The sequence below is a fragment of the Marinitoga sp. 38H-ov genome, from assembly GCF_011057715.1.
In the GTDB taxonomy this organism is placed as follows: Bacteria; Thermotogota; Thermotogae; order Petrotogales; family Petrotogaceae; genus Marinitoga.
The window spans coordinates 1-57,671 of record NZ_LNGH01000015.1; the positions used below are offsets into that span (position 1 = coordinate 1).

Annotated in this window: 53 protein-coding genes and 2 riboswitches (1 of these 55 running past the window's edge); of the genes, 24 read left to right on the forward strand and 29 right to left on the reverse strand. The window is 26.4% G+C overall.

Annotated elements, in window-relative coordinates; genetic code table 11:
- The 8 genes from AS160_RS04955 to AS160_RS04990 all read left to right on the forward strand — a co-directional run.
- On the forward strand, nt 1-550 hold a 550-nt coding region (locus AS160_RS04955; protein WP_206528104.1), incomplete at its 5' end, for a PD-(D/E)XK nuclease domain-containing protein.
- 12 nt (nt 551-562) lie between these two features.
- Nucleotides 563-727: riboswitch (cobalamin riboswitch) on the forward strand.
- Between the two features lie 49 nt (nt 728-776).
- Nucleotides 777-1,328 carry a bifunctional adenosylcobinamide kinase/adenosylcobinamide-phosphate guanylyltransferase gene (cobU, locus tag AS160_RS04960; protein WP_165145786.1) on the forward strand — a complete coding sequence of 184 codons (552 nt, stop codon included), beginning with the start codon at nt 777-779 and terminating at the stop codon, nt 1,326-1,328.
- Between the two features lie 4 nt (nt 1,329-1,332).
- The gene (cobS, locus tag AS160_RS04965) at nt 1,333-2,046 is read left to right on the forward strand and encodes an adenosylcobinamide-GDP ribazoletransferase (protein WP_165145789.1); all 714 of its coding nucleotides are present in this window, start codon (nt 1,333-1,335) and stop codon (nt 2,044-2,046) included.
- On the forward strand, nt 2,043-2,555 hold the full coding sequence (locus AS160_RS04970; protein ID WP_165145792.1) for a histidine phosphatase family protein: 513 nt from the start codon (nt 2,043-2,045) through the stop codon (nt 2,553-2,555). The genes cobS and AS160_RS04970 overlap by 4 nt, the downstream gene beginning before the upstream one ends.
- Nucleotides 2,556-2,575: 20 nt before the next feature.
- A complete protein-coding gene (locus AS160_RS04975) occupies nt 2,576-3,262 on the forward strand; it encodes an AIR synthase related protein (protein ID WP_346774423.1) in 687 nt (228 codons plus the stop codon).
- A riboswitch (cobalamin riboswitch) is annotated at nt 3,261-3,425 on the forward strand. It overlaps the preceding gene by 2 nt.
- A 53-nt stretch (nt 3,426-3,478) precedes the next feature.
- A complete protein-coding gene (locus AS160_RS04980; protein ID WP_165145795.1) occupies nt 3,479-4,498 on the forward strand; it encodes an ATP-grasp domain-containing protein in 1,020 nt (339 codons plus the stop codon).
- On the forward strand, nt 4,491-5,330 hold the full coding sequence (locus AS160_RS04985; protein WP_165145798.1) for a CoA-binding protein: 840 nt from the start codon (nt 4,491-4,493) through the stop codon (nt 5,328-5,330). The genes AS160_RS04980 and AS160_RS04985 overlap by 8 nt, the downstream gene beginning before the upstream one ends.
- A 1-nt stretch (nt 5,331) precedes the next feature.
- Entirely contained in the window at nt 5,332-6,459 is a 1,128-nt protein-coding gene (locus AS160_RS04990; RefSeq protein ID WP_165145801.1) for a hypothetical protein, read from the forward strand.
- A gap of 31 nt (nt 6,460-6,490) precedes the next feature.
- Here AS160_RS04990 and AS160_RS04995 read toward each other — a convergent pair whose 3' ends face one another.
- The 4 genes from AS160_RS04995 to AS160_RS05010 all read right to left on the reverse strand — a co-directional run bounded on the left by AS160_RS04995 (nt 6,491) and on the right by AS160_RS05010 (nt 14,435).
- Complete coding sequence (locus tag AS160_RS04995) at nt 6,491-6,916, reverse strand: protease complex subunit PrcB family protein (RefSeq protein WP_165145804.1); 426 nt, start codon at nt 6,914-6,916, stop codon at nt 6,491-6,493.
- A gap of 10 nt (nt 6,917-6,926) precedes the next feature.
- Nucleotides 6,927-9,278 (reverse strand): S8 family serine peptidase, encoded by a 2,352-nt coding sequence (locus AS160_RS05000; RefSeq protein WP_165145807.1) that lies wholly within the window; start codon nt 9,276-9,278, stop codon nt 6,927-6,929.
- Nucleotides 9,279-9,290: 12 nt separating this feature from the next.
- Nucleotides 9,291-11,288: a hypothetical protein gene (locus AS160_RS05005; protein WP_165145810.1), complete on the reverse strand. Its 1,998-nt coding sequence runs from the start codon at nt 11,286-11,288 to the stop codon at nt 9,291-9,293.
- 285 nt (nt 11,289-11,573) lie between these two features.
- The gene (locus AS160_RS05010) at nt 11,574-14,435 is read right to left on the reverse strand and encodes a DEAD/DEAH box helicase (RefSeq protein WP_165145813.1); all 2,862 of its coding nucleotides are present in this window, start codon (nt 14,433-14,435) and stop codon (nt 11,574-11,576) included.
- Between the two features lie 70 nt (nt 14,436-14,505).
- Between AS160_RS05010 and AS160_RS05015 the strand changes: the two genes are divergently transcribed.
- The 4 genes from AS160_RS05015 to AS160_RS05030 all read left to right on the forward strand — a co-directional run bounded on the left by AS160_RS05015 (nt 14,506) and on the right by AS160_RS05030 (nt 19,996).
- Nucleotides 14,506-15,186 carry a cytochrome c biogenesis CcdA family protein gene (locus AS160_RS05015; protein WP_165145816.1) on the forward strand — a complete coding sequence of 227 codons (681 nt, stop codon included), beginning with the start codon at nt 14,506-14,508 and terminating at the stop codon, nt 15,184-15,186.
- 4 nt (nt 15,187-15,190) lie between these two features.
- Entirely contained in the window at nt 15,191-15,883 is a 693-nt protein-coding gene (locus tag AS160_RS05020; RefSeq protein WP_165145819.1) for a thioredoxin fold domain-containing protein, read from the forward strand.
- Nucleotides 15,884-16,029: 146 nt separating this feature from the next.
- A complete protein-coding gene (locus AS160_RS05025; RefSeq protein ID WP_165145822.1) occupies nt 16,030-17,283 on the forward strand; it encodes an adenylosuccinate synthase in 1,254 nt (417 codons plus the stop codon).
- Between the two features lie 247 nt (nt 17,284-17,530).
- Nucleotides 17,531-19,996, forward strand: coding sequence for an AAA family ATPase (locus tag AS160_RS05030; RefSeq protein ID WP_165145825.1), 2,466 nt, complete (start codon nt 17,531-17,533; stop codon nt 19,994-19,996).
- Between the two features lie 5 nt (nt 19,997-20,001).
- Here the strand turns inward: AS160_RS05030 and nagA are convergent, their stop codons facing one another.
- The 16 genes from nagA to AS160_RS05110 form a co-directional block, all read right to left on the reverse strand.
- The gene (gene nagA / locus AS160_RS05035; protein ID WP_165145827.1) at nt 20,002-21,081 is read right to left on the reverse strand and encodes an N-acetylglucosamine-6-phosphate deacetylase; all 1,080 of its coding nucleotides are present in this window, start codon (nt 21,079-21,081) and stop codon (nt 20,002-20,004) included.
- Between the two features lie 3 nt (nt 21,082-21,084).
- Nucleotides 21,085-21,999, reverse strand: coding sequence for an SIS domain-containing protein (locus AS160_RS05040; RefSeq protein WP_165145829.1), 915 nt, complete (start codon nt 21,997-21,999; stop codon nt 21,085-21,087).
- Nucleotides 21,996-23,204 (reverse strand): carbohydrate ABC transporter permease, encoded by a 1,209-nt coding sequence (locus tag AS160_RS05045; protein ID WP_165145831.1) that lies wholly within the window; start codon nt 23,202-23,204, stop codon nt 21,996-21,998. The genes AS160_RS05040 and AS160_RS05045 overlap by 4 nt, the downstream gene beginning before the upstream one ends.
- Nucleotides 23,204-24,079, reverse strand: a complete 876-nt coding sequence (locus AS160_RS05050; protein ID WP_165145833.1) for a sugar ABC transporter permease — start codon at nt 24,077-24,079, stop codon at nt 23,204-23,206. Before AS160_RS05050 ends, AS160_RS05045 begins: the two co-directional genes overlap by 1 nt.
- 49 nt (nt 24,080-24,128) lie before the next feature.
- The gene (locus AS160_RS05055) at nt 24,129-25,325 is read right to left on the reverse strand and encodes an extracellular solute-binding protein (protein ID WP_165145835.1); all 1,197 of its coding nucleotides are present in this window, start codon (nt 25,323-25,325) and stop codon (nt 24,129-24,131) included.
- Nucleotides 25,326-25,327: 2 nt separating this feature from the next.
- The gene (locus AS160_RS05060) at nt 25,328-26,707 is read right to left on the reverse strand and encodes a glycoside hydrolase family 3 protein (RefSeq protein WP_165145837.1); all 1,380 of its coding nucleotides are present in this window, start codon (nt 26,705-26,707) and stop codon (nt 25,328-25,330) included.
- Entirely contained in the window at nt 26,700-27,758 is a 1,059-nt protein-coding gene (locus AS160_RS05065) for an ROK family protein (protein ID WP_165145839.1), read from the reverse strand. Before AS160_RS05065 ends, AS160_RS05060 begins: the two co-directional genes overlap by 8 nt.
- Nucleotides 27,759-27,920: 162 nt before the next feature.
- A complete protein-coding gene (locus tag AS160_RS05070; protein ID WP_206528105.1) occupies nt 27,921-28,850 on the reverse strand; it encodes a GAF domain-containing protein in 930 nt (309 codons plus the stop codon).
- A gap of 126 nt (nt 28,851-28,976) precedes the next feature.
- Nucleotides 28,977-29,399, reverse strand: coding sequence for a Fe-S cluster assembly sulfur transfer protein SufU (gene sufU, locus AS160_RS05075; RefSeq protein ID WP_165145844.1), 423 nt, complete (start codon nt 29,397-29,399; stop codon nt 28,977-28,979).
- The gene (locus AS160_RS05080) at nt 29,396-30,607 is read right to left on the reverse strand and encodes a SufS family cysteine desulfurase (RefSeq protein WP_165145847.1); all 1,212 of its coding nucleotides are present in this window, start codon (nt 30,605-30,607) and stop codon (nt 29,396-29,398) included. The genes sufU and AS160_RS05080 overlap by 4 nt, the downstream gene beginning before the upstream one ends.
- Nucleotides 30,561-31,787: a SufD family Fe-S cluster assembly protein gene (locus tag AS160_RS05085; RefSeq protein ID WP_165145849.1), complete on the reverse strand. Its 1,227-nt coding sequence runs from the start codon at nt 31,785-31,787 to the stop codon at nt 30,561-30,563. Before AS160_RS05085 ends, AS160_RS05080 begins: the two co-directional genes overlap by 47 nt.
- An 11-nt stretch (nt 31,788-31,798) precedes the next feature.
- On the reverse strand, nt 31,799-33,214 hold the full coding sequence (sufB, locus tag AS160_RS05090; protein ID WP_165145851.1) for a Fe-S cluster assembly protein SufB: 1,416 nt from the start codon (nt 33,212-33,214) through the stop codon (nt 31,799-31,801).
- Nucleotide 33,215: 1 nt separating this feature from the next.
- On the reverse strand, nt 33,216-33,986 hold the full coding sequence (gene sufC, locus AS160_RS05095) for a Fe-S cluster assembly ATPase SufC (RefSeq protein ID WP_206528106.1): 771 nt from the start codon (nt 33,984-33,986) through the stop codon (nt 33,216-33,218).
- A 144-nt stretch (nt 33,987-34,130) separates the two neighbouring features.
- Nucleotides 34,131-34,826 carry a hypothetical protein gene (locus AS160_RS05100; RefSeq protein ID WP_165145853.1) on the reverse strand — a complete coding sequence of 232 codons (696 nt, stop codon included), beginning with the start codon at nt 34,824-34,826 and terminating at the stop codon, nt 34,131-34,133.
- Complete coding sequence (locus AS160_RS05105; RefSeq protein WP_165145855.1) at nt 34,810-35,286, reverse strand: hypothetical protein; 477 nt, start codon at nt 35,284-35,286, stop codon at nt 34,810-34,812. The genes AS160_RS05100 and AS160_RS05105 overlap by 17 nt, the downstream gene beginning before the upstream one ends.
- Nucleotides 35,287-35,442: 156 nt before the next feature.
- Nucleotides 35,443-36,843 carry an aminopeptidase gene (locus AS160_RS05110; protein WP_206528107.1) on the reverse strand — a complete coding sequence of 467 codons (1,401 nt, stop codon included), beginning with the start codon at nt 36,841-36,843 and terminating at the stop codon, nt 35,443-35,445.
- A gap of 218 nt (nt 36,844-37,061) precedes the next feature.
- On the opposite strand from AS160_RS05110, the gene glpX reads away from it, so the two are divergent.
- From glpX to AS160_RS05165, 11 genes are all read left to right on the forward strand, one after another.
- Nucleotides 37,062-38,108: a class II fructose-bisphosphatase gene (glpX, locus tag AS160_RS05115; protein ID WP_165145859.1), complete on the forward strand. Its 1,047-nt coding sequence runs from the start codon at nt 37,062-37,064 to the stop codon at nt 38,106-38,108.
- Nucleotides 38,109-38,912 carry an SAM-dependent chlorinase/fluorinase gene (locus AS160_RS05120; RefSeq protein WP_165145861.1) on the forward strand — a complete coding sequence of 268 codons (804 nt, stop codon included), beginning with the start codon at nt 38,109-38,111 and terminating at the stop codon, nt 38,910-38,912. It abuts the gene before it with no gap.
- Nucleotides 38,913-39,031: 119 nt separating this feature from the next.
- Nucleotides 39,032-40,156 carry a HAMP domain-containing sensor histidine kinase gene (locus tag AS160_RS05125; protein WP_165145863.1) on the forward strand — a complete coding sequence of 375 codons (1,125 nt, stop codon included), beginning with the start codon at nt 39,032-39,034 and terminating at the stop codon, nt 40,154-40,156.
- A 111-nt stretch (nt 40,157-40,267) separates the two neighbouring features.
- Complete coding sequence (gene rimO, locus AS160_RS05130; RefSeq protein ID WP_165145866.1) at nt 40,268-41,572, forward strand: 30S ribosomal protein S12 methylthiotransferase RimO; 1,305 nt, start codon at nt 40,268-40,270, stop codon at nt 41,570-41,572.
- A complete protein-coding gene (gene pgsA, locus AS160_RS05135; RefSeq protein WP_165145869.1) occupies nt 41,569-42,105 on the forward strand; it encodes a CDP-diacylglycerol--glycerol-3-phosphate 3-phosphatidyltransferase in 537 nt (178 codons plus the stop codon). Before rimO ends, pgsA begins: the two co-directional genes overlap by 4 nt.
- 1 nt (nt 42,106) lies before the next feature.
- Entirely contained in the window at nt 42,107-42,694 is a 588-nt protein-coding gene (thpR, locus tag AS160_RS05140) for an RNA 2',3'-cyclic phosphodiesterase (protein WP_165145872.1), read from the forward strand.
- Nucleotides 42,687-43,799 carry a recombinase RecA gene (gene recA, locus AS160_RS05145; protein ID WP_165145875.1) on the forward strand — a complete coding sequence of 371 codons (1,113 nt, stop codon included), beginning with the start codon at nt 42,687-42,689 and terminating at the stop codon, nt 43,797-43,799. Before thpR ends, recA begins: the two co-directional genes overlap by 8 nt.
- On the forward strand, nt 43,777-44,250 hold the full coding sequence (locus AS160_RS05150; protein ID WP_165145878.1) for a regulatory protein RecX: 474 nt from the start codon (nt 43,777-43,779) through the stop codon (nt 44,248-44,250). Before recA ends, AS160_RS05150 begins: the two co-directional genes overlap by 23 nt.
- Entirely contained in the window at nt 44,250-45,821 is a 1,572-nt protein-coding gene (gene rny / locus AS160_RS05155; protein WP_165145881.1) for a ribonuclease Y, read from the forward strand. Before AS160_RS05150 ends, rny begins: the two co-directional genes overlap by 1 nt.
- 44 nt (nt 45,822-45,865) lie before the next feature.
- Nucleotides 45,866-47,263 carry a clostripain-related cysteine peptidase gene (locus tag AS160_RS05160; protein ID WP_165145884.1) on the forward strand — a complete coding sequence of 466 codons (1,398 nt, stop codon included), beginning with the start codon at nt 45,866-45,868 and terminating at the stop codon, nt 47,261-47,263.
- A gap of 56 nt (nt 47,264-47,319) precedes the next feature.
- A complete protein-coding gene (locus tag AS160_RS05165) occupies nt 47,320-48,321 on the forward strand; it encodes a rod shape-determining protein (protein ID WP_165145887.1) in 1,002 nt (333 codons plus the stop codon).
- 11 nt (nt 48,322-48,332) lie between these two features.
- On the opposite strand, the gene AS160_RS05170 is transcribed toward AS160_RS05165, so the two are convergent.
- From AS160_RS05170 to AS160_RS05180, 3 genes are read right to left on the reverse strand one after another with little or no spacing between them, the layout of a single operon-like run.
- Nucleotides 48,333-49,124: a mechanosensitive ion channel family protein gene (locus AS160_RS05170; protein ID WP_165145890.1), complete on the reverse strand. Its 792-nt coding sequence runs from the start codon at nt 49,122-49,124 to the stop codon at nt 48,333-48,335.
- Between the two features lie 15 nt (nt 49,125-49,139).
- A complete protein-coding gene (gene flgG / locus AS160_RS05175; RefSeq protein ID WP_165145893.1) occupies nt 49,140-49,925 on the reverse strand; it encodes a flagellar basal-body rod protein FlgG in 786 nt (261 codons plus the stop codon).
- Nucleotides 49,926-49,948: 23 nt separating this feature from the next.
- Nucleotides 49,949-50,683 carry a flagellar hook-basal body protein gene (locus AS160_RS05180; protein ID WP_165145896.1) on the reverse strand — a complete coding sequence of 245 codons (735 nt, stop codon included), beginning with the start codon at nt 50,681-50,683 and terminating at the stop codon, nt 49,949-49,951.
- A 183-nt stretch (nt 50,684-50,866) separates the two neighbouring features.
- Here AS160_RS05180 and AS160_RS05185 point away from each other — a divergent pair, with 183 nt between their 5' ends.
- A complete protein-coding gene (locus AS160_RS05185; RefSeq protein WP_165145899.1) occupies nt 50,867-51,196 on the forward strand; it encodes an STAS domain-containing protein in 330 nt (109 codons plus the stop codon).
- Nucleotides 51,197-51,212: 16 nt separating this feature from the next.
- Here AS160_RS05185 and murC read toward each other — a convergent pair whose 3' ends face one another.
- The 6 genes in view from murC to murF are tightly spaced (at most 1 nt apart) and all read right to left on the reverse strand, a layout consistent with a single transcriptional unit that may run on beyond the window.
- A complete protein-coding gene (murC, locus tag AS160_RS05190) occupies nt 51,213-52,556 on the reverse strand; it encodes a UDP-N-acetylmuramate--L-alanine ligase (RefSeq protein WP_165145902.1) in 1,344 nt (447 codons plus the stop codon).
- A gap of 1 nt (nt 52,557) precedes the next feature.
- Nucleotides 52,558-53,592, reverse strand: coding sequence for a UDP-N-acetylglucosamine--N-acetylmuramyl-(pentapeptide) pyrophosphoryl-undecaprenol N-acetylglucosamine transferase (locus AS160_RS05195; RefSeq protein ID WP_165145905.1), 1,035 nt, complete (start codon nt 53,590-53,592; stop codon nt 52,558-52,560).
- Nucleotides 53,582-54,724: an FtsW/RodA/SpoVE family cell cycle protein gene (locus AS160_RS05200; protein WP_165145908.1), complete on the reverse strand. Its 1,143-nt coding sequence runs from the start codon at nt 54,722-54,724 to the stop codon at nt 53,582-53,584. The genes AS160_RS05195 and AS160_RS05200 overlap by 11 nt, the downstream gene beginning before the upstream one ends.
- A complete protein-coding gene (gene murD / locus AS160_RS05205) occupies nt 54,724-56,028 on the reverse strand; it encodes a UDP-N-acetylmuramoyl-L-alanine--D-glutamate ligase (protein ID WP_165145911.1) in 1,305 nt (434 codons plus the stop codon). The genes AS160_RS05200 and murD overlap by 1 nt, the downstream gene beginning before the upstream one ends.
- On the reverse strand, nt 56,025-56,972 hold the full coding sequence (gene mraY / locus AS160_RS05210) for a phospho-N-acetylmuramoyl-pentapeptide-transferase (protein ID WP_165145914.1): 948 nt from the start codon (nt 56,970-56,972) through the stop codon (nt 56,025-56,027). Before mraY ends, murD begins: the two co-directional genes overlap by 4 nt.
- Nucleotide 56,973: 1 nt before the next feature.
- A protein-coding gene (gene murF / locus AS160_RS05215; RefSeq protein ID WP_165145917.1) for a UDP-N-acetylmuramoyl-tripeptide--D-alanyl-D-alanine ligase crosses the window boundary here: on the reverse strand, nt 56,974-57,671 show its 3' portion. The gene runs 544 nt beyond the window's last position; the window shows 698 of its 1,242 coding nt (coding positions 545-1,242); its start codon lies off the right edge, out of view; its stop codon occupies nt 56,974-56,976.

Sequence of the window (57,671 nt, forward strand, 5' to 3'; positions counted from 1 at the left end):
AAAACATACAGGAGAAGAAGGAGAAACGAGATATAGTCTTAAAATAACAAACAAAGAAACATTACAATACTTCAAAAAAACAGTGGTGGATATAATAAAAGAAACGAAGATAGAACTAGAAAGTATAATACAAGATATAATAATAGGGAAATACAAAGAATTTGGAATAAAATTCAAAAAAATAGTAAAAGAAACATTGAGTTATTATGATGTAAGCGGAGAAGAACCAGAAAGATTTTATCATGGATTAATACTAGGAATGATAGTAGGACTAAGTAAAAAATACATAGTAAAAAGCAATAGAGAAACAGGATATGGAAGAGCAGATGTAATATTAATACCAAAAGAAAAAACAGAACCGGGAATAATATTTGAATTCAAAAAGTATAGTATAGACTTTGATAAAGATTTAAAAGACAGTGCAGAAAAAGGGATAAAACAAATAGAAGAAAAAGGATATGAAGAAGAAATAAAAAGTTATGGTATAGAGAAAATAATAAAAGTTGCAATTGCTTTTGATAAGAAAGATGTTGAAGTGTTAATTAAATAATAATTATAAAAGTTAATAGATAAGGGTTAAGGTGTAAGGGAAGATGGTGAAAATCCATCACGGCCCCGCCACCGTAACTGGGGACGAAACCAACAAAATGCCACTGGGAAACTGGGAAGGCGTTGGGAGTAGAGCGATCCAGAAGTCGGGAGACCTACCTTAATTCTATCTTAATCCCATTCGCGCGGGCGATATGGGATGAAAATTAATTTAAAGGAGGAGATTTATGATAGTTTTAGTCACAGGAGGAGCGAGAAGTGGGAAAAGCACATTTGCACAGGAATATATAAAAAAAATAGGAAATAAAATAGTATATATAGCAACAGCAATACCATTTGATGATGGTATGAAATATAGAATAAAAAAACATATAAATTCTAGATCAAAAGAATGGAAAACTATTGAAATGTATAAATCATTTGAGAAATTAGAATCTAATATAGATTTTTTAAACAGCGATTCAATTTTATTTGAATGTATGACACTGATGGTATCCAATCTATTATTAGAAGAAAATATAGAAAATGCAGATTATGAAACAATAGAAAATATAGAGAAAAAAATATTTTTTGAAGTAGAGAAAATTATAGCAATAATGAAAAAATACAATAAAAATTTTATTATAGTTACAAATGAAGTTGGTATGGGAATAGTACCATCATATAAACTTGGTAATATTTTTAGAGATATTGCCGGAAGAGTAAATCAATATTTAGCTAAAGAGGCTGATGAGGTGTATATAACCATATCAGGAATACCCTTAAAATTGAAGGGATGATAATATGAAAGGCATAATATTAATGTTTAATTTTTTTACCAGAATACCAATATATACTGAGTACAATGAAAAAGATTTTTCTAAAGGTATGTATTTTTTACCTTTAATTGGATTAATTATAGGTTTTTTTATGTATATATGTTCGTATATTCCTGTTAATAAACCAATATATGTATTATTAAGTTGGATATTTTATATATGGATTACAGGAGGTCTTCACTTAGATGGTGTGGCGGATACCTTTGATGGAGTATTTAGCAATAGAAATAAGGAAGAAATATTAAGAATAATGAAAGATAGTAGAATAGGAACGTTTGGAGTAATAGGTTTAATAATGCTAATATTAACAAATTTAATTTTTAGTTATTACATAAATTATATATATATTTTAATTATGCCAATTATCGGAAGAAGTTCAGCATTATTAGCAGCATCTATATCAACATATGCAAGAAATAACGGAATGGGTTATATATTTATAACACATTCAAATATAAAAAAATTTATTATTTCTTTTTTAATAGTATCACCTATATTAATGTTTTTTAATCCATATATATTATTACCAATAATATTATCATATATATTTGTTATATTCATAACTAAAAAAATAATAAAAAAAATAGATGGTATGACAGGGGATACAATAGGATTAGTAATTGAGTTATCACAAACATTTTATTTAATAAGTATATATATATTGAGAGGTATATTATGAAGTTAATATTAATAAGACATGTTGAAACAGAAGCGAATATAAGAGGAATATTTAGTGGTTGGAGTAATTATAATATTACAGAAAATGGATTAAAACAAATTAATGTATTAAAAAAAATATTTAAAAACAAATATGCTGATTATATAATTTCTAGTCCATTGTACAGAGCATATTACACAGCTTTAGAAATATCAAAGGTATTAAATAATAAAATTATTATTGATGAAAGAATGAAAGAAATAAATTTCGGTATTTTTGATGGAAAAACAATAGAAGAAATAAAAGAAAAATATTATAATGAATATATGTTATGGATGGAAGATTATAGGAAATACTGTTTTCCAAAAGGAGAATGTTATACATCATTCTTTAAAAGAATAGATGAATTTTTATCAAAGTTAGATAAAAATAAAAGATATATTATAGTTACACATGGAGGAGTAATTAATTATATTATGGAAAAATATTCATATATAAAATTTGATAGATATACGGAGGTGGAAATATAATCAAAGTAAGAGATTTAACAATAGTAGATTTAGGAAATAAAGAACTAATAATATCATGTGATTCATCTGGTGCTATTGGCAATAAAGAGATGGATGTGGTAAAAGTTTCACCAGATATTGTTGGTTATTATGGAGCACATGTAGCATTGTGTGAAAATATAGCATATGGAGCAACGCCTATAACAATTGTAAATACATTATCAGTTGAAATGAATAATACAGGGAAAGAGATTATAAAAGGAATAAGAAGAGCAATTGATTTAATAAATATAGATGTAATAATTACAGGAAGTACAGAAGAGAATTTTCCAACAATACAAACAGGAATAGGTATTACAGTTATAGGTATTAAAGAAAAAAATATTAACTTTAAAACAGAAAAAGATGACATTGCAGTATTAATAGGTTTGCCTAAATTAGGAGAAGAGGTATTAAAGAGCAAAGAAATTCTTAGATTGGATATATTAAAAACTTTAAGAAATAGTAATTATTTACATGAAATAGTGCCTGTGGGTTCAAAAGGAATTTTTCATGAGATTAATGAAATATCCAAGATATGGAATTTAGAATTTAATTTATTTAATAATAATATTGATCTATATAAAAGTGCTGGACCAGCAACATGTGCAATAATAACTTTAAAGGAAGAAAATTTAAAAAATATAAATATAGATATTCCAATAAACATTTTAGGAAAATTTAATTAAATACCTCCGGATTAAAGGTGCAAGGGAAGATGGTGAAAATCCATCACGGCCCCGCCACCGTAACTGGGGACGAAACCAACAAAATGCCACTGGGAAACTGGGAAGGCGTTGGGAGTAGAATGATCCAGAAGTCGGGAGACCTACCTTTAGTCCTAAGGTATTCCCATTCGCGAGGGCGATATGGGAGAAATTTTTATATATATTAGGAGGTGTAGTATGAAGATTCATGAATTTGTTGGCAAATCCTTTCTAAAGGACTATGGTATTAAAGTCCCTGAATCATATTTGATTAGGGAAGATTATGAAATTAAGTTTTTACCAGCTGTATTAAAATCTCAGGTATTAGTTGGTGGAAGAATGAAGGCTGGAGGAGTATTATTTGCACATGACGAAGATGATTTTAGGAAAAAGGTAAAGGAATTATTGAAAAAGGAGATTAAAGGAGAAAAGCCATATGGAGTATTAGTAGAAAAAATGATACCTATACAAAAAGAATATTATATTTCTTTAATATTAGACAGAGAAGAAAAGAATATTAGTATATTGTATTCTGAAAAAGGTGGAATTGATATAGAAGATAATAAGGATAGTATTATTAAAACAAATTTTGATGAATTTCATGACAAGATTCCACAAAAAATATCAAAAATATTACCTAATCTAAGGAAATTATTTAGGGAAAAAGATTTAACGTTATTAGAAATAAACCCTTTAGTTGAAGATGTTGATGGTAATTTATATGCACTTGATATAGTAATACATTTAGATGATAATGCTATATTTAGACAAGAATGGGCAAAAGAATTTATTGAAGATGAGTATCCATTTCACTTTGTTAAATTAGATGGAGATATCGGGATAATTGGATGTGGTGCAGGTATAGTTATGGCAACTATGGATGCTGTAAAATTATCTGGAGGGAATCCAGCAGATTTTCTTGATTTAGGTGGTGGTGCTGAAAAAGGAATAACTATACAAGCATTAGAATTATTAAAAAGTTATGGAATAAAAAAAATAATATTAAATATTTTTGGTGGAATAACAAAATGTGATGAAATTTCTTTGGCTTTAGTAGAATTTAAAACTAATAACCCAGATATAGAATTGTATATAAGATTAACAGGTACAAATGAAGATATAGCAAAAAAAATATTAAAAGAGAATAATATGAATTATTATGAAGATATGTATAGTATGATAACTGATGCAGTCAAGGTGGTGAGTTTAAATGATTAATGGAAATGAAAGAGTTTGTGTTCAAGGTATAACAGGAAAATACGGGAAATTACATACTGAAAAGATGTTAAAATATGGAACTAATATAGTATGCGGTGTTTCAAAGAATAAAAGTGTAAAGTATATAAATGGAGTTGAAGTGTTAGATAATATGTACGATGCTGTTAAAAAGCATAATGTAGATACTTCAATTGTTTTTGTTCCTGCTCCATATGCAAAAGAAGCGGTTTTTGAAGCGATAAATGCAGGAGTAAAAAAAATTATTATTATAACAGAGCATATACCTCAACAAGATATGTTAGATATATATAATATATCTAAGGATAATGATGTAATAATAATAGGGCCAAATTGTCCAGGTGTAATTTTGCCTGGTATATCAAAAATTGGTATAATGCCAGAAAGAGCATTTAAACCAGGAGATATAGCTGTTATTTCAAGAAGCGGTACATTAATGTATGAAATTTCTAATTATTTATCATTATATTCTAGTGGAATAAAAGTTGGAATTGGTTTAGGTGGAGATCCAATTATAGGTACTTCTATAGAAGATGCATTTGATTATATTATGAAAGAAAATATAAAAAAGGTTGTTGTTATTGGTGAAGTAGGAGGAAATGATGAAATAAAAGGTATTGAAAAGGCTTTAGAAAAAGGATATAATGGAGATATAAAAGTGTTTTTTGCTGGTAGAACAGCACCAAAAGGTAAAAGAATGGGACATGCTGGAGCAATTATTGAAGGATATGAAGGAAGTATAGAATATAAAGAAAAGAAATTAAAAGAAATAGGTGTAAATGTAATAAGCCAAATTCCAGAATTAGGAGGTTAATATGAATAATTCATATTTGCTATTATTTTTATCAATATTTTTTGGAATATTAATTGGAAAGATAAAAATTAAAAACTTTAAATTAGGTAGTTCTGGATCATTATTTAGTGGATTAATATTAGGCTGGTATTCTACCAGCCTATATTCAAGTAATATGGAAATAATGAATAAATTAAATAGTGATTTTAAACAATTTTTCTTGTTTTCCTTAATTTTATTTATATCCTCAGTTGGATTAATAGCATCAAAGGATTTGGATAAAATTATAAAAAAGTATGGATTAAAGTTTTTAATTATGGCATTTTTTATCACATTTGTAGGGTTTATATCTACATATATATTTTCTAAGTTTGGTAATAAATATGAATTTGTTGGATTATATTCTGGAGCATTAACAAGTTCGCCTGGTTTAGCAACGGCTTTAGAAACAGCACCTAATTTTGAAAAAGAAATAATTTCGGGTTATACATTTGGATATATTCCCGGAGTTTTAGCAGTTATACTTTCTATGTATATTTTTCCGTATATATTTAAAGTTAATATTGAAGATGAAAAAAGCAAATTAAAAGAAATTATGCAAATTGAAAAGGATAAGGAAGAAGGATTTGACTTTTTGGCCTATTCATTGATAATAATTATAGGGATATTAATAGGAAATATTAATTTTGATTTTAATTATATATCCTTTAAATTAGGAATTACTGGTGGAGTGTTATTGTCTTCGTTATTTTTAGGAAGATTAGGCAAGATTTGGATATTTGATTTTAGAATGAATAAAAAAATATTAAAAACAATTCAAGAATTAGGGTTATTAATGTTTTTATCTTCTGTAGGTTTAAAATCTGGGGATATTAATTTAAATGCACAAACTGCTAGTCTAATGTTTTACTCTTTTATTATAGCTATAATATCAATAGTATTAGGAGTAATAATAGGTAAATATATATTGAAAATCAATTGGATAATATTATCTGGTGCTATATGCGGGGGAATGACAAGTACGCCAGGTCTTGGAGCTGCAATAGATGCAAATGATTCAGAGGAAGTTGCAATAGGTTATGGAGCTACCTACCCATTCGCATTACTTGGAATGGTGATATTTAATAAGATATTGATATTAATTATATAAAAAAGACTCCCGAGAAAATCTCGGGAGTTTATTATTCAATATCTTTTGTAATAATTAAAGGTATTTTATCTTCATATATATATACTTCAACAACTTTAATATCTAATTTTGGAATACTAATGGTTAAACTTGGATAAGAAAATTCTTGGGTTACATATTTTGAATTTTGTTTTGATGAAATCTCAATAATTAACTTATCATTTTCTCTTTTTATGGAGTTAACTTTTACTTCATATCCTCCAGATTTTTTCTCTCCTAAACAAATAGATATCCAAAAATTATTCTCTTTTTCCATTATCTGTAAATTTGGTTCAAATGACTTAAAATTATATTTAACTATTTCGTATTTTACTGCTTCATATTTTATTGGTTCATTAGTATGTTCTGTGCTTATGAAAAATGAAAAAGAGGATATTATTGCTAAAAATAGAATTAATAAAATGCTTTTAAAATCCATAAATATTCACCTAGAAAACATTCCAAGGCAATTCATTTACTGGATCATCATCAACTATATTTCCATCATATAATGAATGAGAAATATTTATAGTTTCTCCATTTAAAGTTACAGTACCAGTAACGGCATAATCTAAGTAATCATCTGGTATTTTGGATATTTTAACATTATCTATCCATGCAGTATCTTGACCATCAGAAACAGCACCATCTTTTACATAAGCTATTTTAATTTCATGTGTACCTTCAGATAAACTAATTTCCTTTGTAGTCCAATCGATTTCACCAGATGCTTTAAATACAGTTTCTCCGTCAACATATACGAATAAGAAATCCCAATCTTTTTCACTAGATACCTTATAATCAAATACTAATTTATAACCATATGTTGCTGAATCAAGAGTAACAGTTGTTGAGATATAACTTTCTTGATCATCATCAATATCAGGGAATGAAATAATCTTATTTCCATTATCATCAATTATTGTAGCAGCATTTGTTCCTGTATTCCATTTTAAAATACCTGATTCGAAATTATCTTCAAATACTGGTTCTGGTAAAACAGGCATATTATCGCTTTCAACTTTAATATAGAATGTAGGAGTACCTATGTCTGATTTTGAAACAGTTGTAGCTTCATTAAATGATTTACTTAATAATTCTTCGTTTGTATCAGCATCTAAAATTTTTAATGTATAATTTCCTGTTGCTGTAGGTGGAGTTAAACTTAATTCAAATGTAGAATCAAAAGTTACAGATATTACTTGCACATCATCTAATTCTGACATATCTTTTATTTCAACGTTTTCTAAAGTTTTGGATAATTGTTCTTGAGCTCTTAAAACTATAGAATCTAATAAATCTGGACCTCCAACAATAATATCATATGTATCAGGGTCTATTTGATAGAAAGCACAATTACCATATGAATCAGTTCTTGCATAGTAATTTGGTCCTGTTTCTCTATATAATGTTACATATACACCAGCTAAAGGATTTCCGTATGAATCTTTAACAGAAACAATAGCCATAGCTCCTTTTTCTTCTGGTAATGGCAATGATAATGCTTTTTTTGGATCTATAACACCGTATCCTGAGTTAGTGTCATATCCTGGTTTATCCACATCTTTAGCAGACATTTCAATTAATTTTCTAATTTGATATGCTGTTGCATTAGGATGTTTTTCCCATAATAATGCTGCTAAAGCTGAAACATATGGTGATGCCATAGAAGTACCGTTCCAGTATGCAAATGGGCCATACAATGGAGAAACATCGCTGCTATCAACAGGTATAGTTGATAATATTTGAACACCAGGTGCTAATACAGATACGCTATCTCCTCTTGTTGAAAATTCTGCAACATTATCATTTACATCACTAGCACCTACACCTAATATACCAGGTAAAGAATTTGGACTTCCCCAACTTTCTTCTATATGAGTATTACCAGTTGAAACAACAACTAAAACATTATTAGCAAGAGCATAATCGAAACCAGCTTTTAATGTGTCTGAAAATCCAGGACCACCCCAACTGTTTTGTAATATCTTAGCTCCATTATCAACAGCCCACGCTGCATTATATGCCACATATATATCTCCAACAAAATTAGGAGCAAATACTGGAGCAACCATAATTTTTGCATTTGGTGCTAATCCAGCTATACCGTAATTATCATCTTTTTTAGCAGCAATAATACCAGAAACATGTGTTCCATGATCTCCATATGGTACAGATGTATTTGCTGGAATAAGAGTATTATTATAGAAATCAACACCAGTAACGTATTGTCCATTTAAATCTGGATGACTTGAATCTGATCCTCCATCCATAACAGCAACAACAACACCTGTACCTGTAGCGGTTTCCCAAACTTTTTTAGCATCAAATTTCTTTAAAGCCCATTGAAATTCATATAATGGATTTTTTGGATCTTCAGGAGAAGCAACAGATTTTACTAATTCTTCTTTAAAGGTTTCTTTTTTTACAGGTTCAATTAGTTTTCTTTTGTAATTAGGTTCGATGAATTTTATACCTTCAAATGATTTGTTTAAAAGTTTTCTTAGAGCTTCTTCTACTGAATAATTAAATCTTAAATTTGCAATCTTAAGTTTTTCTATATTAACAACAATATCAGCTTTTAAATAATTTGCTAATTTATTTAGTGATTCAATATCATTGTATCCAACGTTTAATTGATTTTCAAAATAATCATATTTATTTAATGTATTAAGCTTTTTTTCTATTAAATTATTTTTTTCAACTTTTATTGCATTATTTATATTATTATTAACATCAAAATTTGTACAGCTAATTAATAACAAGCTTAAAGAAAGTAGAATAAAAAGAATTTTTTTCATCATATCCCCTCCTTACTTTGTTTCGGTTGTGAAATCTGCATGTAGATCTGGTTCCATACCTGAACTTAATCTATCAATAAACCAAGCTTTATCTCTATACCTGAAATCTGCCGCAATAGATAATGCTCTACTATCATTATCTAAAGTTTCAGCATAAGCAATGTTAATACCCCAGTTATATGATTTACCTGCTTCTAATTTGTCATATGGATATAATTCTTTTGTTAATGAATAAGGATTGAATAAATACCATTTTTTACCATAATCTGGATCTGCAGTATTTCCTGTAAATTTAATAGATACGCTATTTGAATTTTCAACAGAAATTATATCTCCATAAGCGTTTGTGCTTTCAACATTTTCAACAGGAATCATTAATCCGTTGTCTGCTTGGTTCCAGTCATATACAAAAATTCCATAATTATATGTAACTGTTCCTTCGCCGCTTAAAGTTTTATCAGGTTTCCATTTAAATTCAACATTTCTTGAAACACCAGTTGAATCATCTGTAGGATTTTCTAAAATAATATTGAAAGTATCTAATGGAATAACAGAACCTAAAACTGTTTTTTCTGTTTCAACATTATCATATACTGAAGATACTGCATACCAAACTTCCTTACCTACTTCTAATTCTGCTGAATAATCGCTGAATAAAGGCTTTAAGTAGCTATTTGGGTAACCTAAAAGTTGATATAATGCACTTAAATACATTCTTTCTTTAACATAAGAACTTGTAACATAACCTATTTTTTCATAATTAATACCATCAAATGATCTATATACATTATATCCATCAGGTTTTTCAGTTTCAGTTGTATCAGGTAATTCAGGAGGAGTTACTAAAGCAGCATTTAATTTATCGATAGAATCAAAATCAATCCAGTATAAGTCGATTATTAAATTACTATCTTTAGGAGCTGCATATAAACCTCTATCGATGTTATTTTCGCTATAATATGAAACTCCTCTTCTTCTTGTAAATGAAATGATATTAGGCAATCCTAGATTTTCAACATTTGCTGGAACAACATTATATGGTGTGCTAGGTAATGTTGATAATGTTCTTTCAATATTTACATAATCTAATCTATATACTATATTTTCATTATGATCATATGCTAAAGTATGAAGTATATTTAAACCATTTTGAACACTATCAATATTAATTGTAAATATACTTTTTGTGGATTCAACAGTTAAACCTCTTTCAACTCTGTTAAAATCAAATTTTGGTGTATATGTTATATAATGATGATTATCATTTTCATTAACAATAACTTCTGCAGTGAAATCATCTGATATCTTATCATTAGATGATATTGGAGTTCCATCTAATGTATAAAAATTAACAACTAAATCATTTAATTCTTGATTTAAATCAGTATTAATAACAGCTGTTCTATTAAATGCTGTTAATGGTTTTCCGAATAACAATTCTGGTTTAACATTCTCTATTTTAGTAATAGCATTTCCTTCTTTTGTTATCTTAATATCAATAACTTCTGGCATATTAGGATAATTAAAGTCTACATATCCATTTTCATCTGACATTAATTCTCCTATTATTTCATTGTTGTTAAAGAATTCAACCTTAGCATTTTCTACAACTCCACCAGAGAAATATTGTAAAATATTTAATTCTAAACCTTTTGTCCAGAACTCAAATACATCACTTTCAATTGATTTGCTGTCATCTTTAGCAACAACTTTCCAATAATATCTTTTGTTATATTCGGTATTAACGTCATATGATGTTTTTGTTGTATCTGTTAATACCTTTTCCAATGAATCTTTGTTTTCCCCGAAATAAAGATCAAATTTTAAACCTTTATTCTCAGGATCAATAGCCTTCCATTTTAAAGTAACAGTTCCACTTAAATGCTTTTGACCATTCATTGGATAGAACTCATCTTCAACAACTGATGGCTCTTTGTTCAACATTACACAGGAATTTAGAAAAATAGCGGTTACAAATAAAATCAAAGTAAAAAATACCAGTTTCTTCATCCAACTACCCCCTTTGTAAAGATATGTAAATTTAACGTAATATTATACAACTAAAATAAATCAAAATCAAGTTACAAAAAGATGAATCTAAAAAAATTATAAATGTTTTAATTATATATATTTAATTATAATTTCAGAAAAAATTCAATAGTATTATGTAATAATGAATTATTTAACAATCAGAAAAGTATAATTAATATTGAAACTCGTTATATGTAAAATTATATAACAACATGTAATAAAATTCAAGTTAATAATAGGTAAAAAAATAGAGCGTTAAACGCTCTATTCGAATAATTGTAATATATCATCTTTAGATAAATTTTTTAAAAATGATTTTTCTGTATATATAGCTAAATTATATAAATCTCTTTTAGTATTTTTTAAATTTAAAATTTTTTCTTCAATAGAATTTTTTGTAATAAACTTATACACAAAAACAGGTTTTGTTTGACCAATTCTATATACTCTATCTGTAGCTTGATTTTCAACTGCAGGATTCCACCATGGATCATAATGTATTACATAATCAGCTCCAGTAATATTTAATCCAGTACCACCAGCCTTTAAACTAATGAGAAGAATTTTAATATCATTATTCTTATTAAATTCATTAACAATATCTATTCTATTTTTTGTTTGTCCAATAATTTTGTTATATTTTATTTTTTCTCGATTTAACCATTCTTCTATAATATTTATCATCTTTACAAATTGTGAAAATACAACAATCTTATGATCTTCCTCTAATATTTCTAAAATGAATTTTTTAAATTCATTGAACTTAGATGATTCTATATTAATACCTAATAATTTAGGATGATTTACTACTTGTCGTAATCTTAGTAATCCTTCTAAAACACTAAAGTTTGTTATACCTTGTGATGCTGCTATTTTTTGCTTATACTCATTTAATAGTTGATGATATATTTTTAACTGATGTTGGTTCATTTCATTAAAAATATATTCTTCTGTTTTAGGAGGTAACTCTTTTAATACATTTTCCTTTTTTCTTCTTAGAATAAAAGGATTTATTTTTTTCTGTAATTTTTTAATACTTTCTTTATTTGAATAACTATATTTTCTTAAAAACTCCTTTCTATTTCCTAGAAATCCAGGCATTAAAAAATTAAAAATATTGTATAAATCATCTAAGGAATTTTCTAAAGGAGTACCAGTTAATGCTAATTTGTGAGGTGCTTTTAATTTTTTAATAGTTGAATATAATTTAGTTTCATGATTTTTAATATATTGAGCTTCGTCGAGAATAATATAGTATATATCTTTAAAATCATCAATAGAATTTCTAATAGTTCCATATGTTGTTAAAATAACATCAACATCATTTGGAATATCTTTTTGATTATTATGATATATATAATATTTTAAATTAGAAGTGAATTTTTCAATTTCATATGCCCAATTATATACTACAGATCTAGGTGTAATAATTAAAAACTTTCTATTTTTTTCTTTTAACGATAATATTAATGATATTGTTTGTACTGTTTTACCAAGTCCCATATCATCAGCTAAAATGCCATTAAAATTAAATTCATGTAGATACCTTAGAAAATAATATCCTTGAATCTGATAATCCCTCATAGGAATTTTTAATTCTGGAATTTCATATTCTTTTATTTTCTCAAAATTTTTAATATTTTCAATAAACGCCCTTGTTTTTTCATCTAATGATTCAATTTCTAAATTTGGATTATTCAAAAAGGAATATATATTATAACTTTCAATTTCTATTTTATCTTTTTTTATTTTCAAATCTTCTAGTTTTTCCAATATTTTTTCTGGTATTTTAATTATAGTATCATCATTTAAAATAATATAATTATCTTTTCTATTTCTTAATATATTAATATCTAACTTTTTATTATCCTTTAAAAGGATATCACCCTCTACATCAAACCAATTGCTTTTTAAATTTAATTTCATTTGAATGCTTTCAATTTCTTGTCTTTTTATATTTTTATTCATTTTAATTATTATATTTTTATCAATTTTTTTATCAATAAACTCAAAGAATGATTCAATATCTAAAGTCGCCTTACCTTTTTCATCTAATTCAATTCCAACCTTTTTTAAAGAATTTAATAATCTTTGTTCTTCTTCAACATTTTTATATTTATAATCACTATATATATCTATCTCTGTTCCGTATAAGAATTTTCCTTTTAAATAGAATTGATTGTCTATAAAATTTATGTATAGATTTAATTTTGGAATAAATATATCTTTTTTTATTCCAAACTTTTCATCAATTTCAATATCAAAACCATATCTTTCGTATTTTATAATATTATTTTTTATATAATCTTCAAGCTCTTCTTTGTTTTTATATTTGAATTCCATTTGTATATTGTTATAATACGGGAATTTAATCGATGTTTTTGAATTAATAAAAGATAATGAATTTCCATCATAATAAGCATAATCATCTTTAGTGGAAACTATATTATTACTATTTAATTTAGGTAATAATTCTATTTTACCTATATTATTATCTCCGGTTATATATAATTTGAAATTAATATCATCATTCCAAATTATTTCCTTTTTTCTATTGAATAATATTTTTTTGCTATTTATTTTTTTAAGCTCTTTAAAACTAGATAAATATAGCAATGGTTTTATAGCTATAATCAATCTTTTTATAGCGTTTTCGTCTTCTGGAATCTTAGTCTTTAAAAAAGTTAATATTTCATCATAATCAATATCCTTTCTTAAAATAATTCTATTGCCTATCTTTTTAGCCAATTTTACTTCTGTATAATTTTTTCCGGGATAAATTAAATAATATGTATCTCCATAATCTTTAATACCTAAATATTCATCAAAACTTATATTTCCTTTGTTTTTTATATATCTCTCAACTTCTAAAACTAAAGCAGAAGTGTGTTTGCAAATTTCTTTATCTTCTTTGCAAGGGCAAGAATGTCTTATTTCAAGAGTATCAGAATTAATAGTCAAATGAGGTCTATAATAATTTCCGTTTTCTTTTACAATAGCAGTAAAAATAATATTATTATTAATATTAAAGGTAGAAAAATCTTCGATCTTTTCAAAATTACTTATTTGTATTTGTTGTTTTATTTCATCAATCTTTTTTAAAATACCTAAGAAATTTAATATCATAATACACCTCTTTGAAAATAAGACTTTTTTTGTTATAATTATATATACAAATTATATATAGGAGGATGATATGGATACATTAGTAATTCAACCTACAATAGGATATTTAGGAGCATTTTTTGGGGGTATTGTATCTTTTTTTAGTCCATGTGTATTACCGCTAGTTCCGCTTTTTTTTGGTATATTAATGACAGATTTAAACAATACAGTATTGACTATAAAAAGGGGAATAGCCTTTTTTTTAGGACTTAGTATATTTTTTTCTATACTAGGAGCATTTGCGGGAACTTTGGGTAGTATTCTTTCAAAATATCAAAGTATATTTAATATTATAGCAGGAATTATTATTATTTTATTAGGAATATATTATATTTTTGGTAAGGGAATATTTAGAGGTATAAAAATTAATTTGAATAATTATAAGAATACATCGTTTTTTAGTGCGTTTATTATAGGTGTATTAATATCCTTTATCTGGATTCCTTGTTCTGGTCCTGTTTTAGCTGCGGTATTAACATATGCCTCAACAACAAGCAGCCCTCTTTTAGGCGGTTTAATGTTATTTGTCTATTCACTTGGAATATCAATCCCATTTTTATTCTTTAGTGGATTAATTAGTAAAATAATTTCTAAAATATCATTTGGAACTTCAAAATGGGAAAGATACGTAAAATTTTTTGGAGGTATATTATTAATATCAATGGGATTATTAATAATTTTTGGTTTATTTAATACATTACAAGGAGTGTGAAAATATGTATAAAAAATTTTTAGTAATGGTTTTATTGATTATATCTATTATATCATTTACTGATAATACAAATATTGGTAATTCAAGTATAGATAATTCAAGTATCAATAGTTTTATTATCCATGATTTTGATAATGCATTAAAAATAGGTAATATAACAGGGAAAAAGGTTATTGTTATGTTTTCATCAGAAAGTTGTTATTATTGTAAAAAATTTAAAAGTGAAGTTTTAACGGATAAGGAAATTCAAAAATGGTTAAAAACAGAGTTTATATTTGCAGAAATATATGCTGATAAGAACAAAAAAGCAACATATTTAGGTAAAACATTAAATTATTTAGAGTTATTTGGTGCATTTGGAGTAAGGGGAACACCAACATTCTTCTTTTTTAATAGCAAAGGCGAAGCATTATCTCAATTACCAGGTTATGTTCCTAATGATATATTTTTATCAATCTTAAAGTTTTTTAAATATGATAAAAAAATTACATTCCAGGAATTTCAAGAAAAAAATATAGATGTAAGTATAGATAAAAAGGTATTAAATTTAAGCAAGGAAGAAATACATTTTCTTTTAAAAAATGATCCAAATACAAAATTATATAATAATAATTTAGATGAATATTCAAATATAGTATTAAAAGAGAAAAACCAAAGTTTAGAAGAAAAGTATTATATTGTAATTTATGAAAAGTAAATATTGTATTTGAAAAAATAGTATGATATAATACATATGTTATATTTAATAAGGAAGGTTATGTATATGAATAGAAATAATAATGAAAATAAATATACAGAAAAAGCCCTGTAAAGGGGCTTTTTTACTTTGTTGGAGGTGAAAAAATGAAAAGAGTAGCTATTGTAGGAGCGCAGTGGGGAGATGAGGGTAAAGGTAAAGTAGTTAATTATTTTTCAAAAAACTATGAATGGATAGTCAGATTTTCCGGAGGAGCAAATGCGGGACATACAATATATTACAATGGCAAAAAATATGTAAATCATCTCTTACCTTCAATAATACCAGAAGGTGATTCAAAAGCTTTTTTAGGAGCCGGTATGGTAATAGACATAGAACAGTTAATAAAAGAAATAGAGATATTAGAAAATGATTTTCCGGGAGTATCTTCTAAAATATATATAGATTTAGAAGCGTTTATAGTTTTACCATATCACAAAGAAGAAGATGGCATTTTAGAAGAATTGAGGAAAAATCCTATAGGAACAACAAAAAGAGGAATAGGACCAGCATATACAGATAAGGTTTCAAGAGAAGGTTTTAAAATATATCATCTCTTTGATGAGAAATTATTAAAAGAAAGATTAGAAGAGGTAATGTATTTGAAGAAAAATATATATGGAGATAAATTTATATTTGATCCTGATAAGATCTTTAATTATTTAATTGAACAAAAAAAGAAATTAGAAAAAATGAATGTTAAATTCACATCTGCTATTGATATGGCAGATGTATTTAGGAATACATCTGTATTATTTGAAGGGGCTCAAGGTGTGCTGTTGGATTTGGATTTTGGAACATATCCTTTTGTTACATCTGGAGCTACTATGGCTCATGGTGTTTCATCAGTTGGGTTTTCAACTTTTGAATTAGATGAGGTATTAGGTGTATTAAAGGCATATACAACAAGAGTAGGAGAAGGGCCATTTCCAACAGAGGAATTTGAAGAAATTGGTGAAATAATACGAAAAAAAGGTAATGAATTTGGTGCAACTACAGGAAGGCCTAGAAGGGTTGGATGGTTGGACTTACCAGCATTAAGATATGCAAAACTTAGATCTGGATTAACTAAATTAGTTATAACAAAAGCAGATGTTTTAGATGGATTAGATGAAATAAAAATATGTGTTGCATATAATGTAAATGGAGAAATAAAAGAAATACCAACATCTTCATATGATTTTTTTGTAGGAAAACCAGTATATGAAACATTAAAAGGTTGGCCAAATACAAATCATATAAATTTCTTAAAATACATGGCGTATATAGAAGAGAAAACAGGAATAGAAATATCTCATATATCATATGGTCCAAAAACAGAAGAGATGTGTACAAAAAATGATATGATATTTAATATATAACACCTCGATTTTTTCGAGGTGTTTTATAATTATCACATATACTTAAATTAATTGTAATAAAATAAAGTTATCATATTAGCAGTTAAGGTGTTTGATTGCTAAAATCAATTTGAACTTTTTTGAATTTTATTAGTCTAAAATAACGAAAAATATTTTTTTCTTATTTTTTTAAAGTGTATTTAGCAAAAAAATATTACAACTGCTAAAAATAATAATTAAAAAATAAATAGATTGGGAGGTGTAGGAAATGATGAATCCAAAAAATTTTACAGAAAAAGCCCTGGAAATAATTGAAAATGCTAGAACTATAGCTAGTGGATATGGTACAAATGTATTAACTCCTGAACATATAACTTTGGCAATATTAGATAGTGATGATGAATATGTAAAGAGAATATTTGAAACAATTAATGTAGAAGCAATTAAAGAGAATATAGAAAAAGAGCTAGAAGAAAATGTCCAATATTCATTTGGTGGTGTAAGAGATAATAGAATATATATTTCACCAACATTAGAAAGAATTTTCGAAATAGCAAAATCCGAAGCCAAGAAAACAAAACATAAGCTAATTACAACATTACATATATTATTAGCAATTATGCAAGAAGGCACTTCATATTCTGCAAAATTATTTTCTAAATATGGTTTAACAACAAATGAAGTATATGAAGAATTGAAAAACATAAAAGTAACTAAAGAAGGGTCTGAAGAAAATGTTCAAGATGTTTTAGATCAATTTACTATTGATTTAACAAAAATGGCAGAAGAGAAGAAATTAATGCCAGTAATTGGAAGAGATTTAGAAATTCAAAGAACTATTGAAATATTAAGTAGAAAAACAAAAAATAATCCAGTTTTAGTAGGAGATCCTGGTGTAGGTAAAACAGCAATTGTGGAAGGACTAGCTCAAAGGATAATAACAGGAGCTGTACCTGATGCATTAATAGAAAAAAGAATATTACAATTAGATATGGGAAGATTATTAGCTGGAGCTAAATTCAGAGGAGAATTTGAAGAAAGATTGAAAAATGTAATTGATGAAGTAAAAAAACAAGGTGATAAGATAATATTATTCATAGATGAATTACATACAATAATAGGAGCTGGTAAAGCAGAAGGCAATGCAATGGATGCTGCTAATATGTTAAAACCAGATTTAGCTCGTGGTGAATTAAGAGTAATTGGTGCTACAACATTAGATGAATATAGGCAATATATAGAAAAGGACAAGGCATTAGCTAGAAGATTCCAACCAGTTCAAGTAGATGAACCTAGTGAAGAAGATGCAATCCAAATATTAAGAGGATTAAAAGAAACTTTTGAAAAACATCATAATGTAAAAATAGACGATAATGCTGTAATTGCTGCTGTAAAATTATCCCATAGATATATAACAGATAGATTCTTACCAGATAAGGCTATTGACCTTATTGACGAAGCTTCAGCTAAAGCAAGACTCGAAAAGAGTTCTAAATTATCTAATATTAAGAAATTAGAATATGAAGCTAAAGAGTTAGAGGAAGAAATAAATGATTTAACTGTAAAAGGTGAGTATGAAGAAGCTGCTTTAAAGAAAAAGAAATTATTTGAACTAAAAAAACAAATTGAAGAAATGAAAAGTCAATATGAACAAGAAAAAGATAAAGAAGAGGAAGATGTAATTGTTGATGAAGATAGAATAGCTGAAGTAATTGAAAAATGGACAGGTATACCTGCTAAAAAAATGTTAGAGGCTGAAAGGGAAAAATTATTGAATTTAGAAAAGGAAATTCATAGACGTGTTGTTGGACAAGAAGAAGCTATAATTAAATTAGCACAACATATAAGAAAGGCAAGAGCTGGTTTAAAAGATCCAACAAGACCAATAGGTTCATTCTTATTCTTAGGTCCTACAGGTGTTGGTAAAACGGAAGTAGCTAAATCATTAGCTGAAGTATTATTCGATACAGAAGAAGCATTAATTAGGATTGACATGTCTGAGTATATGGAAAAACATGCTGTTTCTAGATTAATTGGGTCACCTCCTGGATATGTAGGATATGAACAAGGTGGTCAATTAACAGAAGCAGTAAGAAGAAAACCATACTCAGTAATATTAATTGATGAAATAGAAAAAGCTCATCCAGATGTATTTAATATATTACTTCAAGTATTAGACGATGGAAGATTAACAGATGGAAAAGGTAATACAGTAGATTTTAGAAATACAATAATAATTATGACAAGTAATATAGGTTCTGAAAGTATTTTAAATAAGTTAGAAAATAGAGGCAAGTTAGGGTTTATTAGTGATGAAGAAAGAATAACCGAAGAAGAAGATTTAGAAAAGATTGTTAGGGAAGATTTAAAGAAATACTTTAGACCAGAATTTTTAAACAGATTAGACGAAGTGATTGTATTTAAACCATTGACTATAGAACAAGTAAAAGAAATTGTTGGTATTATGATGAGAAGATTAGAAGAAAGATTAAAAGAAAAAGATCTAGAATTAATGATTACAGAAGATGCAAAAGAATATCTAGCTAAAAAAGGATACGATAGAATCTTTGGTGCAAGACCACTAAGAAGAGTAATAGAAAGAGAAGTTGAAATGGAATTAGCAAATAAACTTATAGCAGGAGAAATACCATCAAAGAGCAAAGTTATAATTGATTTTGAAAATGAAAAGTTAACAATTAGAGTGGGAAAAGGCGAAATAAAACCAAAAGAATAGGCAGCTCAAAGCTGCCTATTTCCTTCATATATAGTCTGTATTATTTCTAAGTCTTTAGATAATATAACTAAGTTAGCAATATAATTTTCTTTTATTCTACCTTCATTAAAAATATTTAAATTTTGTAAGGCGTTATATGAAGAGATTTTAGCTAATTCCTGTAATGAACAATTAGTGGAATTATAAAAATTTCTAATTGCAATATCAAAAGTCAATGTGCTTCCTGCAATAGTACTATCTTTTAAAGTGGCTTTTTTGTTTTTTACAAAAACTTCTAGACCACCTAAAGAGTATTTTCCATCATCTAAACGAGTAGCTGGTATTGAATCAGTAACTAATATAATATCTTCAATATTTTTAATACTATATACTAATTTGACAAAGTCTGGAGATAAATGTATATTATCAACAATTAATTCCAATTTAAAATCATTTAATAATCCTGCACCAACCCCTCCAATTTCCCTATGATGTAATGGTTTAATAGCATTAGGAAAATGAGTAATCCTGTTGATTCCAAATTCTAGAGATTTTTTGTATGCATTATAATCCCCATCAGAATGCCCTAAAGAAATAATAACATTTTTTTCTTTTAAAAAATTAATAGTGTCAAAAAATCCTTCTAATTCAGGAGCCATAGTAATTATTTTTATTTTGTCACATATTAAATCTTTTAAATATTCTAATTTTGGATTGTATATATAATCTTCATTTTGAGCACCTTTTTTCTTTTTATTAATAAAAGGGCCTTCCAAATGAATACCTTTAGCAGATAAAATAGGTTCAAAGTTAATAATAATATTTTTTAATTTTTCAATAGATGCTGATACAGTAGTTGGATAAAATCTAGTCACACCATGAGAAAAATTTTCTTCTGCCCATCTTTTTAAATCATCTTTTGTTGAATTCATAAAATCTATACCCTTGTATCCATGGGTATGTGTATCAACAAAACCTGGCATTAGAATATAATTATATGTTTTATCGTGTTTTTTAATAGATTTTATTAAATTACCTTCTATAACAACATCTCCAACATATTCACCATCAATGGGATCTACTATTAAAACATTTTCTATTAACATATTTCACCTCTTTAAAATAACAGATTTACTTAAATTCTTTGGATTATCGGGATCTAATCCTTCTAAAATAGCTTTTTTAAAGCCAATATATTGAGGTAATATAATTCTCAAAATACTATCAAATCCATTATTATATTTTATTTTTAAATCACCATCTTCTGAAACCAATATAATTTTTGCACCCATATTTCTTAATTCATTTGCTAAAACTCTTTCTTCATATGTATCTTTTGAATAGATAACTATTAAACTTTTTTCTGTTAAAGTTGATTTTGGGCCATGTCTATATTCTAGAGGTTCATGAAATTCTACATTTTGCATAGCCATTTCTTGTACTTTTAAGGCGCTTTCTTTTGCTACACCATATTGCTCATTAAATCCTAAAAATACAAAATGATTATAATTTTTTAAATCTATAGAATCCACTAAATTTTTAATATTATTTAGTATTGTAATATTTGAATAATCATGAAACTCTATTCCATTAAGAAGAAAATTTAGTATAAAAACAAATGAACCAGTCATAACTACACTTTCTTCATTAGCAAAGTCAAATATATAATTTTCTGTACATTTTTTTGTTAATGATGAATTAGATGTACAAGTTATACCAATTGTTTTAATATTTTTAAATCTTTCAATTGCTTGTACAGTTTCTGTTGATTCACCGGTTCTTGATATAAATATTGCTATATCTGTTTTTGGTACTTCGTCAAAAACTATTACTTCTCCACCAGATATTACATTTGAATTATAACCAAATTTATTCATTATTTTAGATACAATTAAACCTAAGTTATATGAAGAACCACAACCAATAAAAGTGTATTTTTTATTTTTTTCAAATTTAAAATTATAATCCTTTACTCTACTTAATAATTTAGGTATTCTATTGATTTCTTTTAATGTATAATTCATCCTTTCACAGCTCCTTGAGTTATACCAGAAATAATATGTTTTTGAAAAATTAAAAATGCAATTATAACAGGTATTCCAATAATTGAAGATGCTGCCATTAATATTGGCCATTCAACTTGATTGAATTTTTGAAATAAGGCTAATCCAACCTGCACTGTTCTCATATCTTTTGAGGTTGTCATAACTAATGGATAAAATAAATCGTTCCAGGAGGTGATAAATGTATTTATTGACATTACTGCAATTGCCGGTTTAGATAATGGGAAAATTATATAATATAGAATTTGAAATGTATTAGCCCCATCAACATATGCAGCTTGTTCTAACTCAATTGGCAATTGTTCTATATATTGTTTTAATAAAAAGATACCAAACGGAGTTACTAAAAATGGGATAATAAGAGAATAATATGTATTTATCCATCCAATATTTTTCATAATTATAAATATAGGGATTATAGTTATTTGTGGAGGTATCATCATAGTTGCTAATACTATTAAAAATAATACATTTTTTCCAAAAAATTCTCTTCTTGCAAAAGCATATGCAACTGAAGTGGAAAAAATAATATTTCCTAAAACTACAGCTAAAGCTATAATTAAACTGTTAAACATATATCTTCCAAAATCATTTTCTTTCCATACTATAATAAAATTCATTAATGTTGGAAATTTATACTTTATTTTAATATCATCAATATATACGCTAGTATTTTTACTGAAAACAAAGCCAATTTTGGTAATATGTTTTAAATCTATATTTTCTATTGTTTTTAAATTTATATTTACTTTTTGCCAGTTATTATCCTTTAATTTAATAGGATATCTAAATACATTTTCATCAATATCATTGAATTCAACTACAAAATTATTTACATTTTTAACATAAAAAGAAATATATTTTGCAACGCGTAAATCCATATCGCTTGTTAATAATTCAACACTTTCTTCATCATTAAAAATATCTATTTTTAAACTCTGTGTTGAAGTTGGTGAATCTTTAACCAAAGATATCTTTGCATTTGTTTTAATCTTTCTTTTTATATAATTTATATATTTAACCTCAAAATCATTTATATATTTTTCTGTAATTACATTGGTTAAATTTCCTTGAGGTATAATTGCTGTAAAAAACATAGTAATTAATGGAAATAAAGAAATACCCAGGATTATAAACATAAATATTAAAAATAAAGTTCTTTTCATCATATATCACTCCTGAGGAGTCTTTTTTGTATTATTGTAAAAATCATTATTATACCCATTAATATATATGCAATTGCAGATGCATATCCCATATCAAATTGTCTAAAAGATGTTTGATATAGATAATGAACAACAGTTTGAGTAGCATTAGAAGGTCCTCCGCCGGTCATAGTAAATATTTCTGCAAAAATTTGAAATGAACGGATAGTATTTAATGAGATTATAAAAAACAATGTGGGTTTTAATAATGGTAATGTAATAGAAAAAAAAGTTTGTTTCTTTGAAGCGCCATCAATTGAAGCCGCTTCATATAATTCATTTGGTATTCCTTGTAATCCTGCTAAAAATAATATGGTATAATATCCTATAGCTGCCCATATATCCATTATCATAATTGAAAGTAATGCGGTTTTTGTTGAAGCTAACCAACTAGTATCTAAAGATTTCATTCCAAACAAACTCATCATATTATTAAAAAAACCATTAGCACTATATAAATATATCCATATAGTTGAAATTACAACCATTGATATAACCGAAGGCAAAAAAAATCCTGCTTTAAAAAGATCTTTAAATGGCAATAATTTGCTATTAATAAGTACAGCAATTATTAGTGAAAATACAGTTGTAAAAGGAATTGTACCAATTACGAAAATAAATGTATTTTTTAAAGCAATTAAAAAAACTTCATCATTAAATGCTTTTATATAATTTGATATTCCAATAAAATCATAATTTGGATTTAATCCGGTATAATTAGTGAAACTCATATAAAGTGAATATCCTATTGGAAATACACCAAAGATCATAAAAATTATTAAAAATGGTGATAATAATATAAAAGTTTCAAATTTATATTTTCTTGTTATTTTCATTTTTTCAACTCCTTAATACCTGCGCAGGTGGCTCTGCGCAGGCATTTTTTTAATGGTTTAATAATTGCTGTATTTTTAAATTATAATATCTTAAAGTAGAATCTATATCTTCATTTTCTAATATAATCTTTTCTATAGCTTCTGTTAAATATTGTTGTATTTTAAACCATTGTGGATTTGAAGGAGCAGGTTTTGCATACTTATTTTGTTCATAAAATGTTTTATGTAATGGATGATCATCAAACCAAGGATCTTTATCTGCACCAACTACTGATGGAAATACAGAAGGTACTAATTTTGTAACTTGCATTGCAACATCTGATCTTAATAAATATTTAATTAATTTTATAGCAGCTTCTTTATTTTTTGATTGTTCAGTAATTGCTAAAACTTCAGCTCCAGCAAATGAAGCATGTGTTCCACTCCATTTATTTGGTTTTGGTAATAATGTTACATCAAATACTATATTAGGATAATTTTTTTCAATACCATCTATGTCCCAAGCACCACTTACATACATACCAATTTTACCCTCACCAAAAGCTTTAGCTAAATCTGCTTGTTTTGTTTTTAAAGAATATTTAGAAAGTGCCTTATAAAATTCTGCTGTTTCTATAACCTTTGTTGAATATAATTGTGATTTATCATCAACTATTATATCTCCACCATTTCCCCAAACAGCAGGCAAAAACCATTGTTGCCAAGGGCTAAAGTTTTCTCCAGCACACATACCAAATCCATATATATTATCACCAACTTCGTTTATTTTTTTAGCAGCTACATATAATTCTTCCCATGTTTCTGGTGGATTATTAGGATCTAATCCTGCTTTTTCAAATAAATCTAAATTAAAGAATAAGGCTCTTGTTCCTAATAGCCATGGCATAGCCCATATATGACCATCATATTTTACAGAATCCCAACCAAAATATTTCTCAACGTCAGCATAATTATCTAGATTTGTTATAGTTTTTTGACTTGCAAAATTAGCTACCCAGGTATTACCTAATTCAACAACATCTGGAGCATTATTTGCAGCAATAGCTGTTACTATCTTATCAAATCCATTTGACCAAGATAATTGTACATATTCCACTTCAATATCTGGATTTTCCTTCATAAAATCATTTAAGATTTTTGCTGATGATTCATCATCGAGCATAAATCCCCAAAAAGTTATCTTTGTTTTTCCAAATGAAAAAACTACTAACAAGCTTAAAACCAATACCAATAATGCCTTTTTCATAGTTATACCCCCTTTTTAATAGCCTTAATGGCTTGATATATAGAAATTAATTTTGTAGAATATGTAATAATATATGAACAATCATTATAATATTTTTCATCTTGATCATTTCTAATAATCACATATATAGCATTTTTTAAACCTTTATGCATATTTAACTGTTTAGGGAATCTAAATGAATCAAGAACAAAAGAAATGATTTTTAAATTTGGATCAAATTTTTCTGATAATACCCCATTTAATGGATTATATTTTATAATTTTTGATTTTTTAAATTCCAGTTTAACAAGATTTTCTAATTTTTCTAAATCATTTGCTGTAGTGTCGGCTTGACTTAAATTAATAGCTTCTGGAATTAAAATAATATCAGGATTATCAATATTCTTTTTTATATGTATTTTTAAAGAGTTTTTAGCAATATCGATTAAAAATTTACCTTCATATTCATTATTGAAATATTTTTTTTGTAATTCAATTATTCTGTATATTTTATTATCCAAAATATTTTTATTAATTTTACTTTCAATTAATGCATTATATGCTGGATAAAAATTTTTTCTAGCATCAGATATTAATAATATATCTCCTCCATTATTAAAAAACATATCTATTTTTTCTGGAAAATAATTGTTATAAAAAGCTTTCATTTCAATTGCATCACTTATTACAATACCTTTGTAGTTTAATTTTTTTCTTAATAATTCATCTAAAATAACCTTAGATACTGTTCCTAATTCATTATCAAGAGGTTTATAAATTACATGAGCTGTCATTAATATCTCTATTTCATTAATTAATGTTTTAAATGGAAAAATATCATCGTCATCAAAAGAGAAGTCAAAAATAATAGGAGTTTCTTCGTGAGAATCTTGTTTTGCTTTTCCATGTCCCGGAAAATGTTTTGGAGTTGGAAGAATGTTGTGTTCTTTTAATCCTTTAATATAATATTTACCAAATTCTGTTATTGTTTCAACATTATTAGAAAAAACCCTTAATCCAGTTACAGCGCTTGAATCTTCATGTAAAACATCTAAAACAGGAGAAAAAACCATATTAAACCCATATTCTCTTAATTTTTTTCCTAAATATTTTGCATAATCATATGCAGAATTAATATCATTTTTTCCAATTGCATAATTACCAGGAGATGATAAAATTCCAGGAACTGTTTCTAATTGCCCTCCTTCATGATCTGAGGATATTAATAATGGAATATTTAAAGAATATAGTTTATCCATAGATATTTGTAATTCTTCAATGCTTTTCATGTTGTCAGGATATAATATTACACCAGCTGGTTCATAATCTTTTATAATATTTAATGCTTCATCATCTAAACCATCTGGAAAACCTAAAAAAAATAATTTTCCGTAATTATTCATAATATCGCCTCTTTAAAAATGTTTTTAAAAATTTATCTGACTCAAAAAGTTTATGTAAAATCAATGAAGCTGCTCCACGTGAAGTTAAGAAATCCTCAGCTGAGGTATGATTAATATATATATCTCTATTTTTATACATAAAAATATGATTTTTAATACCTCTAATTAGATTTTTTAAAAAATCATCTCCTAAAAGAGTAATATTTCCTCCAATTAATACATTATCAGGATCAAAGATACTAATATATTCACCAATTTTTTGAGAATATAGTTCTATAAACCGAGTAAAATTATAATCTTTTATATTATGCAATAAATCATTAAATGTTGTATTATTACTTGAATCAACTAAAGGTATATTTAATTCAACTTCACCAGCATAATTATTGCTACCATGAAATAATTTATTATTTATTATAATTCCTATACCAGTTCCAACAGGTTCATTTACATAATATGGAACAGAAATATGGAAATATAATATATTTTTATATTCATCTTTTAAGTTAAAATATAATGCACCACAATTGCTATCATTTTCAATATATACAGGTATATTTTTTAATTCTTTAATTAAAGGAAATCTTTCAATATTTAATGCTTTGGAATATATAATTTCACCATTTGATATTATTCCAGGTAAAGAAATGCCAACTCCAAAAATTTTATTGTTTTTAAATTCATCATATGCATTTTTAATTTCATCAACTATATTGTTTTTATCTATCTTTAATATTTTTCTTTTGGATTTTAAAATATTTCCTTTTAAATCAGTTAAAATCACTTCAATTCCATCTTGTTCAATTGATATCCCCAATACATTACCAATAGAATAATTAAATCCATATATAGATGTTTTTCGTCCTCCTTGAGGAGATGCTGATAATTCATCTATTTTTTTAATTAAATCTAAATCTTTTAATTTATTAAGAGTTCTTGAAACTGTGGATTTTTCTAAGGATATATCATTTGATATTTCCATTAAGTAAGTTCTATCCTTTTTCCATATATAATTTAAAGTTTTTATAAGAGAATCTGTAATTTTTATCATTATTTCACCTCAAATTAATTAGTTGGTTGTTTCAAACAACTAATTAAAATATAACATATATTAAACCAAAATTAAAATATAAAAAAACATGATTATGTATAAGCTATGCTAATTATATTTAAATAAATTGAATTAATATAAAAAATCGAATAATATAAAAAGCTAAATAATTAATAAAATTAAATCATTAAAAGTTTTTATATCCTCTGGAATATCGTATAAATAATAGTCATATTCAGGAATAATTTCTTTTTCAAAATATATACGTTTTTCTAAGTATTTTTTTAATTCAATATCAAAAAAATACTTAGAAATATATTCAGATAATATATAAAAATGATTATTATCATACGCTACATAATCATCAATAAATAATTTATTAATTCTTTTAAATATTGCATCTAAAACATTATTCTCATAATTATTTTTTAATTTAATAATAGCAAAATTAAATTCAGAATAATTTTCAAAAAACAGTTTTACCTTGTCAATTAAAAAAGGTTTATTGTAAAATAAGTTATTTGAAATATTAGCCTTTTCAAGAATAATTTTATTTAATGATAGTTCTCTTTTTAAATTTAATAATTCATATATATAGCCCATGTAATTCGAAAAATACTTAGAAAGTTGGATTATTTCATCTGAAAAAATATTTTCATTAGAATAATTGTCTAAATTTAAAAATCCAATAACCTCATTTTTGGAAAGGATTGGAATTGATAAATAGGATTTTAATGTGAGTAAATTCCCACCTTTTATTAATAAATCTACGTGTTCATCTTTCTCAAAATCTTTTCCAGATTTTAATAAATGTATTCCATAAAATCGTTCAATTGAAAAATCATATTTATTATAAACAATATTTTTTAATATATTAAAATCATGACCCTTAGTAGCTATATATCTAAAGTAACCATCATCATCTCTTAGAATAATGCTTCCTGTAGATAAATTCTTATTAGAATTTATAATATATTCTAATATATATGTAAAAATAATATTCATGTCATAAAAATCATTATATTCAAAATTAGATAAATATTTAAAAATATTAGAAAAAACAATAAAACTTTTTTCTTTTATTTTATCCACCATCCCAAATATATATTATATATTTATATTATATCAAATATAATTATTTTATCAAAAAATAATTATATAATTAATATAAAATTTAACAATAAATTTAATAAAAAAATAAAAACTCCCGAAGGAGTCTTATTCAAGTTCATCTAATGAATTTTCTAAAGTATGCCAAGCAAGTGTAAAACATTTAACTCTAATAGGGAATTTAGAAATTTCGGAATAAATACCAACATTACCAACTAATTTTTCATCAAATTCATCACCTTGAGCCATTTTTTCTACTTCTTCTAAAATTTTTTTTGCTTCATCCAAGGATTTTTCAGTTATCGCTTCACATAGTAATGCTGCAGATGATTGACTAACAATACATCCATGGCCACTAAACTTAGCATCTTTTATTATATTATCCTCAACTTTTAAATAAAGAGTGATTTCATCTCCACATGAAAGATTCTTTCCATCTTCTTTTATGGTTGCATCTTCTATTTCACCTTGAAATTGTGGATTTCTTGCATAATCTAAAATAATATCAGAATATAAATCTTCTATACTCATTTAAACCACTCCTTAATAAATTTTAATCCTTCTATAAACACATCTACCTCTTCTTCAGTGTTATAGAAATAAAAACTAGCTCGACAAACGGATTTTGTTCCTAATTGTTGTAAAAGTGGTTGAGCACACAAATGTCCGCTTCTAACAGCAACACCAAATTTATCACTTAAAATTTGAGCAACATCGTGTGGATGAACATTATCAATATTAAAAGTAATAATTGATGAAGAATCTTCTGGATTATATAATGTGATAAAGTCTAATTCTTTAATTTTTCTCATAGCATATTTTGTTAATTTTTTTGAGTGTTCTATAATATTCTCAAAACCAATTTCATTAATATAATCAATAGCAGCTTTTAATCCTACAGCTCCACCAACATTTGGAGTACCTGCTTGAAATTTTTCTGGTAATTCTGCAAAATCAGTGTCATCAAGTCTAACCCAATTTATCATTTCCCCACCATAATGAAATGGCGGTAATTTTTTTAATAATTTTTTCTTTCCATAAAATACACCTATTCCCATAGGGCCAAGCATTTTATGTCCGGAAAATGAGAGGAAATCAACATCATATTTTTTTACATCAAAACCAAAATGAGGTACAAATTGAGCACCATCTACATGAACTAAAATATCTCTTTCATGAGCATAATTAATGATATTTTCAATTGGTATTATTTGTCCAGTTACATTTGACATACCTGTTATACTAATAAGTTTTGTATTTTCTGTAATATGAGATAGAAATTCATCTAAATTAAATATTCCATTTTTTGGATTATAATAATTAACATTAAAATCAAATGTTTTAGCTAATTGTTGCCAAGGAACAAAATTTGAATGATGTTCAATAGTAGTAATTAATACATCTTTATTTTTTAACCAACCGCTTTTTCCAATTGAATAAGCAAATAAATTAATTGATTCTGTAGTACCTCTTGTGAAAATAGTTTCCTGTACTTTAGCATTAATAAATTTAGCAACAGTTTTTCTAGCATTTTCATACATTTCAGTTGCTTCATTAGAAAGCAAATGTGCCCCTCTGTGCACATTTGCATTATGATAATCATAAAAATTTTTAATTGCATTTGTTACTTTAACTGGTGTTAAAGTAGTTGCTGCATTGTCAAAATATATTATATTTTTTCCATTTATTTCTCTATTCAGAATCGGAAAATTCTCTATCAAATCTTTTTTCAATAACATTTTTTAATTCCCCCGCATATTTAGAGTTATATTGTTCAACAAAGGAAATAGCAGGTTCAAATATACCAAAAGCAATTTCTCTTTTTGCTTGGTTTTTACTATAACCTCTTGTCATCATATAGTATAACATATCTTCATTAATACTTCCAACACTAGCAGCATGACCCGCAGTAACTTCATTTTCATCAACATATAATGAAGGATAAGCCATAACCCTAGCTTTATCGGATAATACTAAATTGAAATCTTGTTCTCCAGCATCTGCTTCTTTAGCGCCTTTTTTAATATCAATATTTCCTCTAAAAATAACTCTTGATGAATCCATTAACACACCATGTCCTAAAATATGTCCATATGTATTTGGAGCATAATATCTTATTAAATAAAACATATCAATAATTTCTTCTTCTTGTGATAAATAATATGGATATATATTTACTTTACCATTTTCAGAAGCCATTCTTGTTATTATATGTGGAGCAGAAACCTTTCCACCGATATTTATATCATATACATTTAAAACTGCATTTTTACCAACATCAAAGAAAATATTATCTGTAGCTATATCATTATTATATAAATTTATGTTTATTAATGTCAATTCGGAATTTTCTCTTAATTTTGCTCTGAGAGAAGATATATTTGAACTATTACCATTTGATTTAACAAATCTAATTAATACAGCCTTGCTATTTTCAGCTAGGTTTATAATCCCTAAATTGTATAATGGATTTTTTTCATCAATAATTGATTCAACAAAATACGTATCTTCTTGTTTTTCATCGGTTTTTAAATAAAATCCAGAATTAAAAAACACATCAGTCATTAAAAGAAATTTTCTATTTGAACCATCAAAATCCATATCTTTTAAAATCCATAATCCTTCTTCATCTAATTCATTTAAACCTTTTAAATTTTCAGATTTAATGGAATTTGCATTTAATACATAATCTATAGGATCAAATCCATTTAATTTTGCTCTTTTCCATTTTGGGAAACCCATTTTATTATATTCTTCATATCTATTCATCCTAAAATCTATTAATTTACTATTATTATATAATTCATTAGATTTGTTTAATTCATTTAATCCATAATCTTTTTCTGAATTAATTTCAGGAACATTCCATTCTGTTGCAAAAAAATCATCATGTCTTAAAATAAGTGCTTTTTCGTACATTATTTCACCCCTCATCCTATAGAAGACTCTACTTCTAAGTTAATTAATTTATTCAATTCAAGAGCATATTCAAGAGGTAACTCTTTTACTAGCGGTTCAATAAATCCTCTAACTATCATATTTTTTGCATCTAATTCAGATAATCCTCTTGACATTAAATAGTAAATTTGTTCTTCAGAAATTCTTCCGATTTTGGCTTCGTGTCCAACATCAGCATCGTCTGTAAATACTTCAATTAATGGTACAGTATCACTCTTTGACTTATTATCTAACATTAATGCATTACATTCAACAGAGGATTTAGCTCCTTTAGCATTTTCGCCAATTTTTACCCAACCTCTATAGAATGCCCATCCGCCACCAATACTAATACTTCTAGCATTTACAATAGAACTGGTATATGGAGCTAAATGGAACACTTTAGAACCAGTGTCAAGATGTTGATTTGGTCCTGCATATGTTAAAGTAACAGAACTATTTTTAGCACCTTTACCTCTTAATATTGTCATAGGATATAACATTGTTTTAAAACTACCTAAAGAACCAGATACCCATTCCATAGAACCTTCTTCATCGACAATAGCTCTTTTTGTATTTAAATTATATGTATTTTTACTCCAATTTTGTATTGTTGAATATTTCATTTTAGCGCCTTTTTTTACATATATTTCAACCATACCAGCATGTAAATTAGTCACATTATAAAATGGCGCAGAACAACCTTCTATAAATTCAACTTGTGAACCTTCATCAGCTATTATTAAAGTATGTTCTAACTGACTCATACCAGGATTATTCATTCTAAAATATGCTTGTAAAGGCAATGGAACCTTTACACCTTTTGGTACGTATAAAAATGATCCTCCACTCCATAATGCTCCATGTAAAGCAGCATATCTGTGATTATGAGAAGGAACCAATTTCATAAAATATTCTTTAACTAGATCAGGATATTCTTTTACAGCAGTTTCCATATCTAAAAACACAACGCCTAAATCATTCAATTCTTTTTGTATATGTTGATATACAACTTCAGAGTCATATTGAGCTCCAACGCCTGCTAAGGCTTTTCTTTCTGCTTCAGGAATACCTAATTTTTCAAATGTGTCCTTAATTTCTTCAGGAACATCTTCCCATGAATTAGATTTTTTTGCATCTGGTTTCATATATGCAACTATTTTACTTAAATCTAATTTTCTTATATCAACACCAAAATGTGGTTCATGATAATTCTCAAATATCTTAAATGCTTGTAATCTATGTTCTAACATCCATTTAGGTTCATTTTTAGCTTCTGATATTTCTCTGATAACCTTTTCATTTAATCCAGGAGGAGTCTTATATGCATATTTAGCTTCATTTCTAAAATCAAATTTAGATTGATTAATCATTAAATCTTCATAATTTATTTCATTAATATCTTTCATATTACCACTCCTTAACTTCTTCAATGTCAGTATACTCACTTAATACTGTGTATCCTTTTTCTTCAATTTCTTCAGCAAGATGAGCGTCGCCAGTATATACAATTTTTCCGTCTACATATACGTGAACGAAGTTAGGATGTAAGTATTTTAATATTCTTTGATAATGAGTAATCATTAATACACTCATATCCTCAGTTTTTAATTTATTAATTGCTTCAGCAACATCCCTTAATGCGTCAACATCAAGACCAGAATCTATTTCATCTATAATAACCAATTTTGGTTTTAAGAAGAATAATTGTAAAATTTCACTTTTTTTCTTTTCTCCGCCTGAAAATCCAGAATTTACATATCTATCTAAAAATTCTGGTTTAAGATTTATATCTTCACATAATTTCATTAATCTTTTATTTAATTCAATTGGTGAAACTTTTTCATCTGGATGCATATGTCTATATGCATTAATTAAAAATTGTCTCATCTTAACACCATCGATTTCTTGTGGGTGTTGGAAAGTTAAGAAAATTCCTTTTTTAGCTCTTTCATTTGTATCTAATTCTAAAATATTTTCACCTTCAAATAATACTTCACCATCAGTTGCTTCAAACTTTGGAGAACCCATAATTACATTTGATAATGTTGATTTTCCAGAACCGTTTGGTCCCATTAAAACATGCACTTCACCAGGATTTATTGTCAAATTAACTCCTTTTAGTATTTCCTTGTCGTCTTCGATAACTTTAGCCCTTAAATTTTTCACTTCTAACAACATTTTAATTCCTCCCTTTTTTGTCGTATTTATTCTAATTATATTATACTAAAATAGATAAAAAAAGTCAAATTAAAATTTGTACATTTTGTAACTAATACATAAAAAAACATAGGTGATTACACCTATGTCCAAAATGATATGAATTCATATATGTTTAATTAACAATTCAATCTTCTTTTTATCAAATTTTGTTATTCCATTTTTAATTTTTTCCAAGTTTTTAAGAGAGAATTTTAATATAAAATGCTCTTTAGTTTTATATTCAATTTGATTATTGTTTTCTGGTTTAAAGGAAATGATGTTATTATAATCAATAGAAATAAGATAATTAGATAATGCAGTAGAAATTGAATTTAATTCCAGATTATTTAAATCGCAATTTGATTTATTAAAAATAATAAAATGCGGGTCCTCTAAACGAATATCCATTATTTGATATAACAATTGAGATGAATTTGTTAAAAAGTATAGTTTAGTAGTTTTAAAGTATATATAGTCATTATTATTAATTTTTTTGATATTGTTTTCTTGAATTAAGTAAAATTCATTATTATATAATACTAAAATTTTTATATCAAATATTTCTGCTATTTCGGAAATATATTTAATATATCTAAAATTTTTTAATACGATTAATCCTAGCTTTAATTTAAAATGAACATTGTTTTTAAAAGTAGAAATCAGGAAAAAAATATCTTTTAAAGTTATTTTATTAAATACCCCTAGATTAATAAAATAAAAATTAAAATCATCATTTTCTTTATCTGAAATAGTATAATATGCACTTTTAAGTCTTTTGAATATTAGTTTTTCTATAAAAATGTCAAAAATGCTTTTCATTTAAATCACCAACTTTTTTCAAAAAAGAAGAAAGTTTATTATGTATCTTATCCCTATAATAACCATGAGTCATTATAACGTTATTTTTTTCGGTGATTTCAACAAAAGCATATGGTGAATTATCGAAAATAATGTAATTGTTATTAGGATAAAAATATGAAATAGTATGGATTTCATTATACACTTTAAATAGTAAAATGGGTATTTTAACTAAAAACATATTTGAAATAATAATATTTAATAGATAGTCAAGTGAAGAATTATTTAATAAATCTAATCTTAAAACTATTAAATCAGCCTTTCTTATTCTAGCATAAAAATAATTTTCAAATTTAAATCCTTCATGCTGTAAAAAAAAGAAGATATTATTTTCATTGTTTAAATTTATAATTCTATTTTCGAAATTATAATAAGAATCTTCATGCATACCATTAAAAATATTTATTCTATCTTTATTCAAAATAACAGAAACCCCACTCTGGTCTAAAAAAGACCAAGAGTGGGAAGTAATATTTAAATTCACATTTTCAAATTCCATTAAGTGAATTGGATTCCCTGCGAAAATTTTCAAAATTTCACATCCAGAAATAAAAATAACAATAATATTATACCAGAATTAATATTTATTTAAAAACATTTTATATGCATAATGTGTTTCGTATAAATCACCTTTTGAAGCTAATTCGTATGGAGAATGCATACCAAATAGAGGAACACCAGCGTCTACAACACTTAAACCTTTTTCTGCAAAGAATTTAGCTATTGTTCCTCCACCTCCTTGATCAACCTTTCCAAGTTCTCCTGTTTGCCAAATTACTCCATTATCGTTAAATACCTTTCTTAATTTTCCAACAACTTCAGCATTAGCATCATTTGTTCCTGCTTTTCCTCTAGCACCAGTGTATTTTGCAATGGCAATACCATATCCTAATTTTGGTGCATTAGCTGGATCGTGAACGTCCTTAAAGTTAGGATCATATGCAGCAGTAACATCTGCTGATAATAGTGTTGAATTAATTAGTACATCGTCTATACCCAATTCAACATTAGTGCAACCTTGCAATTTTAGTAATTTTTTAACTACATAAATCCAGAAATGATGTTTTGCACCGGTATTTCCATCACTGCCAGTTTCTTCTTTATCTGTTAAGATAATAGCAGCGCTTCTAATTTCTGGTTCTGATTCAATTAAAGCAGTTAAAGCTGTATATGAACAAATTCTATCATCGTGTCCATAAGCTGCTATTAATGATCTATCCAAACCAACCTCTCTAGCAGGTAATGAAGGAACAACCTCTAATTCAGCAGAAATAAAATCTTCTTCTACAATTCCATACTTTTCATGTAATATATTTAAAATATTTAATTTTACACTATCTTTTATTTCTTCTTCATATGAGATAGAAATAGTTCCTAACAATAGGTTTAAACTCTCTCCTTTAAATACTTCACTAACCTCACCTTTTCTTCTATCTAAATGAGGTAATAGGTCAGAGATAACAAAAACTGGATCATCTTTGTCTTCGCCAATAGCAACATCAATTTTAGTTCCATCACTTTTAATTATTACTCCATGTAATTCAAGAGGGATATTTAACCATTGATATTTTTTAACTCCACCATAATAATGTGTTTTTGCCATTGCAATACCGGTATCTTCTATTATTGGTTCTGGTTTTAAATCTAGTCTTGGTGCATCAACATGTGCCCCAACTATGTTTATACCATTTGTTAAATTACCTTTTATTTTAATTGCGAATAATGACTTATGATTATTTACATAATATACCTTATCTCCATCATTGATTTTTCCAATATTTAAAAAGTAATCCAATGGTTTAAACCCATTTTCCTCTAATTTTTTTACAGTGTACTCAACAGATCTTCTTTCTGTTTTAGAAAAATCAATAAAATTTTTATACTCTTTAGAGTATTCATCAATAACTTTTCTGTCACGTTTTTCCCAAACTGATATATTTTTTCTTGTAAGTTTTTCTTTTAATTCCTTTAAATCCACAATCTTCACCTCCGATATTTAATTAATAAGTTTTCCTAATTAAATTGTACCATATTATATTATTTTTTTAAAATATGAAATAAGTTTCATAATTAAAATTATGATATTTAATTAAATATATTTATAAATTATTGAATAATACACAGGTTAATTAATTAGCTTTTTTTTAGTATAATAGTTAATAGAGTAAAAATAAATTTAATACAGGGGGTATTAAAATGGCGGATAAAATTGATAGAGAAATTACACTTGATTTAGTTAGAGTTACCGAGGCAGCAGCATTAACAAGCAGTTTATATTTGGGGATGGGAGATAAAAATGCAGTGGATCAAGCAGCTGTAGATGCTATGAGAGGTATGTTGGATTATATTGAAATAAAAGGTACAGTTATAATCGGTGAAGGTGAAAAAGATGAAGCTCCAATGTTATATATAGGTGAAAAAGTTGGAACATGGGAAGAAGGGGATGAAGAATACGATATAGCAGTTGATCCTATAGACGGAACAAGACTTGTTGCATATGGTCTTCCAAATGCAATTAGTGTTATGTTATTGGCTGAAAAAGGAAAATTAGCATATTTACCTACATTTTATTCATATAAGCTTGCTGTTGGTCCGGAATTAAAGGGATTATTAGATATTAGAAGTTCTATAAGAGAAAATTTAAGAGTAGCAGCTGCAGCATTAAAAGTTCCTATTAGCGAAATAACAGTGGTGGTTTTAAATAGAGATAGACATAATAAAATTATAGAGGAGATAAGAGAAGTTGGTGCAAGAATAAAATTAATAGGTGATGGAGATATTGCCGCAGCTTTGGCAACAGCAATGCCAGATAGTGGTGTGGATATATATATCGGTATAGGTGGATCTCCAGAAGCAGTGCTTGCAGCAGGAGCGTTAAGAACATTAGGTGGAGAATTACAAGTGCAATTATGGCCGCAAAATGAAGAAGAAAAAGAAAAATTAATTCAAGAAGGTTGGGATTTGGATAAGGTTTATTTCACTGAAGATTTAGCAGGTGGAGAAAATGTATTATTTTCAGCTACAGGAGTAACAGATGGAGATTTCTTAAAAGGTGTACATTTTTACAAAGGTAAAGCTATTACAGAAAGTCTTGTAATGAGATCAAAAACTAAGACAATTAGAAGAATAACTACATATCATGATTTAGAGCATAAGACGATAAGACTTAAATCTACAGAAGGGGATTTAAAATTATTGAGTATAAATAAAACGCGTGAAGATTATATGGGGGGCGGCATATAAATGATAGCTTTTTTTACTGATTGGGGAAATGATAGTTATTATGTTGGAGTTTGTAAAGCGGTAATGAAAAGTATAAATAAGAATGTGGAAATAATAGATGTGTTACATGACACAAAGAAATTTGATCCAAAAGTTAATGCCCATATATTATATAGATTTTCAAGAGATTTTCCTGAAGGAACAATATTTTTAACTGTAATAGATGCTGGAGTTGGAAGCAATAGAAAACCAATAATATTAAAAACTAAAGAAAGAAATTTTTATTTTGTTTCTCCGGATAATGGATTATTAACATTAATTGCTGAAAATTATGGAGTTGAAAAAGTAGTTGAAATAACTAATGAAAAATATTTTTTTAGAAAGAATTACTCTACAACTTTTCATGGTAGAGATATTTTTTCTCCTGCAGCTGCATATTTATCAAAAGGAGTTTCAATGGAAGAATTTGGTAGAGAATTAGATATAATAAATTTATTCAGGTATAAGAAAGCAGAAATAAAAAATAATATAATAGAAGGCGAAATAGTATTTTTTGATACTTTTGGAAATATTCAAACTAATATTCCTGCAGAATTAGGCGATATTTTATTTAAAAAAGATGATGAAATTGAGATACATTATGAAGGGAAAAAGATTAAAGCATATTATGAAAGAGTATTTAATGATGTTTTGCCTGGTGAATTATTAATACATCCTGAAAGTTCTGGATATTTAGAGATTGCTGTTAATCAAGGGAATGCAAAAGAATATATAGGAATAGACAGTGAAGGAGTGGAAATAGTATTAAAAAAAGAAAATTATTAGGTTGGGATTTACCGGAAAAATTAGCAACTATACATACTATTTTTTTAATATTAATATTTTGGATTTTTAAAATTTTAAATTATTGGTATATATTACCATTAAGTTTCTTTGCTGTTTATATGATTATAGATATATTTGTAGAAAAAAGACTTAGAAGAATTTTACATAAAGGTAATGCATATAATAGAAATTATAATTTAGAGTATTCTGGATTGTTTAGAGAATTAGATGAAATGTTGAAAACATATTCAATTTTGTTGGAAAAGGAAAGAGAAGGTTTAAAAGAATATTATGATAAGTTTAATGCGATTTTTGATAATATAGGTTCTGGTATATTGGTTTTTGATAATAATGGTGTATTACAAAGATCAAATCAAGAAGCAAAAGAGATTTTTTCTAGTATTCATATTAAATATGGAATAAACATTTCAAAGATATTAATGAAAAGCGGTATAAAAATTCCCATGCAATCTGGAATATATGAAGTTTTTTCCAAAAGATTAAGAAAAAACCTTCAAATAATAATTTCAAAACATAGTAATTTTATAATATTGGCCATTAATGATATTACTAACTATACAAAGCTAAAAAGGAATCTTGAAAATACAAGACATTTTGCGCGATTGGGTGAAATATTAGCAAATGCAGCTCATGGTTTAAAAACACCAATTGCAAGATTAAAAATGGTTTTTCAAATGTATGAAATGACTTTTGAAAAGGAATATTTAGATCAAATAAAACAAGAGATAAAAAATATAGAAAAATTAATAAAAGAAACATTGGAACTTTTTAAAACAAATGAGTCAAAAAAAGAATTTAATTTAAATATTTTAATTGATGAAATAATATCCCAATTTAAAATAACATATACAAATATAAATTTTATTATTAAAAATAATTGTTATATAAACATTATTGGCGATGAATGGTTGTTTAAATCAGCAATTATGAATATAATTCAAAATTCTGTAGATGCTATGAGAAAAGAGGATATAAAGGGATGTATAATAGTCAATTTTTTAGAAAAAGAAAAATATTATAAGATAATGTTATATGATAATGGTATTGGAATGGATAATATTGAAAAAGAAAAATATTTAAAACCATTTTTTACAACAAAGGAAAATGGAACAGGATTAGGAACTGTTTTTTTAGAAAAACTAATTATAATGCAGAATGCAAAATTAAAAATTAATTCCATTAAAGGAAAAGGAACAATTATTTCAATATTGCTAGAAAAATGAATTGCATTTTCGCAATTCATTTTTTTGTATATGTAAAAATTTTTAAAAAATATCAATTATAGTAGAAAAATATGTTATAATAATATTTAGACTAGATTTTAGGAGGAATTTATGAAAGAAAAAGTACATATTTTAACATTAGGCTGCCCTAAAAATGAGGCAGATATGGATGTTTTAAAAGGGATTTTTATTAGTAAAGGATATGAAATAACAGAAAATCCAGAAGAATCAGATATAGCAATTGTTGATACATGTGGGTTTATAGAACCTGCAAAAGAAGAGTCTATAAACGAGATATTTAATTTTGTAGCATTAAGGGATAAAAATCCAAATATGAAGATAATACCAATCGGTTGTTTGGTGGAAAGATATTATGATGAATTAAAAAAGGAATTAACAGAAGTTGATGGATTAATAGGAGTAGTACCACCTGCAAAAATTGTAGATGCTATAGAAAATAAAAATTATTTTTTTAAATTAGAGAAACCATATGATGTATATAATTGTGATTTTAGGGTTGTGCCAAATAAACCATATGCATATATAAAAATTGCAGATGGTTGTAATAGAAAATGTGCATTTTGTTCTATCCCATATTTTAAAGGAGAGCCTGTTAGCAGAGAAATTGAAGATATAAAAAAGGAAGCGGAATTTTTAATTAAAAATGGAATAAAAGAAATAGTATTAGTTTCTCAAGATAATACATTATACGGGGTTGATTTATATAAAAAACAAGCATTACCTGAATTGCTTAAAGAAATAAATGCAATAGAAGGAGATTTTTGGATTAGAGTAATGTATTTACATCCTGATTTCATTAATGATGAAATAATAGATTCTATTAATAATTTAGATAAGGTAGTTAAATATTTTGATATTCCAATGCAACATGGTTCAGATAATGTATTGACTTTAATGGGAAGAGTTAGAAAAACTGATCAATTAAAAGACATAATTAAGAAAATTAGAAAAAATAAAGATGCAATAATTAGAACAACAATCATTGTAGGATTTCCTGGTGAAACAGATGAGGATTTTGAAGAATTATTAGATTTTGTAGATGAGATAGAGTTTGATAGATTAGGGGCATTTACTTATTTTGATGAAGAAGGAACTCCATCATATTTATTACCTAATAAAGTTAATGATAAAATTAAGGAAAAAAGACTTGAAGAATTAATGGAATTACAAAAAGAAATATCATATGAAAAGTTAGAAAGGTTTGTTGGGAAAAAATTAAAGGTTTTAGTAGAAGAATATGAAAATGGAGTATATATAGGAAGAGCATATACAGATGCTCCGGAAATTGATGGAAATATATTTTTCAAATCTAATATAGATTTGAAAATAGGTGAATTTGTAAGTGTAAAAATAATAAATTCATCAGAATATGATTTGGAAGGTGTAGTTGAATGAGTATATGGACTATTCCTAATATTTTAACTTTTACTAGAATATTGGCAACAATACCCATGTTTGTTATAACATATAATGAAAATTATTATTTAGCAGCATTTTTTGCATATATTATAGTGTCATTAACAGACTTATTAGATGGATATATAGCTAGAAAATATAATTTAGTCAGCGATTTTGGTAAATTTATGGATCAAATTGCTGATAAAATTTTAATCAATGCATTGTTTTTGGTATTTTTAGAGATTCATAAATTGCCAGGGTGGTTTGTTGCAATTATAATAATTAGAGACATTTTTATTAGTGGATTAAGAATGTTTTTAGCTAATAAAAATGTTGTTGTAGCTGCTGATAGATGGGGGAAATTAAAGACTTTTTCTCAAACTATTTTAATAGCATCATTATATTTAACACCAACTTTTGATTTTTTAAATAGTCTAAATTTCATACTTATTCTTTTAACTACATTTTTTTCTGTTTTTTCTGGATATAACTATCTATCTAAGAATATGGATTATTTTAAGGGGGAGTAATATGAATAATAAAAATAAACACTTACGAACGTTTATAGCTTTAGATGTAAATGAAAGTGTTCAGAGAATTTTAAGTGATACAATAATAAAACTAGAAAGAATGGGCTTTAAAGGTAATTGGACAAAGCCCGAAAACCTTCATTTAACATTACATTTTTTGGGGGATACACCTGTTACTAAAATAACAGAAATAGCTAAAAGAATGGAAGAAAGAATAGTAGGGTTTCCTACATTTGCATTTAGTGTGGATAAAATAGGCTATTTTAAAAATAATAATATTCCGAGAGTTGTTTGGATAGGGGTTGAAGGTGGAAATACTTTAAAGCAGCTACATAATGAAATTATTAAATCACTTAAATTATCGAATATACAAGTTGCAGATGAAGATTTTACTCCGCATTTAACTGTTGGTAGAATTAAAAAAGTACCTGATTTTTGGGAAAAATTATTAAAAGTATTAGATGTAGAAAAGGTTATAGTTCCTGTAAATGCTGTTCATATATATTCATCCACTTTAACAAGAACGGGACCTATATATAAAAAGCTGTATTCTATAGACTTTGAGGGAGGAATGATTATTAATGGCTAAAAAACAACCAGTAAAAAAAGATGCCATAAATAAAGAAGAAATGTTGGATAAATTAGTTAAAGAATTAGAAAAAAATTATGGCGAAGGTTCAATAATGATTTTAGGAAAAGGATTAGAAGAAGAAAGAAAATTGGATATAGTTCCAAGTGGTGTTTTATCAGTTGATGTAGCTCTTGGTGTTGGTGGTTTTCCAAGAGGAAGGATTATAGAAATATATGGTAATGAATCTAGTGGTAAAACAACTTTGGCATTACATTCTATAGCCGAAGTGCAAAAAAGAGGTGGAATTGCAGCATTTGTTGATGCCGAACATGCTTTGGATTTAGAATATGCAAAGAAATTAGGAGTAAATCCTGATACATTAATATTATCACAACCAGATTTCGGGGAACAGGCTTTAGAAATAGTTGATAGTATTGTTAGATCAAATATAGTAGATCTTGTTGTAGTTGACTCTGTTGCAGCTTTAGTACCTCGTGCTGAGATTGAAGGAAGTATGGGAGATTCGCATATGGGTCTTCAAGCTAGATTAATGTCTCAGGCATTGAGAAAATTAGCTGGTAGTGTAAACAAATCAAAGACTATAGTTATATTTATTAATCAAACTCGTATGAAAATAGGAGTAGTTTACGGAAATCCTGAAACAACAGCAGGGGGTGTTGCATTAAAATTCTACTCAACAATTAGAATGGAAGTTAGAAAAGGAACAACTTTAAGAGAAGGAAAAGATGCATATGGAAATGAGGTAAATATTAAAGTTGTAAAAAATAAGGTGGCTCCACCATTTAAAGAAGTTAAGGTTGATATGATATACGGGCAAGGTTTAGCTAAAGATAATGATATATTTAATTTAGCTGTTGCAGAAGATATAGTTAAAAGAAGTGGAGCATGGTTTTCTTATACAGATTTAGAAGGGAATGAAATAAGCTTAGGTCAAGGTAAAATAAAAGCATTAGATTATTTAAAAGGAGATCCATACTTGTTAGATGAAATGGAATATAGAATTAGAGAAAAATTAGGTTTAGTAATACCAGATGACTTAAAAGAAAAAATAGAGAACAAAGGAGATTCTGAAGTAAAAAATGAAGAAAAAGAAGATAATTGATCCTTTTGATGAAAGCGCTGCACAAAGAAGCGCTTTAAACCTTTTGAAATTCAGAGCTCGTTCAGAATATGAATTAAAACAAAGGCTTTTAGAAAAAGGATTTGATGAAAAAACCATTGACAATGTTATTGTAAAATTAAAAGAATTTAAGATGATTGATGATGAATTATTTGCATACTTTTATGCATTTGATAAGATGACGTTTAATAAAAAAGGACCGAGATTAATAAAATTGGAATTAATTAATAAGTTTCATATTAATGAAGATATAGCTTATAAGGGTTTAGAGAAGGCAATGGAAGAAGTTGATTTGAAAGAAATAATTCGTGAAATAATTAAAAGAAAAGAAAATTATGATGATAAACGCAAAATAAAAGAATACTTGTATAAAAAAGGTTTTGAAGGTTATATGATAGAAGAAGTATTAAATGAAGTTGGAGGTGAATATTAATGGAGATAGCATATATTATAATTATTATAATACTGGCAGTATTATCCGGTGTTTTATATAAACTAGGTATAAACAAAGGATTAGAAAAAGGCAATAAGGAATTTTTGGAGAAATTAAGATCTGAAAAAGATCAATTAAAAATGGAAATCGATATAGCAAAAAGGGAAAAAGATGAAATAATAAGAAATGCAGAAAAAGAAGCAGATAATATTATTAAATCAGCATTGATTGAAAGCAAAGAAGAAATTCAAAAGATGAAAGAAGAGTTTAATAGAGAGTTAAAGTTAGAAAAAGAAGAACTTAAATCAATGGAAGAAAGGTTAATTAGAAGAGAAGAAACTTTAGATAGAAAAGAGCAAAATTTAGAAGAATTAAAAGATAAATTAGATAAGGAAAAAGAAGAAATTCAAAATATAAGAGAAGAATTGGAAAACAAATTATATCAAATTGCAAACTTAACAATGGAAGAAGCCAGAGAAAGAGTTTTAAATGAAGCAAAAGAAACATATGAATTAGAATTAGCTCAGAAATACAAATCAATTAAAGAAGAGTATGAAGAAGAAGCTAAAAAGCATGCACAATGGGTTGTAAGTATAGCAGTTCAAAGATATGCATCAGATGTTACGTCTGAAATTACAACATCTACTGTAGCATTACCGACAGATGATATGAAAGGTAGAATTATTGGTAGAGAAGGAAGGAACATTAGAGCATTTGAAAAAATGACAGGTTGTGATCTTATTATTGATGATACACCTGAAGTTGTAGTTATTTCAGGATTTAATCCATTAAGAAGAGAAATAGCTAGAAGAACATTAGAAGCATTAGTTGCAGATGGTAGAATACATCCTGCAAGAATAGAAGAAGTATATGAAAAAACAAAGAAAGAATTAGAAGATATTATTAAAGAAGCTGGTAAAGAAGCTGTTATGAGAGTTGGTATAAAACCAATGCATCCAGAATTAGTAAAATTATTAGGTAGATTAAAATTCAGAACAAGTTATGGTCAAGATGTATTAGAACATTCAATTGAAGTTGCGAACTTTGCAGGTTTAATGGCTGCTGAATTAGGATTAAATGTTGAATTGGCTAAAAGGGCTGCATTATTACATGATATAGGAAAAGCTATTGATCATGAAGTTGAAGGATCTCATGCAGTTGTTGGAGGACAAATAGCAAAAAGATATAATGAAAAATTAGAAGTTGTTAATGCTATTCAATATCATCATAATGAAGTGGATCCAATGACTCCAGAGGCTATTATTGTTGGAGCTGCTGATGCTGTTTCTGCTGCAAGACCTGGCGCAAGAAGAGAAACAATTGAAAATTATATTAGAAGAATTGAACAATTAGAGGAAATAGCAAAAAGCTTCAGATATGTAGATAAAGCATATGCTATTCAAGCTGGAAGAGAAATTAGAGTTATAGTACAACCTGATAAAATTGATGATGCATTAGCGGATAAGTTAGCAAGGGATATTTCTGTTCAAATAGAAGAAAAAATGGAATATCCAGGTGTTATTAAGGTTACAGTTATTAGAGAAAAAAGAAGTGTTGCTTACGCATCATAATAAAATGGCGGCTTAATGCCGCCATTTATATAATGAGGTGGAATATGAGAAAAATACTAATATTATTACTAATAATAATAGCAATATTATCTTCATGTATCTCAAAACAAAGTCCTTTAGTAATATATGAATATATAGAAGGTATGCCTTTAGTTTTGGAATTTGAAAGGCCGGTTATAAGTGTAGATATATATGAAGGAAATAATTTAGTTTATTCATATAATGGAGATATAATATATCAATTAAAAACAAATTATATATTTCATACAGATATAACAGTAAAAATTACAGAGTTTAATAATAAAACTTATACTAATGTAATAAGAAAGGTAGAACCAAAAATACATTTTTTGCTATATGGAGGAGCTGACAATTCATTAGATCAGAAGTTTGATGATCCATTAACTAATGAATATGATTATTTTTTTGACTTAGATATAATAGAAATAAAAAATTCTATTCAAAAATCATCTCAAAATATTCTTGTTACAGTTTTAGGAGATAGGAAAGCAAAAGATGATGAATTGATATTTATAGCTAATTTAAATGGTAAATATATGGAATATAGATATAAACCATATGAATTTAATTTCGATTTAGAAATAACTTCAGCATCTACTGATACATTATTTGAATTTTTAGATAAGATGTTTGTGAAAAATAAAAATACAATAAAAGTTTTAGATATATGGGATCATGGAAATGGTTGGGCTTGGGAATCGAAGGGCTTATTATCAACTAAAGCCATTGTTCAAGATGATACAAATAAAAGTTATTTAAAAATAAAAGACATAAGAGATGTTATTGATGCGTATAATAACAAATATAATACTAAAATTGATGTGTTAGCCTTTGATGCTTGTAATATGACAAGTTTAGAGATCATGTATGAATTTAAAGATTTAGTGGATTATTTTATAGGATCAGTTTACACAGTAGCAGGATTTGGTTTTTATTATGATTTTTTTCATGATTTAAATGAAAATAATTTAGTAGAATCTTTTGTATATAATGTCATTAAAGCTTATAATTATTATTATACAAATATATCCTATTTAGATAGGTTAACATTAGTTGGTTTTAAACTTAATGAATTTAATTGGAATAATATAGAAAAAATAAATGATTTAAAAGAAGATTATGTGTTATATAAGAATGATGGGAGATTATATGAATCTGAACCAACAGATATGATTGATGTAAATGACTTAGTTTTAAATACAAATGAATATTTAAGCAGTTATATTAATCCAGCAATTGTGAATGCTATTGTTAGAATTGATGGAGTTAATTATCCTTATAGCGGCATAGGCATTATGTTTGAAGATATATTTAAAGATACAAATAATAATTATCTTGATTACAAAGCATTATCCTTTTATAATGATTTTCAAGATTGGATAGAAAATATTTGGAAAAATATAATTATTGGAAATAATTGAAAAACTTATAAAAATCTTGTATAATAATATCAGTATAAATATAGGAGGAAATGAATATGGCAAAGCATGATTTAGGGATAGATTTAGGGACAGCAACATTTATAGTATACAAAAAAAATGAAGGGATAATCATTAATGAACCATCAGTAGTAGCTCTTAATAGATTAACAAATGAAATTGAAGCTTTTGGAAATGAAGCAAAAAGTATGGTTGGTAAAACTCCATATGGAATTGAAATTGTTCATCCTATGAAAGATGGAGTAATAGCTTATCCATCTATAATAGAACAATTATTAAGATATTTTATAAAACAAGCAAAAACAGGATTTTTACCAACTAAACCTAATTTAGTTATTGGGATACCAGCAAGAACAACGGATGTAGAAAGAAGAGCAGTTAAAGATGCAGCAGAAAAAGTTGGGGCTAATAAGGCATTTTTGGTATTAGAACCTATTATTGCTGCTATAGGAATTGGATTGGATATAACCAAACCAAATGGACAGTTAATAGTAGATTTAGGTGGAGGAACAACAGATATTGCAGTAATAAGTTTAGGTGGAAGTGTAATTTCTGAATCAATAAAACTTGCTGGAGAATCTATGGATCAAGAAATAATAAAATATATTAAGAGAAAATATAAATTTTTAATTGGTGAAGCAACTGCAGAATATTTAAAAAGAGAAATAGGGAAAGCTCATAGAGAAATAGAGAATCTCGAATTAGAAGTTAGAGGTCAAGATATAGCAACAGGGATGCCATCTTCAAGGGTAATTAATTCTGAGGATATTCACGAAGCTATAGAAGGAGTGTTAGAAGAAATAATTTTAAAAACTAAATATGTATTAGAAAACACACCTCCTGAATTATCTGCAGATATATTAAAAAATGGAATATACCTTGCAGGAGGAACTTCTAATTTAAGAGGTTTAGATAGGTTATTTGAAGAAAAAACTGGTGTAAAAACTACAATAGCTGAGAATCCTCAATTATGTGTTGCTCGAGGTGCAGGTATATTATTAGATAACCCTCAATTATTATCAAAGGTAGCTGTAATATAAAAAATGGTGGATTATCCACCATTTTTTATATGTAAATCTATTTGAGTAAAAGGTATTTCTATATCTTTTTCTTTTAATAAGTCGAATATTTCGGTAGCTATCTTTTTAGTGCCTTCAAAATAATCCTCTCTTTTAAGCCAAAATTTTATAGAAAAATCTATAGATGAAGCGCCAAAACCAGAAAAAAGTACTACAGGATTATGATTTTCATCCTTATATATTAAATTGTTTTTTTCCAAATAATCGCTTATAATATTTAAAAAGTCGTTTATACTAGTATTATATGAAACTCCGATATTAACTTCACTTCTCCTAATATCAGATGGCCAAAAATTAGTAATAGTACTTCCCCACATTGTTTTATTAGGAATTCTGACTTCTTTTCCATCAAATGTTTTAATTATTGTATGATTTAAATCAATTCTACTTACAACACCAGATACACCATTTACTTCTATAACATCATTATCTTTAATAGCTTTGGAAAACATTAATAAAATACCAGAAATAAAATTAGATAATGGTTCTTGTACTGCAAAAGCAATTACAATACCTGATACTCCTAAACCAGTTAACATTGGCATTAAATCTTTAAAGATAAGGGATAAAATTACAAAGATACCTATAGTATATGATGCAACATTAATCAAAACTTTCATTGTGTTTTTATACGTTAAATCCTTTCCAGTTTTTTCAGAAACCTTAATAACAGAATTATATAAAATCTTAGAAACAAATTTTGTGACTATTAAAACAACTATACTTAGACCAATTCTAATGGAATAATCAACAATTATATTCATATTAAATTCACTCCACTATCTTTTTAATGTTCCAATTGTTCTCAAGAAATCATCTGCAGTTTGTATAGCTTTAGAGTTTAAATCATATGTTCTTTGAGCGACTATCATATTTACCATTTCTTTTACAACATCAACATTAGATTTTTCTAAAGAACCTTGTTCAATAGAACCAAATCCATCTTGATTTGGTATTCCTTCAGTAGCGACGCCGGATGCAGGAGTTGATAAAAATAGATTGTTTCCAATAGATTTTAATCCGGCGGGATTAACAAATCTAACTAATGTCAAATTACCAACATTTTGAATAGTTCCATCTGGTAATTTTGCACTTATTATACCATCAGGAGATATATTAACGCTTTCTGCAGTTGTTGGTAAAGTTATATTTGGAACAAGAAGCAATCCGTTAGATGTAACTAATCTACCATCACCATCCACTTTAAAAGCACCATCTCTAGTATATGCAATTCTTCCATCTTGTAATTGAACTTGAAAAAATCCATCACCCATAATTGCTAAATCAAAAGTTCCTCCTGTTTGCTCAATATTACCTTGTGTAAATATTCTATTTGTAGCAACAACTTTTACACCATGTCCAACATAATCTCCAGTAGGTAAAACAGAATTTTGAGCAACTGGAGTACCTGCTTCTTTTATAGGAGTATATAATAGATCTTGAAACTCAACTCTTTGCGCTTTATAACCAGTTGTGTCAACATTTGATAAGTTATTGGAAATTGTATCAAGTCTTCTTTGTTGTGCGATCATCCCTGTAGATGCAGAATAAAGAGATACTAACATATAAATTCCTCCTTGAATTAAATTTAAATTCTTTGAGCAGTTTCAACAATCTTACCAGTCATAGAATCTTGTGTTTGCACAGATTTTTGTATAATTTCAAATGCTCTATTTGCATTAATTAAGTTTACCATTTCTTTTAATGTATCCACATTAGATTTTTCAACACTACCTTGAATCAATTTATAATTCTTTGATTCTAATTCATTACCTGTGAAAAGGTTTATACCAAATTTTGAAGGTTTTTCTAAATTCACAATTGCAATTTTTTGCCCAGTTAATTGATTACCATTATATATATTTCCTTCTTCATCAACAGTAAAATTGTTAGGAACTTGAATGTGTTGATTATTTGTATCTAAAATATAATCACCATCTGAATTTACTAAAAAACCATCTTGATTTAATTTGAATTCCCCATTTCTTGAATAATAAATCTCTGAATTTTTTTCAACTTTAAAAAATCCGTCTCCAAAAATTGCAAAATCAGTGGGATTATTAGTTTCAATAATTTGACCTTGTGATATAATGGGTTTTGTTTCATCAGCAATTAAAGCTGTTTCCATATATCCAAGATGTTTTCCTTTTTTTAAATCATTAGAATCATAATTTCTAAATTCCTTTTCAAGGTATGCTTTAAAAAGCACTTCATCTTTTTTATAACCAACTGTATCAGCATTTGCAAGATTATTTGATATATTATCTAATTGGGCCATGTTAGCTAACATTCCCATAGTTGAAATATATAATCCTCTATTCATATAATCGCCTCCTAACTCATTAATATATTTCTTTTTCAAAAAAGTAATATCCTAATTTTTAAAGTAATTAAAAAAAACAACGATAATATATATGAGAAAGTATCTTTAATTGAGTTTGAAAAAAAAATATGTTATAATTAAAAAAAGTTATTATTAAAAAAAATTAATGATGGAGGTGTTATAATGGATTTTACAGTAGATTTTTCAGAGAAAGAAAATTATTATTTAATTAAAGTTGATGGGGAAATCGATGCATATCACTCAGCAACTTTTAAACAAAAATCAAAAGAAAAATTATCATCAGCAGATTATTCTAAATATGTAATTGATATGTCTTATGTTTCATACATAGATAGTGCGGGATTAGGTGCTGTTGTAAGTTTATTAAAAGAGGCAAGAAATTTAAAGAAAGAATTAATTTTAGTAGGTCTTCAACCACAAGTAAGAAAAATTTTTGAAATGACAAAACTTGATAAAATTGTAAAAATTGTTGATACTATTGAAGAAATTTAAGCTCCCGGATGGGAGCTTAAATAATATTTTCATATTTTTTTTCAAAAATTAAACTTAATTTTTTTGCTACATTAGTAATATCTCCAGCTCCTAAGAATAGGAAAACCCCTTCATTAATTTCGAGAGCTCTATCAATCATATCATTTTCGGAGTTAATATATTCAGAATTCTCAATTAAATTAGCCATCTTTAACTCGTCAATGCCAGCAATAGGTTCTTCAAAGGCAGAATATAATCTGTATATAAAAACCTTATCTGCGTTTTTTAAAACTTCACTAAATTGCATATAATGCCTATATAATCTAGTATATCTATGTGGTTGAAAAATAGCTATGATAGGATAATTTGGGAAATATTCTTTAGCCGCATTAATAGTTAATTCGACTTCTTCTGGTGTATGAGCATAATCATCAACAACGAATATATGACTATTTTTAAATAAAACATTAAAACGTCTATTTACAGAATTAAATGATTCAAATGCGTGTTTAATTTTTTCAAAGGATATTCCGGATTCTAAAGCGTATGCAATAGCAGCAATTGCGTCATAGGCATAATGTACTCCAGGTAAATTTAATTTAATATTACCTATTAATTTATCCTTATAATTTACATCAAATGTTTGATAATATCCATGGGGTGTTCTATTAGTAAAATAGTAATCAGAATTTGAATTTGAACCAAATTTGATAATTATATTGTCATAAAAACCATTTAGTATATAATCATCACCATTTAATAGAACAAAATCTTTCGCTTTAGATGCATAATTATAGATTGAATCAATTAAATTTTGAAATGAGTTATTGTAATGTTCTAAATGATCAGGTCTTAGATTGGTAATGATAGATACATCTGATACTGTATTTTTAATGAATCCATCACTTTCATCGACTTCGCTAATTATAGGACCAGATCCCATTCTAAAATTACCATCTTCTAAACTATCGTGAATTCCTCCTAGGAATACTGTAGGATCACATTTTGCTTTTTTTAATATATGAGAAATCATAGCTGTAGTGGTAGTTTTACCATCAGTTCCTGTAATTCCAACACTATAACTATTTTTTAAAATATAATTTAAATATTCCATTCTATTCATTATAGGTATTTTATATTCCTTTGCATATAATATTTCTGGGTTATCATCTCTAATTGCAGTACTTTTTATAATTAAATCAGAGTCATTTATATTATCTTTATCATGACCAATTTTTATATTAATTCCTTTGTTTTTTAAATAATTTGTTCTTTCACTTTCGACATTATTAGAACCAGCAACATCATATCCCTTATATTTAGTATATAATGCCAAGGAGCTCATGCCAATTCCACCAATGCCAGAAAAAAAGTATTTCATATTAGGCGCCTCCTAGTGAGTCTAAAATATTTCTTATAATTAAATTAGCTGGATTTTCTTTTTTAATTGAATAGTTATCTTTTTTTTGCATATTATATATAATATCAATTATTCTTTGTGAAGATATTTCATTTTCGGTAAATATATGTATATTTTCTCGATTAAGTGCTTTTGCGTTTAAAATTTGTTGATTTTCTGCAGATTCACCCCACGGTATAATTATAGCAGGTATTTCAAAAAAGTCAATCTCAGATAAACTTGTAGCTCCGCCACGAGATATTGTCATATCACTAATAGCAAGATACTCTGTTAAATTATCTAAATATTCAAATGTTCTAACATTTTCCCATTTTGATATTAAATTCTTTGAAATATGAATAAAATTAATATGTTTAATATTATTATATACTTCAATCATTAAATTATCAATAAAACTGGAACCTAAACTCCCACCAAATACTGTTATTAGTGGATTATCATTGAAATTTAATTTTTCTAATATACTTTTTCTATCTATTATACTGGGAACTCTTAAAGGGTTACCGCTAACAACGCTCTTTTTAGGAAATTTGTTTCCAATAGTGTTTTCATATGTTAAAAATATTTTTTTTGCGTATTTGCTTAATACTTTATTTGCGACTCCCATAATTTTATTTTGTTCAAGTATAAAAATTGGAATATTTAAGTCTTTAGCAGCTAATCCAACGGGAACAGTTACATATCCACCGGTTAAAATAACAAAATCAGGTCTAATTTTTTTCATTATTTTTTTTACTTTTAAATAATTTAAAAAAGTATTTGCCAAAACAGATATGTTTTTCAGTGAATACAAAGGTCTAAATAATCCCTTAACCTTTAAAGGTATGTGTTTTGCGTTAGGAAAATCTTTAGGAACCTTAAAATAATCTAATCTATTGTATATAGTAAAATAAGTTAAATCAAAATCGATATTTTTTTCTAATTCTTTAATAACAGAATATGCGGGATAATAATGACCTCCTGTACCTCCGCCTGAAACAACAATTTTATACTTCATTTATAATTTCCACCTTATCTTCAGTATTGTTTTCGTCTATTATTTCATAATATATCATGCCCATAATATATCCAATAGAAACTAGGGTTATCATTAAAGAAGAATTTCCATAACTCATTAGCGGTAAAGTAACACCAGTTGTAGGTAACATTCCAACAGATACCCCTACGTTTATAAAACTTTGAAAGAAAATCCAAAAAGCAAATATAACCATATAGTTTCTTCCTGCAGAATTTTTAATATATCGTGATATTAATATAAGTTCTCTAGAAATTAAGAAATACAATGTAATTATCATTATAATTCCTAATTTTCCCCATTCTTCTCCAATAACAGCGATAATAAAATCACTATATGAATAAGGAACTGTATATTTTTCTTCACCAACAAATGCACCTGAACCAAATAATCCTCCATTTGTAATAGCATCTAAAGATTGACTTAATTGATAATTTTTTTCAATGCTTTTAAACTGTTCTAAACGAGATTTTTGATATCCATGTAAAACGTCTGTATTTAAAATAATAAACATTCCAATAGCAAATAAAAGAATAATTGTTAGATAAAAATGTATATTTTTTACTCCGTTTATATATATAGTAAATATACCAAGAATAAAAATTAAAAGAGAAGTACTTAAATCAGGTTCCAAAAATATTAAAGAGACACTTAATCCGATAATAAATAATGGAACAATTATTCCATATGCAAAATATTTTTTCTTATTTCCAATCTTGTAATAATACCATGAAAGATATAATGGTAAAAATAATTTCATAAACTCCGATGGCTGTAATTGAAAACCTGAAAATGAAATCCATCTTTTTGTACCGTTTATAGGAGTTTGAGTTAATGCAACGACTAATAGTGTAAGAATAACTAAATAAACAAAGTTTATAATATACTTTCCTTTTGTAACATATTTTGATAATATAAAAGCTATAAAACCCAAAAATGAGGATAACACTATTGTTATAATATGTTTTTGAAATTTACTCTCTATTTCTACTTGAGAAAACGAATATTCCATAGCTTTTAAAGAACTATATACAAAAAATGTTCCTAGAGTTAAGGCAATACCAATCATTAGTATAAATAATAAAGCTCTACTTTTCAGTATTTTTTTATTCACTATATCATCTCCATTAATTTGTATACCTCTTCTTTAAAAGCCTTACCTCTTTCCTTATAATTTTTAAACAAGTCATAGCTTGCACCTGCAGGTGACAAAATAATATTATAATCATTTTCAGACAAATAAACAGCTTTCATAATAGCAGATTTTAAATCATCAACTACTATATAATTTGAAAAAAAATCATATTTTTTAATCTCATTAATCATTTCGCCAAATACAATAACCTTTTTTGCGTTATTTTGTAATTCTAAAAGAAATTCTTTCATATCTTCATTTTTTGGTCGTCCAGATAATAATGCAATATAATTTTTACCTCTAAATGATTTATATGCAGTAAAAGCAGAATGTACGTTAGTTGCCTTTGAATCATTATAAAATTTTATACCGTTACATTCTCCAACAAATTCTAATCTATGTTCTAATGTTTTAAAAGAATTTAATTTTTCTTCTATTAATTCTTTTGAAATATCAAGATTTAATGAAATCGCAACAGCAGCTAAGACATCTTCTCTATATAACTCAAGTTTTAAAGACTCGTTATTTACTTTAATATTAATATTATTTTTTGTTTTTATCATGTTATTTTTCCATATATAATCTCCATTTTCCCCAAAGGAAAATAAATTCTTAACATTATTAATATATGTTTTAAGATTAGAATTAATAAATCCAAGACCATTATTTTTAATTGTTTTTAGTATTAAGTTAAGTTTAGTATTGTAATATTCTTCTAAAGAAGAATGCCAATCTAAATGATCTGGCATTAGATTTATTAAAACTGAAAATTCCGGTGTAAAATTTCTTCCCCAATACAATTGAAAGCTAGATACTTCAACAACATATATTTCATTATTAAAATCAGCAGTTGAAAGAGGAGTTCCTAAATTTCCACCAACAAATGTATTATATGATCCTTTTAATATATGTCCAATTAATTCAGTTGTAGTTGATTTTCCATTAGTACCAGTAACACCAATGAAAATAGATTTAGGATTTTCTTTCTTTATTTTTTTCCAAACATATTCAATTTCAGTTGTATAAGGTATATTATTTTCAAATATAATTTGAATAGGCAAACTTTTAGGATTTATTCCAGGGCTTATTATTGCCAAATCTGATGATTTTAATAAATTGCCGTGATTTTCTTCATATGATATATTATTTTTTTCAAAAAAAAGTTTATCTTTATCGGAGAAAGGCTTATTATTGCTTATGCATATTTCATTATTTTCATTAATTAAAATGTTTTTTAATAATTCTTCATTACTAATACCATAACCAACAAGACATATTTTCATATTAATCCTCCAAGTCCAATTAAAGATAAAATTAAATTTATTATAATAAACCTAAAGGTAATATTTTCTTCTGGCCATTTTTTTAATTCAAAGTGATGATGAATAGGTGACATTAGAAAAACTCTTTTTCCTCTTAATTTAAATGAAGATACTTGAATTATTACGCTTAATGTTTCTACAATAAATATAAATCCAGTAAAGATTAAGAATAATTCAATATGGTAATAAGTAACTAAAGCTGAAAGTATAGCCCCTAATGCTAAAGAGCCGGTATCACCCATAAAAACTTTTGCTGGTTTTACATTAAAAATTAAAAATATGGATATTGGAAGTACTATAGTAAATAGTAAATATAATGATGCATTAAATAATAGAACGCTTATTAATATAGTAAATATAGCAGATATAATAAATGTGCCTCCAGCTAAACCATCTAAACCATCTGTTAGATTTGTTGCATTTGAAAATCCGGTAAATAAAAAAACGTATAAAATAAAATATATGTATGAATTTAAATTATATTGAATATGAACAAATGGAATATAAACATCAATTGGTGAAAAATATTTTGAAAATATAAAATACAATAATATTGAAAATGCAATTTGTAAAATTAATTTTCCTTTAGGTGTTAATCCCATTGCTTCCTTTTTATATATAGAGCTGAAATCATCAAAAAAACCTATAATTCCAAATAATAATGAAGCTATTGATATATATAAGAATATGGGATCTTTAAGAAATAAAAATACTACTGTATTTAATAATACAATAGTTGGAATAAATATAATACCACCAGCAGTTGGAGTTCCTTGCTTATAACCATGTAAATCAGGACCTTCAGGTCTAATATATTGTCCAAATTGTTTTTTTCTTGCCCAAGTGATATATTTTGGATATAATATGAATTCGATAATTAGAATTAAAATTATAAAAAAAATCATTTTATCCTCCTTTTATAGTATCTTCAACTATTTTCCATAAATTTGTGCCATTTGAACCTTTAACATATATAAAAGAATATGGTAAATTTAAAACTTTAATAATATCGTCTTTGGTTTTAATAATATTAATTTCATCAAAATTATATTTATTTTCTGGATCGTAAAAATATATTTCATCAAATAATTCTTTTGCTTTTTTTAGAACTTCTAAATGATAATTATAACTATTATCTCCTAGTTCTAACATTTCTCCCATTATGAGTACTTTTTTCTCAGATATATTCATTTTTTTAAATGTTTCGAAAGCTGCAAAAAATGATTCTTTTGAGGCATTATATGCATCATTTATTACAATGGAATTATTGTATCTTTTAAAATCAAATCTTTTTTCCGGTAATTTAAAACTAGAAATATAGAATGGATCAATTGGTATTTCGAAATATAATGAAACCATTAAAGAAACCAAAGCATCTAATAATTGACCTTTATTCCATATACCGGATAAAGTAAGCATTAACGATTCGCCGTATATATTATAATATACGCGAGTATTTCCATTAAGATATTCATAATCAATTAAATAACCATCATTATTTTTATTTTCTCCAAATTTGTAAACTTTTATATCTTTTGGATAATTTATATCTAAAAGCGGTTCATCACCATTAATGAATATCAGCCCGGGTTTTTCTGAATGAG

Coding starts and splice junctions, on each gene's coding strand:
- cobU (WP_165145786.1), top strand. CDS start 777: ATGATAGTTTTAGTCACAGGAGGAGCGAGAAGTGGGAAAAGCACATTT.
- cobS (WP_165145789.1), top strand. CDS start 1,333: ATGAAAGGCATAATATTAATGTTTAATTTTTTTACCAGAATACCAATA.
- AS160_RS04970 (WP_165145792.1), top strand. CDS start 2,043: ATGAAGTTAATATTAATAAGACATGTTGAAACAGAAGCGAATATAAGA.
- AS160_RS04980 (WP_165145795.1), top strand. CDS start 3,479: ATGAAGATTCATGAATTTGTTGGCAAATCCTTTCTAAAGGACTATGGT.
- AS160_RS04985 (WP_165145798.1), top strand. CDS start 4,491: ATGATTAATGGAAATGAAAGAGTTTGTGTTCAAGGTATAACAGGAAAA.
- AS160_RS04990 (WP_165145801.1), top strand. CDS start 5,332: ATGAATAATTCATATTTGCTATTATTTTTATCAATATTTTTTGGAATA.
- AS160_RS04995 (WP_165145804.1), bottom strand. CDS start 6,916: ATGGATTTTAAAAGCATTTTATTAATTCTATTTTTAGCAATAATATCC.
- AS160_RS05000 (WP_165145807.1), bottom strand. CDS start 9,278: ATGAAAAAAATTCTTTTTATTCTACTTTCTTTAAGCTTGTTATTAATT.
- AS160_RS05005 (WP_165145810.1), bottom strand. CDS start 11,288: ATGAAGAAACTGGTATTTTTTACTTTGATTTTATTTGTAACCGCTATT.
- AS160_RS05010 (WP_165145813.1), bottom strand. CDS start 14,435: ATGATATTAAATTTCTTAGGTATTTTAAAAAAGATTGATGAAATAAAA.
- AS160_RS05015 (WP_165145816.1), top strand. CDS start 14,506: ATGGATACATTAGTAATTCAACCTACAATAGGATATTTAGGAGCATTT.
- AS160_RS05020 (WP_165145819.1), top strand. CDS start 15,191: ATGTATAAAAAATTTTTAGTAATGGTTTTATTGATTATATCTATTATA.
- AS160_RS05025 (WP_165145822.1), top strand. CDS start 16,030: ATGAAAAGAGTAGCTATTGTAGGAGCGCAGTGGGGAGATGAGGGTAAA.
- AS160_RS05030 (WP_165145825.1), top strand. CDS start 17,531: ATGATGAATCCAAAAAATTTTACAGAAAAAGCCCTGGAAATAATTGAA.
- nagA (WP_165145827.1), bottom strand. CDS start 21,081: ATGTTAATAGAAAATGTTTTAATAGTAGATCCCATTGATGGTGAATAT.
- AS160_RS05040 (WP_165145829.1), bottom strand. CDS start 21,999: ATGAATTATACATTAAAAGAAATCAATAGAATACCTAAATTATTAAGT.
- AS160_RS05045 (WP_165145831.1), bottom strand. CDS start 23,204: ATGAAAAGAACTTTATTTTTAATATTTATGTTTATAATCCTGGGTATT.
- AS160_RS05050 (WP_165145833.1), bottom strand. CDS start 24,079: ATGAAAATAACAAGAAAATATAAATTTGAAACTTTTATATTATTATCA.
- AS160_RS05055 (WP_165145835.1), bottom strand. CDS start 25,325: ATGAAAAAGGCATTATTGGTATTGGTTTTAAGCTTGTTAGTAGTTTTT.
- AS160_RS05060 (WP_165145837.1), bottom strand. CDS start 26,707: ATGAATAATTACGGAAAATTATTTTTTTTAGGTTTTCCAGATGGTTTA.
- AS160_RS05065 (WP_165145839.1), bottom strand. CDS start 27,758: ATGATAAAAATTACAGATTCTCTTATAAAAACTTTAAATTATATATGG.
- sufU (WP_165145844.1), bottom strand. CDS start 29,399: ATGAGTATAGAAGATTTATATTCTGATATTATTTTAGATTATGCAAGA.
- AS160_RS05080 (WP_165145847.1), bottom strand. CDS start 30,607: ATGTTATTGAAAAAAGATTTGATAGAGAATTTTCCGATTCTGAATAGA.
- AS160_RS05085 (WP_165145849.1), bottom strand. CDS start 31,787: ATGTACGAAAAAGCACTTATTTTAAGACATGATGATTTTTTTGCAACA.
- sufB (WP_165145851.1), bottom strand. CDS start 33,214: ATGAAAGATATTAATGAAATAAATTATGAAGATTTAATGATTAATCAA.
- sufC (WP_206528106.1), bottom strand. CDS start 33,986: ATGTTGTTAGAAGTGAAAAATTTAAGGGCTAAAGTTATCGAAGACGAC.
- AS160_RS05100 (WP_165145853.1), bottom strand. CDS start 34,826: ATGAAAAGCATTTTTGACATTTTTATAGAAAAACTAATATTCAAAAGA.
- glpX (WP_165145859.1), top strand. CDS start 37,062: ATGGCGGATAAAATTGATAGAGAAATTACACTTGATTTAGTTAGAGTT.
- AS160_RS05120 (WP_165145861.1), top strand. CDS start 38,109: ATGATAGCTTTTTTTACTGATTGGGGAAATGATAGTTATTATGTTGGA.
- AS160_RS05125 (WP_165145863.1), top strand. CDS start 39,032: ATGATTATAGATATATTTGTAGAAAAAAGACTTAGAAGAATTTTACAT.
- rimO (WP_165145866.1), top strand. CDS start 40,268: ATGAAAGAAAAAGTACATATTTTAACATTAGGCTGCCCTAAAAATGAG.
- pgsA (WP_165145869.1), top strand. CDS start 41,569: ATGAGTATATGGACTATTCCTAATATTTTAACTTTTACTAGAATATTG.
- thpR (WP_165145872.1), top strand. CDS start 42,107: ATGAATAATAAAAATAAACACTTACGAACGTTTATAGCTTTAGATGTA.
- recA (WP_165145875.1), top strand. CDS start 42,687: ATGGCTAAAAAACAACCAGTAAAAAAAGATGCCATAAATAAAGAAGAA.
- AS160_RS05150 (WP_165145878.1), top strand. CDS start 43,777: ATGAAGAAAAAGAAGATAATTGATCCTTTTGATGAAAGCGCTGCACAA.
- rny (WP_165145881.1), top strand. CDS start 44,250: ATGGAGATAGCATATATTATAATTATTATAATACTGGCAGTATTATCC.
- AS160_RS05160 (WP_165145884.1), top strand. CDS start 45,866: ATGAGAAAAATACTAATATTATTACTAATAATAATAGCAATATTATCT.
- AS160_RS05165 (WP_165145887.1), top strand. CDS start 47,320: ATGGCAAAGCATGATTTAGGGATAGATTTAGGGACAGCAACATTTATA.
- AS160_RS05170 (WP_165145890.1), bottom strand. CDS start 49,124: ATGAATATAATTGTTGATTATTCCATTAGAATTGGTCTAAGTATAGTT.
- flgG (WP_165145893.1), bottom strand. CDS start 49,925: ATGTTAGTATCTCTTTATTCTGCATCTACAGGGATGATCGCACAACAA.
- AS160_RS05180 (WP_165145896.1), bottom strand. CDS start 50,683: ATGAATAGAGGATTATATATTTCAACTATGGGAATGTTAGCTAACATG.
- AS160_RS05185 (WP_165145899.1), top strand. CDS start 50,867: ATGGATTTTACAGTAGATTTTTCAGAGAAAGAAAATTATTATTTAATT.
- murC (WP_165145902.1), bottom strand. CDS start 52,556: ATGAAATACTTTTTTTCTGGCATTGGTGGAATTGGCATGAGCTCCTTG.
- AS160_RS05195 (WP_165145905.1), bottom strand. CDS start 53,592: ATGAAGTATAAAATTGTTGTTTCAGGCGGAGGTACAGGAGGTCATTAT.
- murD (WP_165145911.1), bottom strand. CDS start 56,028: ATGAAAATATGTCTTGTTGGTTATGGTATTAGTAATGAAGAATTATTA.
- mraY (WP_165145914.1), bottom strand. CDS start 56,972: ATGATTTTTTTTATAATTTTAATTCTAATTATCGAATTCATATTATAT.